The following is a 57,220-nucleotide window of genomic DNA, read 5'->3' as shown; positions in this document are numbered from 1 at the left end:
GTTGATTATTATAACAATATCCGAATTCAATTGAAATTAAACAGCCAGTCACCAAAAGAGTTTCGGCAACTGGCTGTTTTATAAAGGTGTTTTGATCCCTGTCTCAAAAACGGGGGTCAGTCCCATCGCACCTGTGCTTTTCCTTCGATTAAAAATCAAAGTTATCTGGATCTGGACCTGTGCGCTCATCTTCATTGAGCTGATCAATGACACCCATCTCACGTGCGGACAGCTCGAAATCGAAGACTTGTGTGTTTTCGATGATTCGGCTCTTCGTCACAGATTTTGGAATGGTGATAATGCCATGCTGTAAGTCCCAGCGAAGGATCACTTGCGCTACTGATTTATCATGTTTTTTCGCGATATCCTGGAGAACAGGATGGTTCAGAAGCTTTCCGCTGCCTAATGGCGACCACGCCTCTACATGAATTCCTTTCGATTTGCAGTAGTCTCGTAAAGGCTCCTGCGTCAGCTTCGGATGAAGCTCGATTTGATTCACCATTGGCACAACTTCTGCCTCTTCCAATAAATCCTCTAAATGATGCTGATGGAAATTACACACTCCGATCGCTCGAACGCGTCCATCCTGATATAGTTTTTCTAACGCTTTCCATGTTTCTTTATATTTGCCTTCAACTGGCCAATGAATCAAATAAAGGTCTAATACATCTAGTCCCAGCTTGTTCATACTTGTTTCAAAGGCTTCGAGTGTTGATTCATAGCCTTGATCATTATTCCAGACCTTTGTCGTAATGAATAGATCATCGCGCGAGATGCCTGATTGCTGAATGGCTTTGCCTACCCCTTCTTCATTTTGATAGGCTGCTGCTGTATCAATGCTGCGGTAGCCCGCTTCAAGAGCGTCTTTGACTGCATTTACAGCCTCATCCCCATCTTTTACCTGCCATACACCAAAGCCGAGCTTCGGCATTTTTACTCCGTTTGCTAATGTGACTGTATCTGTTAATCCACTCATCAAACAAACCTCCGCTTCCTTTTTACTTACCAAGCACTATACCCGAATTTTCAATTGATCATGCATGACATTCTGACTGAGTTATTTGATATATTTTCCCATATCAACTTGATTGGCGTCAACGATTTGATATTCGCTTGTTTGATCTTTTGTTTTAGAAAAATCATATGTCGTTAAAAATGCCTGATCATAGAAAGTCAGACCGTATGTTTCCTTCTTATTCTCATACACCCTGATCCAATAAGACTCTTTTGAAGTTTTTTTAGTTTCATTCGTTTTCTTTAATTTCATACCTGAAAATTCCTTCAGCAGCTTTTGAATATCCGCTTTCTTTTCCACTTTAACACGCTCATTATCATGCTCAATTTGAATCGAAGTCACCTTGTTTTGATCAATCGAGACCACATCATCAAAAGAGTATGTTTTTGCATTGATTAGAAAATAAATACCAATTCCTAATAAAATAATGACGACTAAACCAATCATCCACTTTTTCAACCTAACTCCTCCTTCTATTCACACCACACCTATAAAAACAGTGAAGTCCAATCATCCTCCTCAGAAAATACCTGAATCCCATGCTGTTTTAGCAAGGCGGATGTCACTCCATCCCCAGCTTTTGTCCCCCCGTTAAACTCTCCGCGGTAAATCATCCGGCTGCCGCAGGAGGGGCTGTACTCTTTTAACACAACCGCTGTTGCTTTCAGAGACTGAACCTGTTCCAGCGCGGCTTTCGCACCTTTTACATACATCTCAGTGACGTCAGTTCCATGAACATCGACAACAGCAGCCTGCCCCCGTAAAACATCATATCCATCTCCACCAATGATTTCTGCCGGAGGTCTAGGCGTAGAGAAGCCGCCAAGCAGTTCAGGACAAACTGTCACAGCCTTTTCTTCCTGAACAAGCTCCTCAATTCGCTGATCTAATCGATGGCTGCCATTATACCGAACCTTCAACCCAGCAAGACAAGCACTGACGACAATCATGTATGTTCCTCACTTTTTTTGCTGACTTTAAAATAAATACATAAAGGCAAGAAACATATCGTATTCACCAAAAAGGGCAGAGCACAATACAAAGCAGCACCCCAAATTGGTTCTCCAGGTCCTGCAATACCAAAAAAATAAACAAATAATAGCACGCTGACAAACAATCCCACGAATGGCATGATGAATACGTATTTTTTATAATTTTCTATCATTTCTTTCTCCAATGAGCTCCCTCCCTTTCTTCATGGCCTCGAATAACATCAATATATGTTAATTTTACCATAAAAAACCGAAATCATCTCCTCTTTACGATGGTTTCGGTTTTTTATCTATATCTTTTCTTTCCAAGCCTTTAAGAAACGCTCAATCACTTGTAATTCATCTTCATGAAACTGCTGTAGAAATTCTAAATAGGACGTGACTGCATTTTCATGTAGTTCATCATGAAGCGCTGCCAATTGCTTTCCTTCCTCTGTCAAAGAATAATAGACAGATTTCTTATCACCCTGCCGGTGGCAATAGTCCACCATGCCTTTTTCAATTAGTTTTTTCACAGCCTTTGTAATAGCTGGCTTTGATAGTTTTAGTTGTTGAGATAGAAATGTATTGTTTGATTCGTTTGGATTGGCTTGAATCATCGATAAAATGTGAAGCTGTGTGAGTGTCCATTCTTGTTTGAGTGTATCAGTCGTGGTAATCAGTGGATCTGTTGGATCATTCCGTCTCTTTTCCCTATGCATAATCAGATCTTGAATCGCTTTTAATACAATCTGCTCTTTTGTTTCCATCTGAACCTCCACTCTTAACTGGTTAATAAAATGGTACTAATAATGAAGAAAGGAGTCAAAAGAAATGTCGATGTGAGTAAAATAATAGGACATCGGACCTGAAAATTGCATATGTACTTTTATACTAGATTCCCCTCAACCAGTCACATGCTATAATCATGGGGATGTCATCCAATTTATCAAAATGAAAAGGTGAGCTAAATGAAACCTGAACAACAAATGGCCATTCGCCAGTTAGAAGAAAAGATACACCTGTTTTCCTCTGCTGTAAACGGAACCTTCCTTGCATCGGACGATTTCGTTCTATCAAATACTCATATATCGACTGACACGTTCAATTTGCTCTTACCGACATCAGCTCAAATCCAAGATCCAAAAAAAGTGAAAGCAGCCATTGAACACATGCGGTCACAGAAACTCATCTTCAGCACATGGGTTGATCACCGTTTACTCCATCCTGATTGGGCTGATTTATTAAAGGAATATCAGCTTCAAGAGGTCGAACGCAATACCATCATGATGCTAGAGCATACAGGTGACATTGATCCAGTCACATCCCCAGCACTTACAATCAAGGAAGTTCTTGATGAGCAGACACTCTTTGATTACAAACATATCTTTATTGAACTATTCAAAGGGTCGAAAGAGGCCGCCGCCTTAGAAGACTATTTCCAGCGTTTTTCGATTGAAGCATTACACTCAAAAGCTCGCATGTTCGTGGGGTATGAACACCAAAAGCCGGTCACAACAGGCTTATTATTCGAGGCAAACGACAGCTACGGTATTTATGATGTCATGACAAGGGCCGAACACCGCGGAAAAGGACTTGGCAGTGACATGTTTCATTACCTTCTAACCCAGACAGAGAATAAACAAAAATGTGTCATCTTACAAGCATCAGCAGACGGCAAAAATATTTACCAGCGTGCCGGCTTCCAACCAATCGGCGAAATGGCCGTCTTTGAATAGAAAGGTACTTTCCCTTTGAAATGAACATAAAAAAGCTGCCTATCTTTAGGCAGCTATTCAGCATGATGCTGACGATCCATATAAAGCGGCGGTCTCTTCAGCGAAATCACCGCACAGCTAAAGGCAATCAGTACAAACACAGCACCGAATTTAGCCAGATCAACAGATGAACCGGTCATCGTAAACATGACTCCGCCAACCGCAGATCCAATCGAAATGCCGATTTGCAAAGCCGATGTATTTAAGCTCTGCTGAATATCAGACGTCACAGGATCTGTTTGAATCAAATAACTCTGCAAAGCAGGCGTCAGTGCCCAGCTGAGCGCACCCCAAAGGACAACCATCACCATAAAGAGCGCGAACACACCCGCTGTATACGGAATGGTAAACATGACAACCGCAAACGCGATTGTCACAAGCAAAATCGCTTTTCCTGAACCCAGTTTGTCACTCAGCCAGCCGCCAAATCCATTCCCGCCTATAGACGCAAGCCCGAAGATCAAATAACAAATACTAATCCAAAACGGGGTCATATGCAGAACTTCCATCAGAAATGGAGTGAAATAAGAATAAAGCATATAATGGCCTGCAAGCATAAACAAACTGATCAAGTGTGCACTAAAAATCTTCGGATGCCCTAAAGAACGAATCTGCTCTCTAAGAGGCGTCACTTTTTCAACAGGCATTTTTTCCAATAGAAAATAGATCAGCACCATCGATATGGCAGAAAGAATACTGATTCCTAAAAACATCACTCTCCAGCCAAAGCTCTCTGTAATAAAAATACCGATCGGTACACCGAGAACAAGTGAGGAGCTAATACCAATAAAAATCAGCCCTAATGCCTTCGCACGATGCGCTGGTTCCACCAATTTAGCAGTGATCGTCAGTGACAACACCACCACTAGCGCTGTGCTCATCGCGATCAACACCCTTGATATCATGACAAGGGCAAAGGTCGAACTAAAATAAGTGAACACATTCCCTAATGTAAACACCAATAACGCGATTAAATAAAGGCGCTTTCGTTCGATTTTGGCTGTAGCGGTCAGCAGCACGGGTGCTGAAATGGCATACACAATTGCAAATACCGTAATAAGCTGTCCGGCTGTTGCAAGAGACACATTCAAATCCTCTGCAAGACTTGGCAGAATGCCTCCGACCACAAGCTCAACTAATCCAACCGCAAAAGTAGAAACGGCTAATAAATATACTCTCCAGTTCATGTCTAACATCCCTTCTGTATATCATCGCTTTCACTTTTGATACAGGGTGCAGACAAACAAAAAAACCCTGATTACAAAAAAGGAAAGCGCGCTTTTGTAATCAGGATTTATCGGATCCTGGTAGAAACCCTCAAACCATATTATTGAGGTTATACAAGTCTATTTTTTTCTTCACATATATTAGCATAGCCTTACATAACTCGCAAGCTGTAAAAATAGAAAAATACTACCATTCCGTTACCTAAACAAAAGGCGCTGTAAAAGGAATCAGAACAACTTGCTTTCTCCCCCATTTACAGGTAAACTGATGAAAAATCAACGAACAAGGATCAACGTAGATCTGGAATAGTAACTTGAATCGATCTTTAACAGAGAGGGAACGGTGCTGAGAAGTTCCTACTGACATCTTCAAGTGAACCTGCCGATTTAGTTCTGTTTCATACAGCGGTTCATACCGTTATCATGATTGAGTGTAAAGCTGTGCTTTAAATTAGGGTGGTACCACCAGGAATGGTCCCTAACTTAAAGTACAGCTTTTTTGTTTTTAAAAAGGAGGAACCTGCAATGTCAAAAAAACAATTTGTTGAGAAAATTACAAGCATGGAAGACGACTTTGCCCAGTGGTATACAGATGTTGTCACAAAGGCGCGGCTCGTCGATTATTCAAGCGTGAGAGGCAGTATGATCATTCAGCCGTACGGCTTTAAAATCTGGGAGAATATTCGCGACGAACTTGACCGCCAGATTAAAGAAACGGGTCATGAGAATGTCTATATGCCGCTCTTTATCCCAGAGAGCCTGCTTCAGCAGGAAAAAGATCATATCGAAGGCTTTGCTCCTGAAGTGGCATGGGTCACACATGGCGGTGAATCCGAATTACAAGAAAGGCTCTGCGTCAGACCAACCTCTGAAGTGCTGTTCGCTGAGCATTACAAAAACATTATTCATTCCTACCGTGATTTACCGAAGCTATATAACCAATGGGCCAATGTCGTCCGCTGGGAAAAGACAACACGTCCCTTCCTCAGAACCCTTGAATTCCTATGGCAGGAAGGGCACACGTGCCATGAGACTGAGCAAGAAGCGATTGAAGAAACAGAAAGAATGCTTCACACTTACGCTTCTCTTTGCGAAGATCTCCTTGCCATTCCTGTCATTAAAGGGAGAAAAACAGAGAAGGAAAAATTCGCCGGCGCTCGCTTCACCTATACGGTTGAAAGCCTGATGCATGATGGAAAAGCGCTTCAAACTGCCACTTCTCATTTCTTCGGGAACGGATTTGCCAAAGCATTTGGCATCGAATTCTTAAACCGTGAAGGAAAACTAGAGCATGTCCAGCAAACCTCTTGGGGTTTCACAACAAGAATTATCGGCGCTATGATCATGGTGCATGGCGATGACAGAGGGCTCGTCCTCCCGCCAAATATTGCGCCAACCCAAGTGCGTATCGTGCCAATCGCTTCTCATAAAGAAGGGGTACTGGATCATGCCTACGAATTGAAGAATCGCCTTGCCCGCATCGCACGTGCTGACATCGACGCAAGCGATAAACAGCCAGGCTGGAAATTCAACGAGTGTGAAATGCAAGGTATTCCGCTACGTGTAGAAGTAGGACCAAAGGACATCGAAAAAGGGCAGGTGATGCTTGCAAGACGAGACACTGGTGAAAAGCAAGCTGTCACGTTAGAAGCACTTGAACAAACCATCACAGCAACACTTGAAGACATCCAGCGAACGATGTACGAAAAAGCGAAAGAACGATTACACGAAAAGACATCACACGCCCATACAATCGAAGACATCGAGCAAATTCTTGCGGAAGAAAACCGATTGATTAAAGCCATGTGGTGCGGTGACGAAGCCTGTGAAAACGACATTAAAGAAAGAACAGGCGCGACCTCACGCTGTATCCCATTCGAACAGGAAACCATTTCTAACACATGTGTCTGCTGCGGAAAGCCTGCATCTGATATGGTATTCTGGGCGAAAGCCTATTAAGAATATGAACGATAAAGAAGCATTCTCATGATGCTTCTTTTTTTGTTAAAAAGACCCAAACACCCATTGACCTCACCTGCATGATCCCCTATAATTCATATTAATATAATCGGTTTTTAAGACATTAACTGGAGTGGTGATACATGAAACGCTGGCCCTCATTCTTTGCCGAACGCTGTCCTAAATGTAAATCCGCATTAGAAGTCTCAAAGTCCAATGCCCTGCAAGGCAAAGTCGTGAAAACATGTCCCAACCTTCATTATCAAAAAGAGTACCACCCCGCACTAGAAACGTATATCGAGCACGATGACGTCCAATAAAAAGGACCAACATGTTTGCTTTGTTGGTCTTTTCTTTATAAAATATCCAGCCAAATTTTGACCGCTGTCGCCGTAATCATCACAGCAAGTGCCCATTGCAAGTAGACGGCGTTGATTTTCTGACCGACCTTCGCACCAATCGGAGCTGCCATCAAACTTGCCGCCATCAGCACAATCGCAGGAAGAAGCATGACCTGACCCGTCAATACCTTTCCAGTCGATGCGCCTATCGCAGAAAGAAACGTAATTGCAAGTGACGATGCAATCGTCATCCGTACAGGTATTTTTAAAATAGACAGCATTACAGGCACTAAAATAAATGCGCCGCCTGCACCTAATACCCCGGAAACACTGCCAATCACAAAGGCAATAGCTGATGCCAGCCCTTTATGAAAAGTGACTTCTCCCTCTGCGTCTGCACGCTGTCCTTTTTTCGGAATCAGCATGAGAATTACCGCCACAATGGCGAGTAATCCATAGACGAGGTTCATCCCTTTCTCCGGCATAAAATGTGATACATAACTGCCTAATAAGCTGCCCGCTAATATACTGCTTCCCATATATAAAATCACCGAGCGATGTAAAAATCCGCTTTTCCGATAAGCAAGTACACCACCCAGTGTCGAAAAAAGCACTTGAATGGCGCCAATCCCTGATACCTCGTGTGCTGATAGTGCCATCATACCGAAAAGAGGCGGGATATAAAGCAGCATGGGATAGTTGATCACAGATCCGCCGATCCCCACCATTCCTGATAAGAAGGAACCAAGACATCCGATGATAAAAAGTGTAATCAAAAATGCAAAATCCACGATGGTCTCCTCCTTTGCAAAAGGAAAAGGGGATCTTCAGCAGATACCCCTACATCCTTTAGGACCCTTTTCTCATCCAGAACTTCAGCACGTGACCTTCTTCTGTCTGCGTGATCAATTCATGTCCGCTTGACTTCGCCCATGCGGCCAAGTCAGCTTTAGCCCCTTTATCTGTTGCATGTATTTCTAAAACTTGACCTTCCGCCAAGTCGTTCATTTTTTTCTTCGTTCGAATAATTGGCATTGGGCATGCGAGCCCTGTTACGTCTAAAATTTGATCTGATGTCATTTGATTGTTCCTCTTCTCTTATTTTATTGGACATTACCGAATCGCACAACGGTTTGGACCCATTTCCATTTCCCGCTGCTCTTCCACATCTGGGTTCAGCTTCCCCATATTGGCTTGACGAATCTCTTGAAAGGCATGCGGCTGTGCAGGCAGACCTTCCGTCACCATCTTTCTAAACACATGTTGATCTTCAATATGAAGCCCATGATTTTCTTTTAAAAGTGAGCCGAGCTCCTTCCAAACACTGCCGTCTTCATTCATTTCTTCTATGGTCATGAAGTGCGCAGGCAGAACGATGTATTCCTTTGAGAGCGCCATATACCGTTCATAAAGCGTCTCTCTCAAATCATCTACCCAGTCCTCCGCCATTCCAGCAAGATCAGGTCTTCCAATTGAATCAATAAACAAAATATCACCTGAAAGAAGATATTGATTGTCTACGATAAAAGATGTTGAGCCGATCGTATGTCCCGGGGAATAAATGGGTTGAATATCAATAGAAGCTGTTCCAATCGTTATCCGCTGTCCTTCTTCAAGACGTTCATATTCAAAGGTTACCTCTTCTGCATCTTTTGGCGGCAGCCAGTAGGTGGCACCCGTTTGTTCAGCCAGCTTTTTCCCACCAGAAATATGATCTGCATGAAGGTGAGTATCCATCACATGCGTCACAGAGACCTCATGCTTTTTCGCAAAATCCATATAGACCTCCGTCATTCGAGCTGCATCCACAACCGCAGCTTCTCCATTGGACATGATCATATAGGACAGACACCCTTTGCCTATCCGTACAAATTGATACAGCTCTCCGCCGCCGCTTAAATTACCTATTTTCACTGGCTCTAGATGCTCACTCCATGCCTTCATGCCGCCCTGCAAATAATGAACAGGCACGCCAGCCTCTGACAGCATCTCCGCCACAAGAATAGAGGAACCTTCCTTGGCACAAACCACCAACACTTCACGGTCACTAGGAATGTGCTGTAAAACGCCCTCCACTCCGTCAAGCAGATCAAAATAAGGCACATTCATATCAACGATTGCTTCCCCTTCAATCTTCCAGTCCTGTACATCTGCTTGATTTCGCACATCTAGCAAAAAGAGCGGCTCTTTGCCCACGATCTTTTTTGTTAACTGCTCTGCAGTCATGGCTTTTACCGTCATGCTTTATTCAGCTCCTATTTTTCAATGGCTCCTGTCCAGCTATTCATGCCTGGCACCACATTGATTAATTGTTGAAATCCTTTCTCTTTTAGCTTTTGCGCAGCTAATTCACTTCTTCTGCCTGAATGACAGATGAGATAAATGTCCGATTCTCTTGTTAACTCCTCTGCACGATCTTCCACCTCACCAAGTGGGATATGAACAGCTCCTGGGATATGCCCCGCTTCGTATTCATCCAGCTCTCGTACATCCAAAATAAACAGAGATTGATCTTCTTTTACCTTCTGTTGAAAGGCATGCAAAGATATTTCTGAAATCATGGGCTCCCCTTCTTCCTCTTGCGCTCCGCCCTTACGAATCAAATGATGGAGCACCTGTCCTTCTACTCTTGTTCCTAAAAACTCATGGCCGGCACTTTTTGACCAAGCCGCTAAATCCGCTGCTGATCCTTTATCGGTAGCTTGCACTTCAAGTACATCTCCTGGCAAAAGCTCATTCATTTGTTTTTTTGTTTTCACAATCGGCATCGGGCATGCCAATCCTTTTGCATCTAAAATGACTGTTGGTTGCTGCATGTGATGTCCTCCTTTATATAGGGGTGGGGGTATATTTTTATGCGTGCTTAATGCCAAGCATTCATACCACCCTTGATGTTAGTAATATGAGTAAATCCTTGCTTCTTCAATATTTTCGCTGCCTGCATACTTCTCATTCCGCTTTGGCATATCACGTAGATCTCTTCATTTTTCTCAAGCTGAGAAGTTCGTTCTTTTAACTGAGGTAAAGGAATGTTTCGAAACCCTTTAATATGGTTTGTTTGAAATTCTACTGGAGATCGTACGTCAATGAGCTGTTGACCTTGGTTTTTCAGTTTTTTCTTCATATCAGCTGCATCCATTTGGTTTACACCTCGAACCGGCAGGAAGCGGCTCACGAGTAAGCCAATCACCAGGATGAACAAAAACGTTTGAATCATTTCATCACCTCACTAAATAAATAAATTCACATTCCCAATTTCAGCCTCTGCTAAATAAGCGGCGACACCAGCATATTGAATATCATCTAATAATTCTTTCTCCTGCAGCCCTAAAAGGTCCATCGTCATTGTACATGCTACGAGATTAATCTCCTGTTCCTTCGCCATATCAATGAGCTGCGGCAAGGTCATGGCATTGTGCTTTTTGATGACGTGCTTAATCATCTTTGGGCCCATTCCAGCAAAATTCATCTTTGAAATGCCCATTCGATCAGCCCCGCGCGGCATCATCTTGCCAAACATTTTTTCTAAAAAACCCTTTTTCATTGGCACCATCTCATTCTTGCGCAAGGCATTCAGCCCCCAAAAGGTATGAAAAATCGTCACTTCATGATCATAGGCTGCTGCACCATTTGCAATAATGTAAGCCGCCATTGCTTTATCATAATCTCCACTAAATAGCACAATCGTCGTGCGTTTTTTCTGTTCTTCCATTCTGCTCCTCCTTCATCATTACCCATGGGGGTATATAAAAAACAAAAAATATATACACATACCAGTAAGGGTATATTATAACAAGTAAAAAAATCCGTCAACCTTCAAAGGCTGAAGAATTTCTTACCGGCTTTTTACCAATAGCTCAACCGCTTCTTTGACAAGACCCTCCGTATCCTTGCCTTGTTCAAGGCTTTCACGGACACATTGTTCAAGATTTGTACTCACAATCACACCCATTGCACGATCAATGGCATTGCGTGATGCAGACAGCTGCGTCACCACCTCGCGACAATCCTTTCCCTGCTCCATCATCGCAAGAACCCCTTTAATCTGCCCCTCAATCCGGCGAAGACGGTTCTTCATCTGTTGATTATATTCCATTCACAAGCACCCCTTTCTATTCTTTCTATGAACAGATAGTATACCCTAAGAGGTATTTAGTCAAACGACTTGCCCTTCTCTTTTGTAGAGAACGTATGTGAAAATAATTGCACATTCCACCATTTATTGATAAAAAGAAAATAATCAACGAACGAGAAATCATTGAAGAAAAGAGGACAGCCCATGACTTTACATCATTATATTGGATCAAACAAAGAACTGCCGCTTGGTACCATTGGTCAAAATCCTACCTATAAACCATTCTCTGAACTCAATATCAACATGTTTGATAAAAAACAAAAAAAGCCAAAAACCTATCAAAAAGAAGAACTTTTGATAGAAGTATTTGAAACAGAAGAGGATTTCGAAGGCATTCACATTGATTATCTAGATCCCGTCTATGAAGCGGTAAGAAACAAATTCACACATCCTTTTGTTTATGAATTAGACATCATTCATTCTCTTCGTGCTCTTTTTAAATTCATTGAAAAAGAGCTGTCAAAAGGAGAAACTATCGAAATCTATTCTTGTGTAGATGGATTCGAAACGAAAGAAAAGGATAATCAATTGGACGTAGAAATTGACCTAAGCAAAAAACGATTTGGAAAACATATCGATTTTAAAGGGATCGATGAACTGATTGATATGTTTGAATTAGAAAACTTACAATATGTGTTGGTGAAGAAATAGAGAAGAATTGACATGGAACATCAAAATGCTGTGTTATTAGAGATTGTAGAAGCGTAACCTTGGTTAAACAAAGATCAATTGAAGTTATTAATAGAAAAGCGCATATAAATGTAACACGGAGGTAGTTGAAAAAACAAAAATCCCATCAATTACCTCTTTGCAGATCATCGTAAACTTTTTCAAAAATTTCTATTGGTATTGAATACTTCGTTGTCTTATCATTACGGTAATTAACCACTATATCGATATGATGTTGCCTTTTTTCAAATTCAATAATTGAATTCTCCCATCTATCTCTAACGGATATAACACAATTACCATTTTTCTTTTCCTTTTTTTGATAAACATAATCCATTTTATCTCTCCATTGTCGTAAGTAATTTTAAAAACGTATAAAAGTAGTTTCTACCATAAATACTTAATATGATTTCAATTGGACCTAATGGATGATTCAATAACCGTTTACATATCTAAATATCAAATTAGGGCTCCAAAGAGTAGAATACCTATGATAAAACATAGTAGTGATAACTATCTCAATGAAACATCCTATATTTTAACAAAATGATACACTCAAATAATGACTTCGTCTCTATTTCTTAAGAAATTTAAGATGAAATCAAACTAATGATGAAAAAGAAGGTGACCCATGCCATGCCAAACAACCAAACACCCAACCCACTCATTTATGAAAAATCACCCTACCTCCTTCAGCACGCCCACAACCCAGTTCACTGGTACCCGTGGGGGCAAGAAGCATTCGATAAAGCCAAACGTGAAAATAAACCAGTGCTTATCAGTATTGGTTACGCCACATGTCACTGGTGCCACGTCATGGCACACGAAAGCTTCGAAGATCAACAAGTCGCTGACATCTTAAATGAGCATTTCATTTCAATCAAAGTCGATCGTGAGGAGCGTCCAGATATCGACTCGATGTATATGTCTGTTTGTCAGATGATGACGGGGCAAGGCGGCTGGCCGTTGAACGTGTTTGTCACGCCGGATCAAAAGCCTTTTTATGCTGGAACATATTTTCCAAAAAGAAGTGCATACGGGCGTCCTGGCTTCATCGAAGCACTGATACAATTGCTGGATGCGTACCATAATGACCGAGATCATATTGAATCATTGGCAGAGAAGGCGACAAATAACCTGCGGATCAAAGCAGCAGGGCAGACAGAAAACACGCTGTCACAAGAGGCAATTCACAAAGCCTATTACCAGCTCATGAGCAGCTTTGATACACTGTATGGCGGATTCGGCTCCGCACCGAAATTTCCTGCACCTCATATGCTCTCATTTCTGATGCGCTATTACGAATGGACAGGACAGGAGAATGCGCTGTATGCAGTCACGAAAACGTTAGATGGGATGGCAAATGGCGGTATATATGACCATATTGGTTCCGGTTTTTCTCGTTATTCGACGGATGAAAAATGGCTTGTGCCGCATTTTGAAAAAATGCTGTATGATAATGCCTTGCTGATGGAAGCTTACACAGAAGCGTATCAGCTCACCTCAAAACCTGAGTATGAAAAACTTGTCCAACGCCTGATTCAATTTATTAAACAAGATATGATGAATCTAGGCGGCTCCTTTTATTCAGCGATAGATGCAGATTCTGAAGGGAAAGAAGGACAATATTACGTTTGGGCAAAAGATGAGATCATCACCCATTTAGGCGAGGACCTCGGCGCATTATTCTGCGCTGTCTACCACATCACAGAAGAGGGGAACTTTGAAGGGGAAAACATCCCTCATACCATTTCCACCTCTTTTGAGGACATCAAGGCCTCTTTTTCGATCGACAATAAAACCCTTCAGTCTAAGCTGCAAGAAGCCCGTCACATTTTACAATCAGTCAGACAGCAGCGACCCGCACCGCTTGTCGATGACAAGGTGCTCACATCATGGAATGCGCTGATGATCGCAGCTCTCGCCAAAGCAGGAAGGGTCTTTGATGCAGATGAAGCGATCCGTATGGCGAAGCAGGCGATGTCTTTTCTAGAAACACATCTTGTTCAACATGATCGTCTCATGGTCCGATATAGAGAAGGTGACGTGAAGCATCTCGGCTTTATCGAGGATTATGCGCATATGCTAAAAGCCTATATGTCTTTATACGAAGCGACCTTTGAATTAGATTGGCTGGAAAAAGCCACAGCCATTGCGGAGAACATGTTTGAGCTGTTTTGGGACAAGGAAAAAGGGGGCTTTTTCTTCTCGGGATCAGATGCGGAAGCGCTCCTCGTTCGAGAAAAAGAAGTGTACGACGGCGCCATGCCTTCTGGTAACAGCACCGCACTCAAGCACCTTCTCATGCTAAGCAGACTGACCGGACGTCAGGATTGGCTAGACACATTACAGCAGATGTTCCAAGCCTTTTATGTCGATGTCTCTTCCTACCCAAGCGGACACACAGCGTTTCTGCAAGGGCTCCTAAGTCAATATGCAACCAAAAGAGAAATCATCATTCTCGGAAAAAACGGCGACCCTCAAAAAGAACAGCTTTTACAGGCGCTTCAAAAACGCTTCGTTCCATTTGATATCATATTGACTGCCGAAACAGGGAAAGAATTAGCGAAGCTCGCGCCCTTTACAAAAGATTACAAAACAATCGATGGCAAAACCACCGTGTATATTTGTGAAAATTACAGCTGCCGCCAGCCAATCACCGATATCGACGAAGTGATGGAACAATTATTCCACAATTGAGTTTGTCATGAGATGACTATGAGAAGACAAAATGAGGACAAACAGATAAAAAACATGTCAATCCGCTAACAAATTGTCTGTACGGTTTTATTTTTCCTAAAAAACGGTTAGAATGCGCACTAGACGTTCTCATACCGAAGGGAGAGAAAATGATGAAAAAGGTATCATACACACTCATCGCTTGTTTGTTATCTGTTGGACTTGCAGCCTGCTCGTCAAACGATGCCAAACAAGATAAGCAAAACGACGCAGCCAAAAACAAGGAAACAACACAGGCTGATCAAAAAGAGCAGCAAAAGCAAATGGAAGAAATGCAAAAGAAATTAGACGCACAAAAAATCGATGACCAAAAGGTCGTTGCGACCGTCAACAAAGACAAAATCACAGGCAGTGAATACAATAGCGCCTTATCTACCATTCAAGGCCAGCTTCAGCAATCCGGGCAAGACCCAACTTCTAAAGAAGGCGAGAAAGCAGTCAAGAAACAAACCATTGATGCGCTCGTAGGACAAGAGCTCATCCTGCAAGATGCTGAGAAGAAGGGCTTCAAAGCCTCTGACAAAGAGGTAGATAAGCAGCTAAAGGAAGAAAAGAAACAGTTCAAAGACAACGCTCAATTCGAAGAAGCACTTAAAAAGAGCGGACTCACATTGGATCAGCTGAAGAGTGACATTGCCGACAGCATCAAATACAGCCAATATGTCGATAAAGAAATCAAATCAGCCTCCGTCTCTGAGAAAGACGTCAAAGCGTACTATGATCAATACGCAGACCAAATGAAAAAACAAAAGCAAAAAGCACCAGAATACAAAGAGGTTAAATCACAAATTAAAAAACAGCTAGAATCTCAAGAAAAGCAAAAAGAAGTCCAAAAAGAAATTGAAAAACTAAAGAAATCTGCGAAAATTAATGTGTCTCTATAACCGCTAAGAAAAAATCCGCCATTGTGCGGATTTTTTTGTTACTTCATGAACTATTTTTCCAAATTTATGACAAAAGCCTCATCATAAACGTCTCTTCCATCCGATATGATGGGAGTACAAAAGAAAGCGCTAACAATTCTTTTGTCTCTGAAAAGGTACAGGATCAAAAGCAATTCTCGTACTTTTGCTTCAGTCAATCGGACATCTACAAAAGGAGGATCATTATGTTCAAATGGTTTAAACCTGCTCCGCATATCGACAGGCTTGATGATGCCAAAACAGACGAGACGTATAAGCGGCTGCGGCTGCAAGTCTTTCTAGGCATCTTTATCGGGTATGCGGGCTACTATTTGCTGCGCAAAAATTTCGCTTTTGCTATTCCATATCTACAGGAAGAGGGGTTCACAAAAAGTGAATTAGGCTTTGTACTCGCAGCCGTATCTATCGCTTATGGCTTTAGTAAATTCATCATGGGGATGATCTCAGATCGCTGTAACCCCAGATACTTTTTAGCTGCCGGACTCTTTTTATCCGCTCTTATCAATATCCTATTTGTCTCATTTCCATGGGTTACATCCAGTGTATGGATCATGTTTTTATTCATGTTCTTAAACGGCTGGTTTCAAGGCATGGGGTGGCCGCCATGCGGACGTACGATGGCGCACTGGTTTTCGGTTAGTGAACGTGGTACGAAAATGTCCATTTGGAACGTCGCTCACAATATCGGCGGGGGGATTCTTGCACCGCTTATCACATTAGGGATTGTACTGTTTGCGACGTGGAAAAGTATCTTTTTCTTCCCTGCCATCATTGCCATTATCGTCTCCTTCGTGATCATACTTCTCGTACGGGATACCCCGCAATCCACTGGTCTTCCGCCAATTGAGGAATATCGAAATGACTATCCGGCACAAAAGTATGAGGATCAAGAAAAAGAATTAACAGTGAAAGAGATTTTATTTAAATATGTACTCAACAATAAATTCCTATGGTATATCGCAATCGCCAACGTGTTTGTATACTTCGTCCGTTACGGTGTCGTTGACTGGGCGCCGACCTACTTAACAGAAGCAAAGGGCTTTTCACCAGAGCATTCACGCTGGTCTTATTTTCTTTATGAATATGCAGGCATTCCCGGTACATTATTGTGCGGCTGGATCAGTGACCGCTTCTTTAGAAGCCGCCGCGCACCAGCAGGCGTCCTCTTTATGGCCGGGGTGTTAATTGCCGTTCTTGTTTACTGGCTAAACCCTGCAGGCAATCCAATGGTCGATAACATTGCCCTCATCAGCATCGGCTTTTTGATTTACGGACCGGTCATGCTCATTGGACTTCAAGCCATTGATCTCGCTCCGAAAAAAGCAGCTGGCACTGCTGCCGGACTGACAGGCTTCTTCGGCTACATTGGCGGCTCTGCCTTTGCCAATGCCATGATGGGCGTCGTCGTCGATCACTATGACTGGACAGGAGGCTTCATTTTACTGGTTGGTTCTTGTGTGCTTGCGATTGTTTTCCTCGCTATGACATGGAATACAGGAAAACGCGTAGAGCAAGCTTAATGAAAATCACATAAAAGATTCATATCCGCCCAACATGCTCTTTACATCTATTTCTTATGATGGAGGCAGTTACCGTAAAAGGAGGTTAAAATATGAAGAAAAGTAGATTACTTGCTTTCGTGTTGCTCTCTTTTGCTTTACTGTCTTTTGCGTGGGTGCCGGCCACCGTATCGGCACATGAAAACCTTTTATCTCCAGATCGCATCTTAACCGTTGCACACCGCGGAGCATCAGGGTATGCACCAGAGCATACCCTGGCTTCCTACAAGCTCGCCACAAAGATGAATGCAGATTACCTCGAACTCGACCTTCAAATGACAAAGGATGGACATCTCATCGTGATGCATGATGAAACCGTTGACCGAACCACAAACGGAACAGGCTGGGTCAAAGACCTCACACTTGCCGAAATCAAACAGCTTGATGCTGGTACATGGTTTAACGAAGCCAATCCCGACAGACAAAATGCCAACTATATCGGACAGAGAGTCCTGACATTAGATGAGGTGCTGCGCTATTTCGGCAAACGAGAGAATTATTATATTGAAACAAAAAAACCAGACCTTTATCCGCAAATGGAAGAAAAACTATTGACCGCCTTAAAGAAACATCACCTTCTTGGGAAACACACAAGAAAAGGGCAGGTCATCATTCAATCCTTTAGTGAAGACAGCCTGCTAAAGCTGCAGAAATTAGCTCCACGCCTGCCAAAAGTACAGCTATTAGACAGAAACCAAATGACATCCATCACAGACGATCAGCTCGACTTTATCAAAACGTACGCCGTGGGTGTTGGACCGAATTTCAGAGCATTAACACCTGAAAACGTCCAGCAGGTCAGAAGCCACGGACTCCTCCTTCATCCATATACGGTAAACAGCGAAGCAGACATGACCCGTCTACTGCAATACGGCGTCACCGGCCTTTTCACCAACTATCCAGATGTCTTTAACCGTGTCAAAGCCTCGTTGTAACAACAAAAGCCTTGCGGTCCGCTCCGCAAGGCTTTTGATTATTTCACCGTTTGATTAGATGAAGCTGTTTCAATCGGCTTTCGTTTTCCAATTCCAAATACAAAAAAGCTAAGTGCAACTAAAATCAAGAACCCAATTGCTACAATAAGAGAAATACGCGTATCCTGATTAATGAGCATAAACACAAGAACCATCAATAAAAATCCGATTGTAAGATAGTTAGAAAACGGCGCCAGCGGCATCTTGAACGGGTGCTGATCAAGTGCTGCCCCCTTTGCCTTTCTGAAGCCGATATGACTAATCAAAATGACAAACCAAGGCACCATCCCAGGAAGGACACTCGCACTATACACATAGACAAAAATATTTGGCGGAGAAACATAATTCAGGACCACTCCTATCGCTAAACCAATCAGCACAGCGAATGTCCCAAAATACGGTACACCGTTCTTCGAAATTTTCGTAAAGAAAGCAGGCGCCTGACCATTCACACCTAATGTATAAAGCATACGGCCCGCACTGAAAATACCACTATTACAGCCGGACATCGCTGCTGTAATGACAACAAAGTTAATAATACCAGCTGCTGCTGTAATCCCGATCTTCGCAAACGTCGCTACAAATGGACTGCCAAGGGTATTCAGCTGATCCCAAGGATACACAGTCACAATGACAAAGATCGCACCGATATAGAAAATCAAAATACGCCAGATGATACTTTTGATGGCGTTTGTCAGCGTCTTTTGCGGATTTTGCGCCTCACCCGCTGTAATCCCAATGAGCTCGACACCTTGATAAGCAGCAATAACTAGAGACAATGCAAACAGGAATCCGCTAAACCCACCTGTAAAGAATCCGCCATGCGCCCAAAGGTTAGACAGCCCAATAGGAGTCCCGCCATTTCCAAAACCGAAGAAAATAATGCCTAGACCTGCAACAATCATCAAGATAATCGTCACAATTTTGATCATCGCAAACCAAAATTCAAACTCACCGAACGACTTAACCGAAATCAAATTGGCCGCTCCTAAAATGATCATCGCAATTAACCCTGGAATCCACGCAGGCAGCTCTGGGAACCAATATTTCATATAAGCCCCAACCGCAATAATTTCCGACATTCCGACAATGACCCACTGGAACCAGTTACTCCAAGCCGTCATATACCCTGCAAGCGGATGAATATATTGATGCCCGAATGTAGCAAACGACCCTGTACTCGGCTCAAGATATAACATTTCTCCCATCGCACGCATAATAAAAAAGATAAAAATACCACACACTGCGTACGCTAGAAGAACCGATGGACCTGTCCACTGAATGGCCTTCGCTGACCCCATAAATAAGCCAACACCGATTGTGCCGCCAAGAGCGATCATTTGAATATGGCGGGCACTTAACCCTCTCTTTAATTCCTTTTGAGCCACTTTTCTTCCCCCTCATCAACAAACAACATAAAAAATAAAAATCAGAATTTTCATTCTGATTGAGAAACATCAATCTTTCGATGTATATTATCATAATAAATCTACCCTTAAAAAACAATTGTTTTTTTGAGGAAAACACTATTAACAAAATATTCTGACATAAAAGTAAGTTCAAATTATTTTATATTGATATAATCAATAACCAGAAAAATCTTCAAAAAAAGACCGCTCACACGGTCTTCTAAGCTCAAACTGTAGATTTATAGAAACATCGGCAATTACTTTCCTAAAACACTTTCCTCTGGTAAATCACAGTAGAAAGTCCCCAAGACAGCAAGTAGAAGAGCATAATCAGCACAGCTGACCCCGTATATAAAACAGGGATCGATAAATTCATGATAAAATCAGTGAGCCCACTAAATTGCTCTGCTAAATAGAGAACAACAGGCGGTCCCATAGCAGATAATACGATAAAGCCAATGATCACTGCCGTTGTGATATAACCAGGCTTTAAGATATAAAACAATGGAAACGTACACGCCGCGAACAATAAAAACAACCCGCTGCCAATCGCAATATCTGACAGCGAAAACAGCTTCCCAAACACAAATAATGCAGCACTTGTCAGCACGATCGCAATACTCATATAGAAAATGGCGCCAAGATAACGTGATGCGATAATTTCTTTACGTGTATAGGGCAAGGAGTTTAATAGAATATTCGTTTCTGCCTTTTCATCATACGCATATGTGTTAAATGGAATGAAGACACTAGCGACTATAAACGTCAATACTGGATGGACATCCATGAAAATAAAAAATAAGATAAACGGAATAAAAATAAGTAACTGCTTCTTTTGCAAAATCACATCACGCTTAATTAAATGAAACATGCGCAACCCCGCCTTTCAAATAAAACATGATATCCTCAAGCGACGCCGGTTCAATCACAACAGCATCCCCAAAAATAAGTTTCACCTCATCAACCCGATCGGTTAATGCTTCAAATCCGGCTGCTGTACGCTGGATATGGACAAAGGCCTTTTCTGTATCTCGATCCAATAACTCCAGGCTTCCTTTCACAAGCGCATAACTCTCTGCCACTTCATGAATCGACTGTTGAAACACCAACCTTCCATTTTGTATAAACGCAATATAATCCGCAATCCGGTCTAAATCAGTCGTCACATGCGTCGAGAAAAAGATCGTCTTATTTCCATCAATCATCAATTCTTGTAACGTGCTGAGCAGCTCTCTTCTAAAAACCGGATCTAAACCAGCAGTTGGTTCATCCATGATAATCAGCTCTGCATGATGTGACAGCGCAATCGCTAGTGAAGCCTTCATCTGCATGCCTTTTGAAAATGTTTTGATCGCTTTATTCAGCGGCAGACCAAACTGTTCAATATATTGATCAAAAAGCTGGTCATCCCAGCGTTTATAGGCAGGAGCCACAATCCGTTTGATGTCCTTTAAATTCAACCCTGGAAAAAAAACATTGGCATCGTAAACAAATCCGATTCGTTCCTTAATCTCTTTTTCATGAGTATGATAATCCAATCCAAAAACTTTTATGTCACCTGAATCGGGTTTTAACAAATTCATGATCATTTTAATGGTGGTCGACTTACCCGCTCCATTCTCTCCAATAAACCCTGTAACAAAGCCTTTCTTAACCTGTAAATCAAGATCCTGAACGGAAAAGTCCTTGAATCGTTTCGATACTCCTTTGAATTCAATCACATGCTCCACTCATCTCACTCCTCATATAAGAACTTTAATAACTGCTGCAATTCATCGAAAGATAAGCCTAATTCTTTGCCGTTTGTGACAACCGCTCCAAGCTGTTCCTCGATCACCTTCAACTTCTTCTCTCTCATCACTTCTAGGTTTTGTTCCGCAACAAATGATCCCTTGCCTACAATCGAATAAATAAATCCCGCCTTCTCTAACTCTTCATACGCTCGCTTTGTTGTAATCACGCTAATTTGTAGATCCTTCGCCAGCTTTCGAATAGACGGCAGTGCTGCACCTTCTTCAAGCTCACCTGTTAAAATCATCGATTTGATTTGATTCGTAATTTGCTCATAGATAGGCTCCTTAGAATGGTTTGAAATCGTAATTTGCATATAAAAACCTCTTTTTTCAGAAAAATATTGTATATACACTACATATACATTATATACACACTAAAAGAATATTCAACCATTTTAAAAACATTCTCCTCATTTTTTTAAAATAAAAAACCGCACAGCCCTTAAGCCATGCGGTTCTTTAACAAAATGCTTTATTTCCAATATACCCATTTTCCCATAAGCCACTCCACTGGACCTCTTCTCCATTTTTTCAAATAGAGATAGCTGATGAACAGCTGTGCTGTGTACAGTCCGACAGCAAGCAGCAGCCCAAATATTGATCCCAATTGTCCAAATAGACCAAGTCCATAAGAATAGAAAATCGTTGTACAAATAATCGACTGCGCCAAATAGTTTGAGAGAGACAAACGGCCAAGTCCTGCAAGCAGGCGTTTGAAACCTTGGGCTGCCTTCGAATAGTAGAAAACAATAAAGGCTTGAATATACCCAATCGTCAGCACATAGGCACCCAGCGTAATCACCAATTCACTCCAAGGAGCATCAATGAACGTCGCACATTTTAAAACGAGCCCGATGATAATCATCCATACCCAGCCTTTACGATAAGCCATGCCTCGATCTTCTTCTGTCAAATGACCCTTTTTCCCGATCGCCATGCCAAGCAGTGCAAATGGACCAACCATGATCGTACCAAAAAGAAAACCTAATATCGGCATAAGCGAAATGGTCACGATCGCCAGAATCATGGTCACAATCATCATATCGTCTTCAACCGTAATCCGGCTGAGCAAAATATCCCCATAATCACCTTTCGCATACACATCGGTTAATAAATCATCAGTCCCATAAACAAATTTCATCATGTATGGCAAAACGACTAATGACAACGCACCTAACACACCCGACCAAATAAGCATTGTTTTAATCCGGCTGCTCAAAAACATCATCAAGAAAAACGTACAAGCTCCATAATAAAGAAGAATGTCACCGTTCCAAATAAAGATGTAATGAAGCATCCCAAGCACAATCAGACCAAAGCCCCGGCGAACAACAATGGCATTCGTATTTAATCCCTTGGCCTTCGTCGATTCAATCAGCTTGATAAAAGAATACCCAAATAAAAAGGAAAAGATCGGATAAAAAGACCCTTGGAACAAAATTTCCGTCACATATACACCGAATTCCTGTCCCCAAAAACTCGAATCAAACATTTTCTCAAAATCATAATCATATTGGAAATTAAGCATATTCACAATCAAAATACCTAATAAACTAAAACCACGTAAACTATCAATCAACTCAACCCTAGATCCCTTCAACACGACAGCTCCTTCGGACAATATAAAGATAAAGCATATTTATCATACCTTATTTTTAAAATTAAGGATATATCATCCTATAAAGTTGCTATTTTACTGAAGATATTTTGAACAGGTGCTTCATCATCTTCTATTAATATGTAATATGCTATCTCCATATAAAATGACTTGAAAATTTATAATACAATATCCTGTGACTTCATTTTTTCAATTTCTTTTTTCTTCTTTTGATGAAGCATTCTCCGGCCGCGATTCCATTCTTCGATCAAAAGAGCTAATCCCACCAACAGCAATATGATAAAACCAATATGATGATTTACCTGATACGTGAAATATAACCAACCCATTACTACTAAAAAGACAATAGGAATGCACGCTCCCCACATCAAATGATTTCGTGTTGATAAGAAATACTGCAAAGCAAAAATGCTAACGATTATAAGAAAGTACAAGATTTCATTCATCATCTTTACCCCTTTCTGCTATATATTTTTCAATTATACCTTTGGCCACTTCTAAACTGATTTTCTCTTCAATTGCAAGTTTTTTTACATATTTAATCAATGTTTCTTGTTCTAATGTGTCATTTAAACGAATTAATTCAATAATTCTGTCTAGACGAGTCCTGACCGTAGGATAGGACACATCATAATCTTTTGCCATTTGTTTTAAAGAGCCTGAACTGAGAATGAATTTTCTGATAAATTCTCTATCTTCAGCATCTACAGCTAGAATCCACGTAGGAATATCTTTTTCCATGTATCCACAACCTCTCTTTGCTAATAGCATAACATATATTAAATAAAAATGATCATAATTTCAATAATTTTTTTAACAATATTAAGTTATTTTAAACTTTATTAAAAAATATATGGATAAATGGACTAGATCCATGATATTGTCTTTTTAAGATAACCAAACAATAAATTGGTATTTATGGAGGCTATTATGAATCAAACTTTAGAAAAATCACTTATTTTTCTAGGAATTTCATTATTTATTTTATTATCGATTGGAAGTTTTATATTGCATGAAGGTACAAGAAATAGTGAGGATACAAACAATTTAATTCAAAGCTTCTTACAAGATGAAAACATCACAGGTATCACACCAGAACAAATAATTGTAATTCTTTCGAACGGAACTATATATATGATCATTTTATCTATGCTAAGCAGCTTAGTTGGGGCAATTTCTTTACAAGTCATGAAAAGAAATGTGCGGGCTGCAGGTATTATGTTAATCACAACAGGTATTTCAAGTAGCTTATTAACTGTTTTCTCTGGCTTAATTGGCAGTGCTGCATATTTAATAGCTGGAATGATTGTAATTTCTAAAAATCATTCAGCCACAAAAAATAAAATCCATCTTTAGAGGAGGAGATGTCATGTTTGCAATAGGATTGAAAGAGTTTAAAGTACTGTTTAAAAGTATACGATCCATCCTAATTGTTTTTATCATCATTGGAATTTCAACAGGTACTGCAAAAATCCTTAGTCAATTTAGTAATCAATTCGATTCTCTAGGTCTAAATGAAAATGCATATGTAGGTGGATTAATGGTTTTACTTTTTATTGCCGCTCCACTTTTTATCACAAGTCTCGCTCATAACGCTGTGAATAAAGAGGTTTATTCTCGTACAGTTCGTTTCTTAGTCACTAAGACGTCCAGTAGTAGTATCTTACTTGGAAAATTTCTCGGGAATTTTCTGTTTTGGGTTGTATGTTTAACAATTTCTTTCATTCTAATAATGCCTTTCTCAAACGCATTTTATTTTTTAGAATTGATTCAGTCCATCATCTTTATCTCGTACTTTTTAGGGTTCAGCTTGCTGCTATCTACTATTATTTCAAGCCCTTCAATTACGATGTTTTTAGGCATAACAATATCCATTATTTTGCCGATCATTGGTATGATCAGCATCGGAACTACAAATGTTTTCATTCAAATCGTAAGTTACATCACACCATATTATTATTTCACAAACGATCAGACTGACTTCACTTATATTGTGGTCATATTCCCTGTCATATTTTTACTCATAAGTATCATCACTTTAAGAAAGAGGGATTTATAGTGTATGCACTTAAAACAAAAAAACTAACAAAAAAGTATGGAAATAAGATCGTGGTTAATGAAATAGATTTGACCATTGAAAAGGGAAAAATATTTGGGTTTTTAGGGAAAAATGGTGCTGGAAAGTCAACATTTATTAATATGATAACAGGCATCATTCAACCAACCGGAGGATACTACGAATTATTAGGTTACAAAAAAGCGCAACAAAAAGAATGTTGGAGGAGAATAGGAGTTCTTCCTGATTACTCATCACTTTATGAAAATATGACAGCCATTGAACATATGGAGTATTTCAGCAAAATATTGAAGTTATATTTGAAGAAAGAGGATTTATTAGAACTCCTTGATAAAGTTGAGTTAAAAGATGCTGCAAAATTAAAAACTAAACACTTTTCTTTCGGAATGAAAAAGAAACTGGGAATTGCACAAGCACTGATCAATAATCCAGAACTCATTTTCTTAGATGAACCTACTTCTGGGGTCGATGCGAACTCAGCATTGACAATCCATTCCATGTTGAAAGAAATCGCTGCAAATGGGACAACTATATTTTTAACATCACATAACTTAAATGAGGTAGAAAAATTATGTGACGAGGTGGCCATCATGAACAAGGGTGTTCTTCAAGCGAAAGGTAGTATCGAGGATTTAAGAAAAACCTATAAAAAGAATTTGACTGTTTATATTAAACACAGTGCCATTTGTAAGAACCAGCAGGAATCTTTATTAAGAGACTTGAAGGAAAACGTGGAAAAATGCAAAATTAACGAATTAAATTCCCATCTAGTGATTGAGGACGAAGCAAGAATCCCAACCATCAACAAACTATTCTTATCAAAAGATATTGATATTTTTAGATTAGAAGTCGATGAGCCCTCTTTAGAAGAAATATTTATGAACATTGACAATCCCATTTAAACAATCCATCAACTGTAGATTTTTAAACGACATTTTATTAAATCTACAGTTGATAAGAATACTCTTTATAATGATGTCTGTTCTTCTTCTATGCGCATGACAAATTTAAGATAAAACAAGATGGCCAATCCTAAAAAAATAAAGGAAAATTCCCATTCAGAACTAATTGGCACCACTTCAAGAATGAAAATAATCACTAGAACGATACCAACTCCTGCATAGAAAAATGCATTTCTTTTTAACTCTTTATTTGATCGAAACATAACGATACCCTTCTCTTATTTATTCCAAGTTTATGTGGCGTAATTTTTATAACATATACACATTTAATATTACTCATCCCCTTTTTCCTTTAGCTGAAAAGCGATAATTTTCCCTAAAGCTTCCTCTGCAGCAAAAGGAGTGACGCTGCCTGTTGGATTTTCTTGTTCTTGTTTTAAGCACTCGTACATGTTTTTTTCAATTTTTGATGGATCAATCCAAGAGATACACCATGATGCCCAGAAACAAGTAGGTCCCTCATAACGTTTAGCCAGTGCCAGAAGGAATGGCAAGCTAGGCTGCCCAATCCTCATGAGTGACATGGCAGCGGCCATTCTTGTATCTTCTTCGTCACTTTCTAATAGCCGAGCTAGCGGTTCTGCTGCGTCCCCCGCATCTGCTCCAAATTCACCAAGTACAGCTGCTGCAATGTTCCGAAGAGAACCTTTTTCTTTTAAAGCTTCAACAAGGACGGGCACTGCATCTGATCCATATTTTCTTAAATCTCCTATTGCTTGAACGATCGTTACTTCATTTGTATTGGCCAATTGTTGAACGGATTGAGACAGCTTATTTTCTGGTTTCATTTACAATCAACTCCTCTTTTTAATGAACCGCACGGTATCGATAACAAAGCACATAAAATCCAGCCCCAGCCGCTAGGGATACAATTGTAGTCAACAAGCCATCAGTGATGAGATGAATGCTAATCATGACCATCGCACTGATCACAGACGCACATAGCAATGATCGATAATAGGCGGCCAAAGCAAAACTCCTTTCTCGTCTCAGAGGCTGCATAAAGGCAAAGAGCCGTATGGCCAAAAACCATATATAAACTCCTCCACCAAATAAGGTCCAATACAAAACATCCTGAATCTCAACCAAATAAAGAGAAATCAAGTAGAACGCATACAGCCAAAAAGTTTGAAACACTTCTAACAGAATGATTTTTTGATATAAAGCACCTGGAAAAAGGTAGAGCACTCCTGTTTGTGCGTGTCTTACAATCCCTGCATAATATGAACTAAAAAGAACGGATGCCGCGATGACGATCAAGAATAGATTCAGCCAATCTGAAAAATAAGTAAAGACGACATAGTAAGTACCAATTAACAGCATGGTAAATAGCACATGGAAGGTGATATATTTTTTTATCAGCAATAATTCAATCCAAAGAAAAGCCCAAATGCCCGTTAATGCCGGAAGTCCCCACCATGTCCTGCTCTTTTTTTGAACGATTGGACTTGATTGAATATGTTTCCCCTCAAATTCCTCCCAAAATACTGCTTCCTTGACTAAAGACTCCTTCATCTCTAAACGATGACTAGCCCTGTACATCATCATGAAAGATAGAAACATCACTCCAATAAAAATGAAGACAGAAAGAATGGAGAATTCTTCGATCATACGCCCAGCTTGAAACATCAAAAAATCAGCAATGTTCATTAATGAAGGCTGTTTCATCATCAACTGATTCAAAGCGAGCACTGCAAAGCAGCAAAACATCAATAAAAAGCTGATTAAGAGCAAACGCTTGTATACTCGAATGGTTCTAGCACAAGACACCGCAATCATCCAAGTTTCGACCAAACATAACAGCCCTGTCAGGATGAGTGATTTGCCAAGCAGAAACGGGTACTGCTGCGTCATAAAAAACAGAAGAAGGTCCGCAGCCAAAGCAGAGATAATGATAAGAGCCCCTCGCCAGAAAATGTGATATATCCACACACTGATAACAACCGTCCATAAAGAAGCGCCATTTCCATATAACCAAATGATATCGTTCATTTGACTAGGCAGCCGATTTGTAAACAAGCCAAACCCCGTATAGAGAACAAACAAACAGACAATGATCCACCCAGCTGCAACCGCATTCCAATCACCCATACTTGAAACTGCGCTTAGCTGAAAACCAATTGCCGCAATGAAAAGAAGTAAGATCAGAAAAGGCATTTTCTTTTCTTGATTTTTACTGATCAAGCGCCTTTGAGATTTCATCCATAGTAGGAAGAGTGTATTATTCACTTGACCACTCCCCCAGAAGTTGAATGACTTCTGCCCTCCACTCACTCTGTTCTTCCTTTAATTGAGGGACATCCATGTTCTTCATGATGGCACCGTCTCGAATCAATACCACCCTGCTGGCCGTATCGAGAACGAACTCCAGACTATGAGTCGACACAAAGACCGACCCACCTTGACTGCTTTTTTGTCTCAGCCAATCCGACAGCCACTGTTTTGACGGTATATCTAACCCAACAGTCGGTTCATCTAATATAAAAAGGGAGGCATTTTGAACAATGGCTCCTGCTAAGACGACACGCTGCTTTTGGCCTCTTGAAAGCCTTCCACACAGTTCATTCATCTTCTTTTCCATATGTACTTCTTTCAACGCTTCATATACCTTTTCCTTGATCTGTTTTAAGCCTTTATGATATCCACGTGCACGGAATTGAACATGTTCAGCAACCGTTAGGTCTGGATACAAATAGGGGTGATCAGGAATAAGCGCGACTTGTTTTTGAACATGGGAATGACCAGGTGGGAAACCCTCTATGAGAATTTCCCCTCCATCTGGTTTAAATAGACCCGTTAAACACCGAATCGTTGTCGTCTTCCCGGCACCATTAGGCCCAAGCAGCGCCACAACCTCTCCTGCTTCGATGGAAAATGACAGACCTTCTATCCCATCACCATTGCTATATCGTTTGCTTACATTCTGAACCTCCATGAATGGCATCAAATCTCTCCTTTTGATTAGAGTGATGTATGCTTATCTATGGTGTGTTATAAAATCAAAAAACGAATGTCAATAGACCCACTAATCTCTTAACCTAATATTACCATATAGAGAATAACAAGGTAATAGGAATGAGATAATCTATTCTATATACAACTGAAAAAGAAAATAGATTATGTACAAAATAAAAAAAGATTGGGTTGCAGTATCCCAATCTTTTATCTATTAAACCACCATTCCATTAAACTGCCCCATCACCCAAAACGATGTCCTGACACGCCCAAGCATCCACCTCTACCTTTAAAGCAGGAGAAGCCAATGCCACCACATAAATCATCGTCATACAAGGAAGATGATCGCCTAAAAACTGCCCCATGATTTGTTTCCTGCTCTCAGCATCGAACTCTCCCACGAGATAAAATACTAGTTTCGTTATATCTTTCACAGCCATATCTGCCGCTTCTACATTTCGTTTCACATTCTCTAACGCTAATTCGAGCTGCTCCAACGGACTTTCGGGGATTGTCCCATCCGCTTCCATTCCCACCTGACCTGATAGAGTTAACCACCGCTGTGGTCCAGTTGTTTCTATTTGATGGGTATATGGGGCAACTGGCGGGTGAATGGTCTGAGGATTACGTGATGTTCTCATTGATAAAAACCCCTTTTCTGAAAATACAGTCAATTTTTCTCATCATATCAAATTTTCAACCGTATTCAGATTTTTATGCTTAAAGTAAACCTGAAGAAACAATCGCAACAGCCTGCTATAACTCTTGTTTTCTAAAAAGAAAACATCCGATGAGAAAAAAGAAAACAATCAATACCGATACACCTAGAAAACTTGTAAGTGCCTGATCCGAATAAGTCCCCTTATGAATCATCTCTTCGGCTGCACTTGTCACGCCTTTAGGCGCAAACTTCCCTAATGTCTCTTCATAAAATGAAGGTACGGTAAACAGAATAAGGTTGATCAAAAGCGACACACCGCCAGCTGTGACAGAACGTTGAAAGAACGCCGAAGCACAAATGGTCGATACCACAATCAGCAATAAATTTGGATAATAAAGAAGTGTTCCTTTTAACACATTGACCCAATCCACATGCCCAAATTGAATGTCCACATAATAAACAGAGGCAAGCACCGCCACCACCAAACTAAACAAAGTCAAACAGGCATAGGCGCATATTTTTGAAACATAATAACTCGTTCGACTGATCGGTTTCACCATAATCATCGCAGTTACTCCAGAGGCACGCTCTCCAGCGATCGTCCCCATCACGATCATAATCAGGATAAACACACCTAGCGAATCAAATTTACTCAATGCACTCGCCAAAGCCTCTCCTGCACTTGGCTCTGGTATATAAAATGTAGACCCTTCAGGTAAATTAGCTGATTTCGATAGAAGATCCGGCAGCATTTTGAGTGTAATAGGCTGTGTGATCATTAAAATCGTAAAAATAATCGGCACAAATAAAATTTTATAACTAGTGAATAACTCCCTAAATTCTTTTTTCAACATCATCATGCAGTCACAACCTTCATGAAAATATCTTCAAGCGTCAGCTTAGATAGTCGATAATGGAGGAGAACACCGCCAGATTCAGTGATCAGACGAGGCAGCTCCTTCAATGCCGTTTGTTGATCGTTCACTCGCACCTGATAAGCATCTCCTGTCTCCAAGCATTCCTCCACCCAATCCCGCTCTTTTAACAAAGCCAATAATTTCGTATCCTGTTGTTCTAATTGAAATTCAATCACTGGCTGGATATAGTCTTCTTTGATCTGTTTCATGGAAGAGGACACCTCAATTTTGCCGCTGTTGATCATGATAATATGATCTGCCACACGTTCAATGTCATCTAAAATATGGGTAGACATAAAGATCAACATTTCTTGTTTCAGACGCTCAATCAATGTCAGAACGTCTTTTCTCCCCATGGGATCAAGTGCAGACACAGGTTCATCCAAGATGAGAACCTTCGGGCTGTTGATAAGCGCCTGCGCAATGGCAAGCCTCTGCTTCATGCCTCCGCTATAGCTGCCAATGGCACGATCCTTCGCCTCATACACCCGGCAAAGCTTCAACAGCTCCTCTGTTTTGGAGCGAATGATGTTTTTCTCTAAGTGAAATAACCCGCCAACCCAATGCATCCACTCCTGCCCCGTCATATCCTGATAAAATGCAGGATGCTGCGGACAATACCCAATCACATGACTGATTTGGTCCATCTCCTTTGCGACATCCAAACCAGCCACCTTCACGACCCCAGAAGTAGGACGAGCAAGCCCCGTCAAAATCCGGATCGTCGTTGTCTTCCCCGCTCCATTGGCTCCTAAAAAGCCAACACATCCAACCTCCCCAACAGAAAACGAAACATCTTTTAACACTTCATTCGGGCCATACGATTTCGTCAGCCCATAACACTCCAACATATTCAAGCAAATCCCCCCCTTTTAAGATGATTTACGACCAAAAATCAAATACACAATAGGACCGACACTCGCCACAAACACAATCACCAAAGCCCAAACCCACTTCACTTCTCCTCTGATCCTCGATGGATCTCTTTTCAGCAAATCAAACAAACCAATCACCATCAAAATCGCTTGCAGCAAAATAAGAGGTAATATCATCTTCATATCCATCCACGCCACTCCCTTTTCAAACGCCAATTCGTTTTGGTATTACTTCTTTTGACGACATGAAGAGTGAATTCGTTCAAATGAATTTTATTTTTATTGGTCGAATGATCTATAAGATATAAAAAAGCCCAGTGAAGGTTAGTTCACTGGGCTTGCTTGTGATGTTAATGTTTGATTAAACAAATGAGCATCGATTTTCAATTTCTTCTAAACTGAATTCAAACTCTACGAGATCAAACTCTCAACACCTTCTCTTCTAGGCAATAATGACCCCTAATTTTTGAATGGCTATAATTATATCTAATAATTCTTGGCTTGTATTATTGATTGTGAAGTGTATCATGAAATTTAATGTCACACTCTTTTCACTAATTCTCTGTTGTTCATCTTTATCAATAATTATAACTTATATCCTTAAAAACACTACTCACCTTGACATTACTGCTCCAACTGTTCCAATTAATTAAGGATTGTTATAAAGTTGTTTTTTAAGTTTTGCGTAACTATGTGTTTTTCCAAAATTTTTATTTCTGCAATTCCTTCTATAAGCTTATCTATAAAAGTAATGTTATAGTTGGTATTTAAATTCTTTGAAAATGGACCATCACTCTCAATTAATATCCTCTCTAAAGGAATGTTGTAAATTACGTCCCTTCCCTTATTTGTTTTTAACATTTCAGGATTTATAGAAAAGTAATATCCATTATCAATCGCTATTTTAAAATCTGTTTTATTACCAGTAAACCAGTGCAAAATAACCTTGCCACTAAAATTAGTGCCTATAATATCTATCACTTCTTTTGCTGCTTTCCTCGAATGAACACTTAATATTTTCCCACCTAAAATATCACATTCTTTTATGCATTTTCTAAAAAACTCTACCTGTAAATCTTTATAAGGCAGATATTCTTTACTAAAATCTAGACCTATTTCTCCAATATATCTAGCTTCTTTAACTTTCTCAAAAAACAGCTCCATTTGTTCGGGAAATTTATGAATTAACTCTGGGTGTAAACCTAAAGCAATTCGAATGTATTTAGTTTTAGGTGTATTTTCAAGAGCTTTCTCATAAAGAGTTGGTAAGTTCGTAACAGCTATCGTATAGGACTTATATTTATTAATTTGTTTTATAATAGCATCAAAATCTTTATATAAATCTAAATGGACATGTGTATCAAAATAAAACTTCTTCATTGACACTCTCCAATAAATATTTTAATTCTTCCATTCCTTGATCGTAGACCCTTACGAATTCAGAGATATCCTTTGAAATTGTTCCTGAATTTTGAATACTAATAAAAGAAAATTTTTTATTATATTTTTGTAAACCTAAATTATAGGACATTAAATTCACTCTTGCAGTTAGTCCACTTTCAAAGTTTGGATCTCTATAGATACTAGTATCTTTTATATTTGCTTTTTTAATTGATGCTCTTCTGATTACACATGGCAAACAAGTTCCGCAATGCGATGTCTCAGATTCTCTTTGCATTCGGCCTAAATCAGGATGAGAACAAGACATAGTATTTTCTAAATTATTTTGTAAAAAATCTATATTTTTACATTCTTCTATCATTTCACCTTTAGTTTTAAATTGATAAGGGTTTTCTAAAATGATATCTAAATTTAAATTAACTAGTAACCTTTGTAATAACTCCATATAATATGGATGTGTAGTTCTTGTACTACTACTCCCTAACCTTGAATTAGTTAAAGGAATATTTAAAGATATCAATCCGTTTTCAGGAATAAATAATTTCATTCTTTTTTTCATGGTTGTTCCTAGAACAATTGCATGTGAAAAAAACATTAATGATCTTGTTCTTGTAGTATCTTCCTTTCCGTTCTTTGTACTGGCATAAAAATTAAAAAAATGACTCCCATCTAAATTATAAGTATTATGAAGTGCTTGTACTAATGCATCTTGATACTCTTTTACTCCCTTTCCCCCACCGTAGTGACTAACAAATAAAAACTTATCAATTGGAGTATCTTCAATTGCATCTATAGCACCTATAAATGAATCTAATCCACCTGAAAACATACAAATTTTATCATACTCAAATTTGTCTTCCGTTTGTTCAATTTTATTCTTAACTCTTTGTTCTAACATATTAAGTTCTCTTTTCCTAAATGATAATTCCCATTTATCACCACTGAGAAAATTTAAAATAGATTCCATTAACTCCTTATTAGATTGCCATTTTTCAATTGATAGGACAGGTAAGTAAAGCTTTATATTTCTTTTCCAAGCATTCTCTCCATGGTCTCTAAGTAAAATTCTATCTGCACCAAACACTGCCAATGATATATAAAATAAATCTAGACCCTCTTCACTAAAAAAATGCGGCAAGTTTTTCAATTCCTTTTTATCCCAAAAAGTGTATGTGAAAATAGAATTATTATCTAAGTTAAAATCTATAGGTTTACCTTCAATTTTATATTTATCATTATTATCTATTCTAACTATTATTTCATTTGTAATCACACATACCCCTCCAATACCTCATAGCATTCTTTATATATATTCTGTATTACATTCTCAATACTAACTTGTCTATAATTAAAACCCTTAAAGTTAACTTCCCTTAATCGAACCTCTGTGTTTTGGTGTACATATTCTTTTACCTCTAGCTCCTTACTAATAGCCAGTTCAACATTGGATGCATATATTTCAAATCTACTCTCTAAATCATTTAGTAGTCGCTCAAATATAAAACTTGAGATAAAGGTAGACATTACTTTATTAAAAAGAGATTCATCTAAAGAATCTAAAATTTTTATATCCATATCATGTTGTACTACAAATTCGTAAAGTTGAGAAAGTGCTTCGACTGATGCTTTTCTCGCAATAATATCTTCTTTAGTATTCGATTCGGGAACTAAAACATTTACTAACGTTGAAAATAACTCTTCAACACCCTTTCCTCTAAAATCTATACTTAACCTTTGAAATGTGGTTTCAAAACCTTCTGATGATATTGTCGAAAGTAATCTTCCTAAATTAACAGCGGATTTTATACCACTTCTTGCTGTACTAGCCGCATTTTTTGAACCTCCTAGCGCTCTAGTATAACTTCTAAAAACCCTTCCCCTATTACTATGACTCTCTTTAATATATTGTGACATAGCGGTTTTAGCTGCTTTCCAAGGAGCTATAATTTCAATATCTTCTTGAGTTTTTTCTTCTTCCTTATCATATTCTTCTTCAAAACCTTCTGGAAGAAGTGGATCACGATCTTTAGGTCCTTTATATATACTGGAAGTCCCCATTTTATCTGTCACCTCTATCTATACTTTTATTAATAGCCTGTACAATTGCTGAGTTTCCTTCATTCCACTTATCTTTTATTTCTATAAATAATGATAGTTGATTTGTTTGTTTTACAAATTCAATTATTAAAGGTACCATAGGTAATGTTATTTTCTCTCCTGGCAGTGAACCTATATCATTTAATACATTAGAATATAGTTCTTCTTTTACTTTTCCCCATTCTAAATATGACTTTAATAGAAACATATCTATTGAAGATTTACTCAATATTTTTTCGAATAAACTTCGAGCGATTTCAATTGCTTCAAAGTCATTTATTTCTACAGAATCTTTAATTGCTTGTTTTCTTGCAGTCTCACTACCTCTAGTAAGTTGCTCTAAAATTTTATTAGCTTGAGTGCTTAATTTGTTAGACGTTCCAAAAGCTTTATTATTTAATATATCTCTAGAAAAATAAAAATATGGGATTAGATCTACCTCAGCAATAGGTGGGTCAATCTCACACCAATTCCTAACCCACCTGTCGTCTCCCCATATTTTTAAAGAATTATCTTCATTTAATTCATTTTTTTCTAATTGACTAAGTTGAATATTCATATCATTCCCTTGATATTCTGCTAATTGTTTAAATAACGACGGTTTGAAGTATTCTAACATCATCAGTTTAGCTAAAACTTTTCTATCCAGTTGAATGTTTTTGAATGAAGACATCTTTTCCCTCATGACTAATGAATTTAAAAACCTTTTACAATGTCTTGGATTTCCATTTAAGCCTTGAGCTAAGACGTCTGAGATTTGCTCAGCTATGAGTATACTTTCCTTGACTTTATTTGCACTTTCAGGATAATTTTCATTTATAAGATCGAAGGAGATAGAAAAATTGAAAAAATCTTTGTTCTTTTCTTCCGCAAATAAATCTAATATAGTGTTAAATTCTTCACTTTCTAATTCCTTTTCAAAAAGCAAGCAGGTTATATAAAATTTCATTTCTTGTGAACTCATTCTAGGAATTCTTATTGGATATTGAATGATTTTCTCTAAATATTCTTTTCCTATATTAATATGTTGACCTTCAATTTCGTCGAACTTACGTTTTACCGCATAAGAAATATGTCTTTCATCTGCTCCAACAATAAATATAGAGTTTCCAGTAAACAGAAACAACCTGATGGCTTCTAGCGTCTCTAGAATCGTATCTGGACTACAGCGATCTAGTTCATCAATAAACACTAATAGTCTACTAATATTACATTCTTCTAAAAGTTCTGCAAATTTATTCTGAAACTCTTTTATATCTTCACGTAATTCTTTGTAGGTCAATTCATCTTTAATAGCGTCTAAAATTCGAGCTTCTTCCTCATCTGATAAATTATCCTTAGAAATGGTATCTTTAACTTTATCAATTAATCCTTTTGTAGACATTTCTAAAATAGAGCCCACGCCCCCCGTTAAAGCCATATCTAAACCTATTCGCAATCCTTTTTTAGCTAGTTTAAATTTATCCACGCTTTTATATAAAATTGCTAAGCTTTTCTCTGCCTTATCAGTTAAAGTCTGATTATCTTGAATAGTATCCAATATACTTCCCATTAATGCTGTTTTTGCATCTTCATATCCTTCAAATAGCCATCCATTGAAAATTAAGCATGCAGTACCTTTACGTTGCTCAGCCCTTTTCATACTCATCCTAATCAAACTGGACTTTCCACTGCCCCAATCTCCATATACTCCAATACTTGAGGGAAGTAATGATTCATCTTTAATCAACTCGTCAAGTATTCCTATTAAATAATCAAAATCTAAAAAATCTAGGTCTGTTTCACTATCTTTCCACATTTTCCAAACCCTCTTTATAATTAGTATTTTTCCAATTCTATTCCTATTATTTAATCCTTTAAATAAAAAATCCGTTAGCTTATTTTAATTATAAGCTAACGGATTTTAAACATCCATATTTAAACAGATTTATTATTCGATTACAGTATAAAAAATTTTAATTTAAACCTACTCCACCGTCACACTCTTCGCAAGGTTACGTGGTTTATCCACATCACACCCGCGGTGAAGGGCTGCGTAGTAAGCGATCAGCTGTAATGGGACAACAGATGCAAGTGGTGCAAGTGCTGGGTGTACAGCTGGAAGGACGAAACGGTCGCCTTCGTCTTCTAGGCCTTTTAGTGAGATGACACATGGGTTTGCTCCGCGTGCAACGACTTCTTTGACGTTACCGCGAATGCTGAGGTTCACGTGCTCTTGTGTTGCAAGGGCAATGACCGGCGTACCTTCTTCAATTAAAGCAATTGTGCCGTGTTTGAGTTCTCCGCCAGCAAAGCCTTCTGCTTGGATGTAAGAGATCTCTTTTAGCTTCAGTGAACCTTCAAGGCACACATAGTAGTCAAGTCCTCTTCCGATAAAGAATGCGTTACGTGTCACTGTGAAGAAGTCACGAGCGATTTGTTCCATTTCATCCTTTTGATCGACAAGGGCTTCCATTGCGTTTGCTACAATCCCAAGCTCTTTCACAAGATCAAAGTCAAGAGATTGACCATTTAATTCAGCTGCAACGGATGCAAGGATTGCAAGGACAGCGATTTGAGCTGTGTAAGCTTTTGTTGAAGCCACTGCGATTTCTGGTCCTGCATGAAGAAGCAATGTGAAGTCCGCTTCACGAGAAAGCGTAGATCCTGGTACGTTTGTGATCGTTAATGCTTTATGACCAAGTTCTTTGACTTGAACAAGTACAGCACGGCTGTCCGCAGTCTCCCCAGATTGAGAAAGGAAGATGAACAGAGGCTTTTTCGATAGAAGCGGCATGTTGTAAGAGAATTCACTTGCTACATGGACTTCTACAGGTACTTTCGCCCAGTCTTCAATGTATTGTTTACCGACAAGTCCAGCATGGTAGCTCGTTCCGCAAGCCACAATGTAAATGCGGTCTGCTTCTGCTACTGCGCTTGCGATATCGCCAGCGACTGACAGCTTGCCGTTTTCATCTTGATATTCTTGGATGATTTTGCGCATAACAAGCGGCTGTTCATCCGTTTCTTTTAACATGTAGTGAGGATATGTGCCTTTCTCAATGTCGCTTGCATCAAGCTCAGCGATATAAGAAGGACGTGTCATGATATCACCGTCAAGGTTTTTGATGATGACCTCGTCTTTTGTGACAATGACCATTTCTTTATCCATTAATTCCGCATATTCGTTTGTTACTTGAAGCATCGCCATTGCGTCAGAAGCCACAACGTTGAATCCTTCGCCGAAACCAACCAATAATGGGCTTTTGTTTTTCGCCACATAGATTGTTTCTTTGTTTTCGTTATCGAAAAGGGCAATTGCGTAAGAGCCTTTTAGTTGAAGAAGCGTTTGACGGAAAGCTTCTTCTGTATCAAGACCTCTGCTGACAAATTGTTCGATGACTTGAACAACAACCTCTGTATCTGTGTCGCTTTTTAGTGTGACGTCTTGTAAATATTCGCGTGTCAATTGTACATAGTTCTCGATGACACCGTTATGAACAAGCGTAAAACGGCCAGAAGCACTTTGATGCGGATGCGCATTTAGATGGCTTGGTACACCGTGAGTTGCCCAGCGCGTATGTCCGATTCCTGCTGAAGATGCTACGTTTGCATCAACGACTTCACGAAGCTCAGCGATACGTCCTTTTTCTTTGAACACATGCACGCCATCTTCGTTTGCCACAGCGATACCTGCTGAGTCATACCCGCGGTACTCAAGCTTCTCTAAACCTTTTAGTAAGATTTCCTTCGCATCATTCTGACCAATATAACCTACGATTCCACACATAAATATTCTTCCTCCCGATCATGTGAAAGGGACAAAGAAAGCCTACTAAAATAGAAGGGACATTTCTTCGTCCCTCTCTACATGTTTAATTTGGGAGATCATGTGTATTCCCTTTGTACAAAGAGTCACCTCTTTGCTTTAAAGAAACACTTACGGCTGTGATCTCTTTTTTTGATCAGCCGGGAGGCATCCGCCGAAAATTCGATAACCTCCATCCTCGTCAACTAAGCATCTTTCGTCCGATCACTTAGTTCGGGCGCTATAATTATAAGAGAGTTCCTGAACATCTACCCTGCCTTTCCTGATAGAATAAAAATCCAGTAACACAAGGATGATTGTACTATAAGGTCTGACCTCCGTCAATCACAATTTAGCGGGTGATCCCCTTCATTTGAGAAAGTGAGACCTCCATACACTATATGCGATGAGGCTTGTCACGTTCTACCTTTGATGTGCTCTCCTATGTATGAAGGCAGCTTCAAGTTGCCCTCGCTTATATCATTCGTATAGATCCATCCAATTATGTCGTTTATTCGAAAAAAAGCAAACCGCTGCCAGCGGTTTGCCTTCACCTATTACTCAATACCCATTTCTTCTTTCACAACAGCTGTAATTCGAGCCACATATTCATTACACAGCTCTTTTGTTTTCGCCTCTGCCATGACACGTACAAGCGGCTCTGTCCCCGATGGACGAACTAGGATACGGCCGTCACCATTCATCTCTTTTTCGACCTCTTGGATCACCGCTTTTACTTTTTCATTTTCTTCTACTTTATATTTATCAGACACTTTCACATTCACTAAAAGCTGCGGGAACTTTTCCATTTCCGCTGCAAGCTCTGATAATGTTTTCCCTGTCGCTTTGAGCGTATTCACAAGCATGATCGCAGAAAGCATGCCATCACCTGTCGTATTATAATCAAGGAAAATCAAATGACCTGACTGCTCGCCGCCGACATTATAGCCGTCTTTTTTCATCGCTTCGACCACATAGCGGTCACCAACAGCTGTTTGAATGCTCTTAATGCCTTGCTTCTCAAGCGCTTTATAGAAACCAAGGTTACTCATAACCGTTGACACGACGGTGTCATCCTTCAATCGGCCTTCATCCTTCAAATAACGTGCACATATGTACATAATTTGATCGCCGTCTACGATATCACCTTTTTCATCGACTGCAATTAAACGGTCACCGTCACCATCAAACGCAAGACCAATATCTGCACCCTTCTCCTTCACAAAAGCAGAAAGTGCCTCTGGATGAGTGGAGCCTACACCATCATTGATATTCAATCCGTTTGGAGATGTTCCCATTGTGGACACATCAGCATCTAAATCTGCAAATAAATGTGTCGCTAGAGAAGAGGTTGCACCGTGTGCACAGTCAAGCGCCACGTGAATACCTGTGAAATCCTCGTCCGCTGTCTGCTTTAAGAATTGCAAGTATTTCTGACCGCCTTCAAAGTAGTCGTTCACCGTTCCAAGATCGGCTCCAACTGGGCGTGGTAATTGATCGACTGGCTGATCCATCAGCTGCTCAATTTCGTTTTCCTGTTCATCTGACAGCTTAAAGCCGTCACCGCCGAAGAATTTAATGCCGTTGTCTTGAACTGGATTGTGTGAAGCAGAAATCATGACACCCGCTTCAGCATCCATTGCCTTCGTTAAATAAGACACACCAGGTGTTGAGATCACACCTAGACGCATTACTTCAGCTCCAATTGAAAGTAAGCCTGCAACAAGCGCTCCTTCTAACATATGACCAGATACACGTGTGTCTCGACCAACGAGTACCTTTGGACGTTCTTTATCCTTCGTGAGCACATAGCCGCCAAATCTCCCAACTTTAAATGCGAGCTCTGGCGTTAATTCGCTATTCGCTACACCCCTTACACCATCAGTTCCAAAGTACTTGCCCATGTTTCAATCGCTCCTTTTTTACCATTCAAGAGGACGCTTCGTCCTCTTTTTTATCTTCTTTGACCCGCTGTCTTTGACTCGATTCTTTCTTTGCTTTATCTTGCGTGGATTCTTCTTTACTCTTCTCACCCTGACCATCGTCATCAGTTGATGGATCTTGTTGATCTTTTTGATCCTTCCGATCATTCGTCGAAGCCGGCTGATCCTCTGTATCAGTAGAAGTGAGTTTCACTTTGACCTTTGATCTCGATAATGTCCAAGTCACATTTTGAGGACCGTTCACTTGAACTTTGACCTCATGGGTTCCTTCGTTCAAGTCCCCTGCATTGATATAGGCTTCAACATCTGAAGCCTTTAGTTTATCAATCGCACTCTTTGATCCCTTTGCTGTTAACGTGAGCCGTCCAGAAGAGGGGCTCACAAAATCAGAAGTGAGATCCTTGCTCAAACCCACGACAGAAATCGGTACATTATCGATCTTTTTTTCTTCAGCTGTTGCAACCTTCACTTTAATCTTAACGGTTTCGGGTGATACCTTTTTCACACCATCTGGCAGGGGAATATCGGCATCAATCTCCGTATCATCTTTGATCTTGCTTAGGTCCAGCTTGACGCCATCAATAAAATCAAGGGCATCCAGCACCTTTTGAGAGCCGTACACTGTGACCTCACTCGGGCTTGTCTCAATGCTTGAGATGCTGATCCCTTCTGGCAAGCTGCCCGTCCGCTCAATTTTAAAAGGGACCTTTTTACTTGGACTAGAGATTGGGACCGTAATATCCACCACGGACGGACTTACTTCAACTGGCAGCTCATTCCCGCTGCTATCATACACAGTGAGCTTCGCTTCTTTTTCAATTTGCTGATCGACATCTTCTAAGTTCACAAAAGCTTTAATGACAGAAATTTTGTCGATGACGTCCTTTGATCCAGTAACTGTGACCTTTTTCGGGTTCACAATGGGCTGTTCAGGTGAATAGCCGTCTTTGATTTTATTTTGATTATAAAACTCGGTTTCAACAGGAAATTCAGCTGTCGTTTTTTCTTGTATCGTCACAGTCGTCACAGATGGATTAATCGATAGTGTGAGTCCCTTCGATACATCTCTTGCCTTCAGCTCCACTTTATGTGTACCTGTCGATAAGTTCTGCATGTCTGCATAAATTTCAAAATTCTTTGTTTGCCTTGCTGTTTTCACAGCACTAGTTGATCCTTTAATCGTGACATTGACTGTCTGCGGCACACCAGTGACGACGTACTTCTCGTCATCATAATACGCTTTAACAGGAATGTCGGTTAAAGTTGCTTCATCTGTCGTCGATGTTGGGAAAAAGGATTCACCGATTTTTTTCGGCGTGGGCGCTTGCGCTGAATTGACTGCACCATACAGCAATAAAGCGAAGACCAATGCAAGAAGCTTAACGGCCCAGCGATTATTCAAAATCTTATCCATTTTTCTTGCCCCTCCAATACCATTTGGTCGAGGAAGCATCTTTGCTGTTCTTACTAAATTCAGCAATCAGCATTTCTTCAAGCGCTTCTTCTGTCAATTCTCGGTGAAGATCACCATTCCTTGCGACAGAAATGCCGCCAGTTTCCTCAGAAACGATGACAGTTAAGCTGTCTGTCACTTCACTAATTCCGACTGCAGCCCTATGACGCGTCCCCAGCTCCTTAGAGATAAAAGGGCTTTCTGACAGTGGTAAATAGCAAGCTGCAGCTGCAATCTCATCCCGCTTCATAATGACAGCACCGTCATGAAGCGGTGTATTCGGAATGAAAATATTAATGAGCAGCTCTGAACTCACCTTTGCATTCAAAGGAATTCCTGTCTCTATGTAATCATTCATTCCGGTATCGCGCTCAATTGTCAGCAGCGCGCCGATTCTGCGTTTCGCCATATAGTTAATTGCTTTTGTAATTGCCTCGATCGTTTTCTGCTGCTGTTCCTCTACAGGTGTCCCGCTTCTTGAGAAGAAACGGCCGCGCCCAAGCTGCTCAAGCGCTCTCCTTAGCTCTGGCTGAAAAATAATAATGATCGCAAGGAATCCCCACGTAATCGCTTGATCCATCAGCCATTGAAGTGTGTTAAGACCGAGATACGCACTTCCCATCCTGACGAGAACAATGACCACAATTCCCTTTAAAAGCTGAACCGCTTTTGTTCCGCGGATGACCATCATTAATTTATATATCACATACCAAACAACGAGAATATCAACAGCATTACCGAGGTACTGCAAAAAAGGAATATCCCCTAAAGCCATTTCCTCGTCCTCCAGAATTTTCAGTTATTCTTCGTTTGATGCATTTTTTAATATAAAAAGAGCCTATGTATCAATACATAGCGTGGCTATTATACCACATTTTGTTTCAGCAAGGAAAATAGTTGCCATATCTGGCTAAGTTGCTAATATGCGTGAATCCCACCAATGTATAGAAAAAGAGCAGCCCCCTTAGAGACTGCTCTTTTAAGCCGATTGAGTTACTTTTGCTCCTCTGGCCCAATGACCCGCATTACGTTTTGTGCTGTTGATTTCATTTTGTACCAAATCCAATCAAACACTTCATTAATTTCATTAATTTGACCAGTGACTTGTCCGGCAGAAGCAGTCAACTGTTCCCCATTGACGACGGTGACATTTCCATCAACCTTGCCTTCTACAATCAGCTTGCCATTTTTGACAGTGACATCACCCTTTACGGTTTCCCCTTTAGGTACGGTCACTGTATCATTTTCAACGACGAGATTCGGCTGCTTTGACACACTGAAATTATGATCGGTATTCCAGCTCGTAAACAGACTGCCTCCCATTAAAATGAGAAAGAGGGCAGCGGCTACCATCAGCGGGTGAGCTTTGATCCATCTTTGAACCGACACACGCTTTTTCTCCTTTGGAAGACCTGCCATCACCTTTGCAGTGAAATCAGATGGTGCTTCTATATGAGATGTACTCTGCACTAGCGCGATGGATTTCTCAATTTGTTGAAAATGAGTACGGCACTCCTCACACGATTGCAGATGGCTTTTTAATTCTTTTTCGTCTTGGGACTCAATGTCCCCGTCTAAATACTGATGCATAAGCTGGACGATTCTATCCTGACAGCTCATCAAAATCACCTCACTCAAAGGTCTCTCAACTGTTTCCGGAGAGCCTCTCTACCCCTGTGTATTCTCGTTTTCACCGTACCAACTGGTATATTCAGAATCTCACTAATTTCTTTTAACGAGAGTTCATCAATATACTTTAATACGATGACCGAACGATATTTATCGGGTAATCTTAGAATTTTTTGCTGAATGGTACTCGATAATTCAAGAGACACCACCTCATCCTCTGGCAAAATGCCATCAGCAGCAATTTGAGAATACATATTTAACCCTTCTGTTCCTGCCACCTCTGCATCTAAATAATAATCCGGCTTTTTTTTGCGAATACGGTCGATGGTCAGGTTGGTTGCAATGCGGTACAGCCACGTGGAAAACTTGCGATTCACATCAAAGCTTTCGATATTCACATAAGCACGAATAAACGCCTCCTGCGCAATATCCTCCGCTTCGTGTGCATTCCCAAGCATACGGTAGCACAGCTGATAAATTTTGTCTTTATACAGGTCTACGATGTCTGCAAATGCGTTCTGGTCGCCTTTTTTCACTTGCTTAATTCTCTTTTTAATCATTGTGTCCATAGTATATTCAACCTCTGCCTTCACCGGTCTTTATGTATACGAACCTCTTTCCAAAAGGTTTCATTCTCCTCTAAAAAATAGTGTAACAAATTTTTGACAGTGTGTTACGCTTCTCAACCGGTAAAAACCTTAACATATCCTTAAATTTTCCCAAAACAAAAAAGAACAGGAACAAGTCCCGCTCTACAATAGCTTTTCACCCATTAATGAACCAATTAACGCAACTGCCGCTTCTGCGGTTTTGTTTTTCTCATCTAATACCGGATTTACTTCAACAAATTCAGCAGACGTTAAAATACCCGCCTCCTCTAAAAGCTCCATTGCGAGATGACTTTCCCGGTAACTAATGCCGCCTGCAACCGGAGTACCTACACCAGGGCATTCCGCTGGGTCTAGTCCGTCTAAATCAAGCGACAGATGGACACCATCTGTTCTCTCCTTTAGATACGCAATGGCTTCCTCCATCACCCTTGTCATCCCTAAACGATCAATTTCATGCATCGTATACACTTTAATGCCTTTCTCTCGAATCAATGCCCGCTCTCCTTCATCTAAAGATCGAGCACCAATTATAACGACATTTTCAGGCTTCAATTTAGGCGAATAACCGCCAATGTTCGTTAAATCTGCATGCCCAAAACCGAGACTGACAGCAAGCGGCATGCCATGAATATTTCCAGAAGGAGACGTTTCCTCCGTATTCAAATCCCCGTGTGCATCATACCAAATGACTCCTAAGTTTTCATAATGCTTGGCTACCCCAGCAAGTGTGCCAATCGCAATGCTGTGATCACCGCCTAAAATGAGCGGAAACGAACCAGATTGCACAATACTGTCAACCTTCTCAGCAAGCAGCTGATTTGCCCCAGCATTCTCCGTCAAATTTTTTAGCTTTTCACTTGTATATAAACCTTTCTCATCATCTCTTTGTTCAACTGGAATATCTCCAAGATCCTCTACATCAAATGAGAGCGTTTCCAATTTTTCTTTTACGCCTGCACAACGAATCGCACTCGGCCCCATATCGACGCCCCTTCTCGTTTGACCCAAATCCATTGGAACTCCAATAATCGTGACCTTCTTTTGCTCTCCCATATGTACATCCCCTTTCCGTTCATGCTTATATTTTACTTTCTTGATGCCTTCTGACTCAACTCAACAACATTTTGAATAGTTATACAATCCCTCTGCCAACATAAAAAAAGACACCTTTTTCAAAAAGGTGTCTTAACTGGGCTAGCTGGATTCGAACCAACGCATGACGGAGTCAAAGTCCGTTGCCTTACCGCTTGGCTATAGCCCAAAAATGGTGGAGGGGGACGGATTCGAACCGCCGAACCCGGAGGGAGCGGATTTACAGTCCGCCGCGTTTAGCCACTTCGCTACCCCTCCACATATGGAATTGATAAAGAAAAAACAGTGCCGGCAAGAGGACTTGAACCCCCAACCTACTGATTACAAGTCAGTTGCTCTACCAGTTGAGCTACACCGGCATATGGTGGAGGATGACGGGCTCGAACCGCCGACCCTCTGCTTGTAAGGCAGATGCTCTCCCAGCTGAGCTAATCCTCCACATCATGGTGACCCGTACGGGATTCGAACCCGTGTTACCGCCGTGAAAGGGCGGTGTCTTAACCGCTTGACCAACGGGCCAGTTTGTCAAGTTTGTTGTTTCCGTGAAGCTGACAAAAGTTATTATATACAGGTTGTCCCCCTTTTGTAAAGGGGATTTTTATTTTTTTTATTTTCTAACTATTTACTCCCTATTCGTTCAACATCTTCACTGAAATATAATTTCAATATTCAAATATAATATTGAAATTTCATATCATACTCAATATACTGAAAATGAAGAAATAAGGAGGTATGTCACATGCAGCCATCTCAACTGCGTTCTTTGACAACAGAATCAAGAAACCCCAACACAATGGGAATTTCACAAGCAGACCCGCTGGAAATACTCCAGATGATCAATGAAGAAGATATGAAGGTCGCTCAAGCAGTCAACATTGTACTTCCACATGTCAAAACAGCAAGTGACTTTGCTTATGAATCCATCTCAAATGGAGGCAGACTCGTTTATTTAGGCGCCGGAACAAGCGGCAGAATTGGCGTAATGGATGCTGTCGAATGTCCCCCAACCTATAGCGTCTCACCTGATATCATTGTTGGCATCATGGCAGGCGGAGACTCAGCTTTTTCTCAAGCTGCCGAAGATGTGGAAGACAGTGAAGATGCCGGCAAACAGGATTTAGTACACATTCACCTGACATCAAAAGATACAGTCGTCGGTATTGCCGCAAGCGGAAGGACACCTTATATCATCGGCGCTTTAAACTATGCAAAGTCAATTGGAGCTAAAACAGTAGCACTCAGCTGCAATGAACAAGCAGAAATTAGCGAGCTTGCAGATTGCGCCATCGAGGTCATTGTAGGACCAGAAGCCATCACTGGGTCAACAAGAATGAAAGCAGCATCCGCTCATAAAATGATTTTAAATATGCTTTCCACCTCAGTCATGATTAGACTAGGCAAAGTATATGAAAACCTGATGGTTGATGTAAAAGTCAGCAATCATAAATTAAAAGAACGCGCCATCACCATCATTCAACATGTGACAAATGCTTCCTACGAACAAGCCGTGAAGACTCTTGAAGCAGCAGACTTAGAAGTCAAAACTGCCATCGTCATGCTCCAAACAAACACAGACAAGAAAACAGCCAAAGATTTACTCAACAAAACGAATGGCCATATTGACAAAGCGATCTCACGTTATCAATCTTAAAGGAGGCAGAGCTCATGTCAGCAGGTGGACTTATCCTACTACACACAATCAAATCAAAGCTTCCCCAATCTGAAAAAATCATTGCAGACTATATCCTTGCCCATCCTGACAAAGTCATTAAAAGCACAGTACATGAAATTAGTCAGGCAGCCGGCGCAAGCAGCTCTGCAGTCATCCGCCTTTGTAAATCTCTCGGGCTGGATGGCTATCACGATTTAAAAATGCGGATCGCTGGAGATTTGATGCATGACGATAAACAAGGCTACAGAGATATCGAACAAGATGAACCGCTTCAATCCATTATTCAAAAAACAGCAGGAAACTCGATTCAATCGATCAAGGACACCGCTTCTATTTTAAATCCAGAAGCTTTAGAAAAGGCAGTTCAATTACTGCTGCATGCAAATCAAATTCATTTTATCGGAGTTGGTGCATCTGGCATCGTCGCAGCTGATGCCCAGCAGAAATTTCTCAGAATTAACTATGCAGCGACAGCCTTCACTGACATGCACATTGCATCTACGGTTATTGCAAATGCGGGAGAGAATGACATTGTGTTTGGTATCTCCTTTTCAGGAGAAACGTTAGACATCATTCAAGCCCTTCAGCTTGCAAAAGACAACCAAGTGAAAACCATTGCTTTAACACATCCAGGTCATACAAGCGTTTCTGCTTTATGTGATGTTCACCTATCGACGTCCGGTTCCAATGAAGCACCTTTTCGCAGTGCTGCCACTTCCTCTAGAATGGCACAGCTCTACTTAATTGATGTCCTGTTCCTCAGTTTAGCTTCTCGTCAATATGAAGAGACAGCCCAATATATTGACAAAACAAGGCATGCCATCCGCTCCATGAAACGAAAATCAAAGGGGGATTCAACATGAGTCATCAAAAGAAATATCAGCAGTTGGCGAAAGACATTCTTTCACTCTGTGGTGGTTCTGAAAATATCTCTTCCCATACACATTGTATGACAAGGCTCCGAATTACACCGATGAACAATGAAAAAGTTCACGTCACAGCAATCAAAGAACTCGATGGCGTTATTGGCGTCGTCGAAGCAGAAACGCTTCAAATCATTTTAGGCACTGGCGTTGTCAACCAAGTATCAAGTGCGTTTGAAGAGCTGCTAAATGCCTCTGGCTCTTATGATTTAAACAACGAAGCACAAAAAAACAAGCAAGCCATTTCACAAAAGAACCGCACACCGTTCAAGCTGTTCTTACGGCGGATTGCCAGCATTTTCATTCCAATTATTCCGGCACTAGTTGCCTCAGGTCTGATTACCGGGATAACAAAAGCAATCGTGCAAGCAGGCTGGCTTGACGAAAAATCTCAAGCTGCGATTATTTTAACGGTTATCGGTTCTGGACTTTTCGCTTATCTCGGGATATTAGTCGGAACAAATGCCGCAAAGGAATTTGGAGGCTCTCCTGCATTAGGCGCATTAGCTGGTATCCTCATTATTAACCCAGCCTCCGCAGACATTATGTTATTTGGCACAAATATTCTACCAGGCAGAGGCGGACTCATCGGTGTTCTTCTAGCCGCCATCTTTATGGCACTTGTGGAAACCCGAATTAGACGCTTCGTCCCGCAATCACTTGATATCATCGTCACACCAACCATCACACTACTCATTACAGGCATTTTCACGTACGTTGTCTTCATGCCAGTCGGCGGATTTATATCTGATGCCATCACCTCAGGACTGACTTATCTATTAAATATGGGCGGAATTTTCGCAGGATTTGTTCTTGGTGCTACCTTCCTCCCGCTTGTTGTAACAGGACTTCACCAAGGGCTGACACCGATTCATATGGAACTCATCAATTCAATTGGAGATGACCCGCTTCTGCCAATTCTCGCTATGGGCGGTGCAGGACAGGTAGGCGCTGCATTCGCCATTTATATGAAAACAAAAAAGAAAAAACTCAAAAGAGCCATTGCTGGTGGACTTCCTTCAGGGATGCTGGGCATTGGCGAACCACTCATTTTTGGTGTCACACTCCCGCTGGGACGACCATTTCTCACCGCTTGTCTTGGTGCAGGAATCGGCGGCGCATTTCAAGCCTACTTCCAAATTGCGACGAAAGCCATCGGGGTATCCGGTCTTCCATTAACCTTTATTGTTCACACACATCAAATGCTTCTTTACTTAATTGGACTATTTATCGCATATGTTGCTGGATTTTTCTTCACATACTTATTTGGGTTTCATGATGATATGGCTGTTGAGTTCGAGGATCACAATCAATAAGGAGGTCTAGACCTTGAAGAAATGTTTTCTTTTGATCACATGTCTGCTCATGCTCCTTGGGTTACCAGTACAAACATTTGCAACTAGCTCCCATCCTGTATCGTCTTTGTCTAAAACAGCTCCTGAAGAATATCCCGTCTTAAAAAAAGCAAAACGACCGGAACAAGTAGGTGTTTCTTCCAGGCAGCTGAGGAAGGTTGATCAAATGATTCAAAATGACATCAAAGCAGGATTTCCAGGAGCCGCTCTCATCATTATCAAGGACGGAAAGATCGTTCATCAAAAAGCCTATGGCTACCGGCAAAAATATGATGGCACAACAGAACTCAAATCGTATAAAAAAATGAAAAAAGATACACTATTCGATTTGGCATCCAATACAAAAATGTATGCGACCAACTATGCCCTGCAAAAGCTTGTCTACGAGAAAAAACTTGATGTCAACGAAAAAATACAGACCATCCTTCCAGATTTTCAGGATGAACCTGATGCAAAGGTAACCGGTAAAGACCAGCTTCGGGTAAAAGATCTTCTCACCCATTCTGCGGGTCTCCCTTCCAGTGTCTTATTTTATAGCAAAGAATCAGCTGGCTCTTTTTATTCTCAAGACAGAAAAACAACGATGAAATGGCTGCCAAAGGTACCGCTGCAATACAAGCCAGGTACCCAGCACATTTATAGTGACATTGATTACATGCTGCTAGGCATGATCATCGAGAAGAAAACAGGCATGCCTCTTGATCAATATGTCGAGTCAACGATTTATCGGCCGCTAGGTCTCAAACATACAATGTTCAATCCACTGCAAAAAGGGTTCAAGCCGAAGCATTTTGCAGCAACTGAACGTTTAGGCAATTCACGAGACGGTATAATCGATTTTGAAAACATCCGACGGTACACCCTGCTAGGTGAAGTACACGACGAGAAAGCATATTACTCAATGGCAGGTATCTCCGGCCACGCTGGACTTTTCTCGAACACCTCAGATACGGCCGTGCTGCTTCAGCTGATGCTTAATAAAGGAGGCTATGGAAAAACAACCATTTTTGATCAGGCTTCTATCGATCTCTTTACAGCCTCATCTGATACGAACCCAACTTACGGGCTAGGCTGGCGAAAAAACGGTCATACTGACATGGAATGGATGTTTGGAAAATATGCAAGTAACGAAGCCTATGGGCATACTGGCTGGACCGGCACAATGACGTTGATTGATCCTAAACACAATTTAGGTGTCGTCTTGCTGACGAATAAGAAACATTCACCCGTTGTTTCACCAGAAACAAATCCTAATCAATTTGAAGGCGACCTGTTCCCAACTGGTACTTATGGAAGCATCATGACCGCAATCTACGAATCTTTTCAGTAAAAGGAGGAATTCGATGTTGAAAGCTCTCTTCCCCGCTGCACTGGTTTTAGCCCTGCTAACCTCTTCCATTCCAACGGAAAAGGTTAGCTCTGCCTCTCTGCCAACCGCTAAACAAATGGTTCAAGACATGTCACTGGATGAAAAGATAGGTCAAATGCTCATGCCGGACTTTCGCAATTGGCAAACAAAAGATGAATCCGCACCTACAGGCTTCACAAAGATGAATAACGAAGTATCTCATCTTGTAGAAAAATATCATCTAGGCGGTGTCATCTTATTTGCCGAGAATGTCGTTGATACAAAACAAACCGTGAAACTCACCCATAAATTTCAAAAAGCATCACCAAACATTCCTTTACTCATTTCCATTGATCAAGAAGGCGGAATCGTCACAAGGTTACAAAAGGGAACACATTTCCCAGGAAATATGTCGATTGGTGCCTCTAGAAGCAAAAAAAATGCATATGACACAGGAAAAATCATCGGAAAAGAATTAAACGCCTTAGGCATCAATACAAACTTCTCTCCTGTGCTTGATGTGAATAATAACCCAAACAACCCCGTCATTGGTGTCCGTTCCTTTAGCTCTGATCCTGCTCTTGTCTCTAGACTTGGCCTTCAAACCATGAAAGGACTTCAAAAGGAAAAGACCATTTCCACACTAAAACATTTCCCGGGACATGGTGATACAGCCGTCGATAGTCACTACGGCTTGCCGCTCGTAGAGCATGACCTAGATCGTTTAAAAAAGGTTGAGCTGTATCCATTCCAACAAGCGATCAATGCTGGTGCAGATATGGTCATGACCGCCCATGTTCAATTTCCTGCCATTGATGACACAACGTATCGAAGCAAAAAAGATGGCGAGGACATCATGGTTCCAGCAACCTTATCAAAAAAAGTCATCACACACTTATTAAAAGAAGAGATGGGCTTTCACGGCGTTGTTGTGACAGACGCTCTAAATATGAAAGCGATTGCAGATAATTTCGGACAGGAAGAAGCCGTCGTGATGGCCATTAAAGCAGGTGTCGATATCGCTCTCATGCCAGCACCAGTCACCTCATTAAAAACAGAGAAAAACCTAAAGAATGTATTCAATGCTGTCAAACAAGCGATTTTAAAGAAAGAGATTCCGATGTCGCAGATCAACGAATCTGTCGAAAAAATTCTTCAATTGAAAATCAAACGCGGCATTATTTCCTCCAAAAAACCAATCAGTCTTGAGAAAAAAATCAAAAAAGCCACTCAAGTCGTCGGGAAAAAGTCGCACCTTAAAGCAGAACAAAAAATGGCACGTGAAGGAATCACCCTGCTTAAAAACAACAAAAAGACCTTACCTTTCAAGCCTAAAAAGAATGACAAAATCGTGGTCATGGCACCTTACGAAGATCAGACAAAAGCAATGTCTGTCACAGTCGAATCTCTCATGAAACAAAAAAAGATCAAGCCTGTACGCATCCAGTCATATGCTTTTGCGGATAAAACGTTCACCAAAGACTCGGCCAAACTAATACAAGAAGCTGACTATGTCATCACTGGCTCTTACGTTGTCCAAAATGACCCAGCTGTGAATGATGGTGTAATTGATGACAATGTCCAGGACCCGAAAAAATGGGCAACCGCCTTCCCTCGTGCTGTCATGAAAGAAGCAGCAGCACAAAACAAAAAAATGGTCATCATGAGTCTTAGAAACCCTTATGATGCGGCAAATTTTGAAGAAGCCGATGCCTTACTAGCTGTGTACGGTTTTAAAGGCTACTCAAACGGACAATTCAATCAGCCAAATATTCCTGCTGGACTAGAAGTGATATTTGGAGCTGCATCACCTAAAGGGAAACTGCCAGTTGATATCCCATCTGTCACTCATCCAAATCAAACCCTTTACCCATTCGGCTATGGCCTCAACTTGAAAGGGAAACAGATCAAATAGGAGGGATTCTCTTGAAGAAAACAGTCAGTTTCATACTCGCAAGCTTTCTCATGATGAGCACATTGACCGCCGCCTCTCCCGCAGAAGAACGAACAGATACAAAAGGAAAAAAAACAGCAGTCAAAACAGGGATCGAAACACTTCTCTCAAGCAACCTTTCATGGCTAAAAGGGAAAAGAGTTGGCCTCATTACCAACCCGACTGGCATTGATGCAAATATGAAAAGCAGTGTCGATCTCCTATTTGAACATCCAAATATCAAGCTCACTGCTTTATATGGACCTGAACACGGCGTGCGCGGAGATGCACAAGCAGGAGAAGGCGTCGAATCCTATACCGATGAAAAAACAGGTCTTCCTGTTTACTCTCTTTATGGAAAAACAAGAAAACCAACTCCTGAAATGCTGAAAAATGTAGATGTCCTGCTGTTTGATATTCAAGACGTTGGTACTCGTTATTACACCTATATTTACACGATGGCCTATGCGATGGAAGCCGCTAAAGAAAACAACATTCCCTTTGTTGTCCTAGACCGCCCAAATCCCATTGGCGGACTAAAAGTAGAAGGACCAGTTTTAGAGCCTGAACACGCCTCATTTGTAGGGCTCTATCCAATCCCATTAAGACATGGAATGACCACTGGTGAGCTTGCAAAACTGTTTAACAAAGAGTTTCATATCAATGCTGATGTAACAGTCATCAAAATGAAAAATTGGAAGCGGTCCATGACATTCGATGATACAAAGCTGCCGTTCGTCCTTCCTTCTCCTAACATGCCAACAGTGGATAGTACCTTTGTATATCCTGCCACAGGATTAATTGAAGGCACAAATGTCTCTGAAGGCAGAGGAACGACAAAACCATTCGAGCTCATTGGTGCACCATATATCAATAGCAGCGAGCTGGCAGATCATTTAAATCAGCTAAAACTAAAAGGCGTTCAATTTAGACCTGTGTCATTCACCCCCACATTTTCTAAACATGCCGGTACACTATCTCATGGTGTGCAGTTATACGTCACAGACCGCTCATCCTTCGAAGCAGTGAAAACGGGGTTATCCATTATCAAAGCAATACATGATTTATACCCTAATGACTTTCAGTTCCTTCAAACAGGCAGCTTTGACAAACTCATCGGGAATGGCTGGATGAAAGAAGAGATCAATAAAGGAACTTCCGTCAAACACATTATGAAACGCTATCATCACGACCTTAAAACATTCGAAAAGAAGCGAAAAAAATATCTCATCTATTAAATCACAGAAAAAACCTCCATCTATCAAAGGATGGAGGTTTTTTTCATGAGAAAGATTTGGTCACAGCAGGTGCTTTCAGCTCAAAACGATTGAGTAAGAAACCAAACAAGGCAGCAAGCACTTGCTGAAACAGCATGCCAATCACCACAGGAACAGCGACAGCAGGCGGGAAAAAGCTAATGGCAAGCACAGCCCCCGCACTAATGTTTCTCATACCGCCCGTATACACAATGGCCACAATCTCTCCTTGAGTACATTTCATCGTCTTTCCAATCAACCATGCAAACGCATATCCGCTCATCGCAATGAGAAACACAGTCGCTGCCTTGCTAAAAAATGCGGCATCCAGTTCACGCAAGTATGGCGCAACAACAGAACTGTTAATCGACACCACTACAAACAAGCCTATTTTTGAAAAAGGTGACAATGTCTGACTGATCATTTTCGTCACAGCAGGCTTTGCATAGTGACGAACGAGCATCCCTAAAATAGATGGAAGCACCACCATCCCAAACAGCCCTTTCATGATCGCGACCATGTCCATATGAACCTGTGTACCGGCTAAAAGTGACAAACTGGCTGGCACAATCAATGGCGAAAGCAATGTATCAATTAAAATAATGGATAACGTTAACCCAACATTCCCCTTATACATTGCCGCCCATATTAAACTAGAAACTCCTGTGGGAATCACCATTGCAAGTGTCAAACCGGTGATCGTCATGGCATCACCCGCAAATATGAGATGTCCCGCTGACCAAGCATAAAGAGGCATCAATACGTGTAAAATCATAAACGATAAAATCAAAGGCAATGGGTGCATCACCGTATGCTTTAAAGCCGAAAAAGTAGAAGACAAACTCCCTGCAAAGGTCATCACAGCAAATACCCATGGCACCAAAAACGTAAAATCCTTTAAATAGGCCGCCAACAAAACACCGAGTAACACACTAAAAGGTGTAATGAGCGGCATCATCCGGCCGAGCACTTGATTCAAACGCACAAGCATGCCGGCCACCTCCATCCCTTCACTTTCTTACCTTTTCTATTGTAACAGACAGAAAGGCCTTTTTAAGAACCATTCACTTGTTTCACAAGCTTTTGACTTGATGTATCCATTCCAACTACGTCCACCTGGACGCCATTTGCTTGATACCTTTCCTTTATACGTTCTATCGCTGCTACGCCTGATTCATCCCATATACGTGCTTCAGACAAATCAATCACAACAGATTGGAGTTCTTTCCCCTGATGGAAAGCTTGGATCAAATCAGTGACAGAAGCAAAGAAAATTTGTCCTTTAACTCGATATTCCCAAGTACCTGCCTGGCTTTCTTTAGACGTAATATGAAGTTTCGATATCTTTGCGACAAAGAATACCGCACTAAGCAGTACACCTGCAAAAACGCCTTTTGATAAATCATGAGTCAACACCACCGTCACGACCGTGACAACCATCACAATAGAATCTGTTTTCGGATTCTTTTTTAGCTGCTGAAAGGAACTCCAATCAAATGTGCCAATGGAAACCATGAACATCACAGCCACTAGAGCAGCCATCGGAATTTGAACCACGACATCACCTAGTACAAAAATCAGCACCATTAAAAAAGCACCCGCTACAAAGGTAGAAAGCCGGCCTCGTCCTCCTGCCTTCGTATTAATCACAGATTGGCCAATCATCGCACAGCCAGCCATACCACCAAAGAATCCCGCAAACACATTGGCAATCCCTTGACCTCTCGCTTCCTTGTTCTTATTACTAGACGTCTCTGTCATATCATCGACAATCTGTGCGGTTAAAAGAGACTCAAGTAAACCAACCATCGCAAGTGCTAAAGAATAAGGAAAAATGATAGCAAGTGTTTCCCAGTTAAACGGAACTTGAGGTATCAGAAAAACAGGCAAAGAACTAGGAAGCTCTCCCATATCTCCAACTGTTCTAACATCAATATGTCCAAATACGGCCAATATCGTCATTACAATAATGGCAATGAGTGGAGAAGGTATCACCTTTATCACCATAGGCAATAAATAAATGATCAGCAAGGCGCCCCCTGTCATCATATACATAGCCATTGATTCCCCAACGAAATGTGGAAGCTGAGCCATGAAGATCATAATAGCCAACGCATTGACAAAGCCAACCATGACGGACCTCGGAATAAATTTCATCAAACGAGACACTCGGCACAATCCAAACACAATTTGAATCAAACCCGTCAAAATCGTAGCTGCAAACAAATATTGCAACCCATAATCAGCGACCAAGTTAACCATGACAAGAGCCATAGCCCCTGTTGCAGCCGAAATCATGCCTGGGCGTCCACCAACAAACGAAATCACAATCGCGATACAAAACGATGCATACAAGCCGACCTTCGGATCAACGCCCGCAATAATCGAAAACGCAATGGCCTCAGGAATTAAAGCCAGTGCGACTAATATACCCGCAAGCACGTCCTGACGTACATGTCCAAACCATTCTTGCTTTACAAATAAATCTTTCAAATCATCTACTCCTTTTTATATACATACCGTACATGGAAAAAGAAGAGCAACTATACCTGGAGATAAAGAAAGGGAAAACAAACGATACTTCACTTTCGGGGGAAAAGAGGAACGTACAGAGTCTTTTGATATAGAGGATATCACTTTAGTAAGAATAAAAGAAAGAGAATGAAGAATCAAGAACAAAAAGAAGGAGATAAGTAAAAAATCGATGCAACACTTCTGTGCAAGCCGTTTTATTCTCTTTCCTAATGTCATCAGTCTACTGATCATCGAGCAGTTCAATATATATGTAAACAAACAAAAAAAGCCTTCTCATCATCGAGAAACCTTGTCATATTAACATATAGAGGAAAGCTTCCAAGCGGGCTCGAACCGCTGACCTCTTCCTTACCATGGAAGTGCTCTACCTACTGAGCTATGGAAGCATGGCTCCGCAGGTAGGACTCGAACCTACGACCGATCGGTTAACAGCCGATAGCTCTACCACTGAGCTACTGCGGAATGATAAAGTAACTTCTTCCATTGGAAGGATATAAACAAAAAGCTTGGCGGCGTCCTACTCTCACAGGGGGAAACCCCCAACTACCATCGGCGCTGAAGAGCTTAACTTCCGTGTTCGGTATGGGAACGGGTGTGACCTCTTCGCTATCGCCACCAAACCTGATGGA

The 57,220-nt window shown here is 40.8% G+C and carries 59 protein-coding genes, 7 tRNA genes, 1 rRNA gene, 1 pseudogene, 1 riboswitch and 1 other annotated feature; of the genes and pseudogenes, 18 read left to right on the top strand and 50 right to left on the bottom strand.

What is annotated here, in order from left to right; genetic code table 11:
- Positions 1-148: 148 nt before the first annotated feature.
- From BAE31_RS02790 to BAE31_RS02770, 5 genes are all read right to left on the bottom strand, one after another.
- Positions 149-976 (bottom strand): aldo/keto reductase, encoded by an 828-nt coding sequence (locus tag BAE31_RS02790; RefSeq protein WP_041106158.1) that lies wholly within the window; start codon positions 974-976, stop codon positions 149-151.
- Positions 977-1,057: 81 nt separating this feature from the next.
- Entirely contained in the window at positions 1,058-1,474 is a 417-nt protein-coding gene (locus BAE31_RS02785; protein ID WP_041106156.1) for a DUF5301 domain-containing protein, read from the bottom strand.
- A gap of 29 nt (positions 1,475-1,503) precedes the next feature.
- A complete protein-coding gene (locus tag BAE31_RS02780; RefSeq protein WP_041106154.1) occupies positions 1,504-1,965 on the bottom strand; it encodes a 2-thiouracil desulfurase family protein in 462 nt (153 codons plus the stop codon).
- Entirely contained in the window at positions 1,962-2,192 is a 231-nt protein-coding gene (locus BAE31_RS02775) for a hypothetical protein (RefSeq protein ID WP_056768461.1), read from the bottom strand. The genes BAE31_RS02780 and BAE31_RS02775 overlap by 4 nt, the downstream gene beginning before the upstream one ends.
- Positions 2,193-2,297: 105 nt before the next feature.
- Complete coding sequence (locus BAE31_RS02770; protein ID WP_041106150.1) at positions 2,298-2,756, bottom strand: MarR family transcriptional regulator; 459 nt, start codon at positions 2,754-2,756, stop codon at positions 2,298-2,300.
- Positions 2,757-2,957: 201 nt separating this feature from the next.
- On the opposite strand from BAE31_RS02770, the gene BAE31_RS02765 reads away from it, so the two are divergent.
- Entirely contained in the window at positions 2,958-3,725 is a 768-nt protein-coding gene (locus tag BAE31_RS02765) for a GNAT family N-acetyltransferase (protein ID WP_056768464.1), read from the top strand.
- 53 nt (positions 3,726-3,778) lie between these two features.
- On the opposite strand, the gene BAE31_RS02760 is transcribed toward BAE31_RS02765, so the two are convergent.
- Positions 3,779-4,951: an MFS transporter gene (locus BAE31_RS02760; protein ID WP_025092506.1), complete on the bottom strand. Its 1,173-nt coding sequence runs from the start codon at positions 4,949-4,951 to the stop codon at positions 3,779-3,781.
- Positions 4,952-5,028: 77 nt separating this feature from the next.
- Positions 5,029-5,128, bottom strand: a riboswitch (purine riboswitch).
- 149 nt (positions 5,129-5,277) lie between these two features.
- Positions 5,278-5,473 (top strand) — a binding site (T-box leader).
- A 42-nt stretch (positions 5,474-5,515) separates the two neighbouring features.
- Here BAE31_RS02760 and proS point away from each other — a divergent pair.
- Entirely contained in the window at positions 5,516-6,949 is a 1,434-nt protein-coding gene (gene proS, locus BAE31_RS02755) for a proline--tRNA ligase (protein ID WP_076839421.1), read from the top strand.
- 143 nt (positions 6,950-7,092) lie between these two features.
- Positions 7,093-7,269, top strand: a complete 177-nt coding sequence (locus BAE31_RS19565) for a hypothetical protein (RefSeq protein WP_162860209.1) — start codon at positions 7,093-7,095, stop codon at positions 7,267-7,269.
- Between the two features lie 35 nt (positions 7,270-7,304).
- On the opposite strand, the gene BAE31_RS02750 is transcribed toward BAE31_RS19565, so the two are convergent.
- The 7 genes from BAE31_RS02750 to BAE31_RS02720 all read right to left on the bottom strand — a co-directional run bounded on the left by BAE31_RS02750 (position 7,305) and on the right by BAE31_RS02720 (position 11,386).
- Entirely contained in the window at positions 7,305-8,081 is a 777-nt protein-coding gene (locus tag BAE31_RS02750; protein ID WP_076839419.1) for a sulfite exporter TauE/SafE family protein, read from the bottom strand.
- Positions 8,082-8,139: 58 nt separating this feature from the next.
- On the bottom strand, positions 8,140-8,370 hold the full coding sequence (locus BAE31_RS02745; protein ID WP_041106141.1) for a sulfurtransferase TusA family protein: 231 nt from the start codon (positions 8,368-8,370) through the stop codon (positions 8,140-8,142).
- 33 nt (positions 8,371-8,403) lie between these two features.
- A complete protein-coding gene (locus tag BAE31_RS02740; RefSeq protein ID WP_076839417.1) occupies positions 8,404-9,531 on the bottom strand; it encodes an MBL fold metallo-hydrolase in 1,128 nt (375 codons plus the stop codon).
- A gap of 14 nt (positions 9,532-9,545) precedes the next feature.
- Positions 9,546-10,106 carry a sulfurtransferase TusA family protein gene (locus tag BAE31_RS02735; RefSeq protein ID WP_041106137.1) on the bottom strand — a complete coding sequence of 187 codons (561 nt, stop codon included), beginning with the start codon at positions 10,104-10,106 and terminating at the stop codon, positions 9,546-9,548.
- A 47-nt stretch (positions 10,107-10,153) separates the two neighbouring features.
- On the bottom strand, positions 10,154-10,507 hold the full coding sequence (locus BAE31_RS02730) for a rhodanese-like domain-containing protein (protein ID WP_076839415.1): 354 nt from the start codon (positions 10,505-10,507) through the stop codon (positions 10,154-10,156).
- A 12-nt stretch (positions 10,508-10,519) separates the two neighbouring features.
- The gene (locus BAE31_RS02725; protein WP_076839413.1) at positions 10,520-11,002 is read right to left on the bottom strand and encodes a DsrE/DsrF/DrsH-like family protein; all 483 of its coding nucleotides are present in this window, start codon (positions 11,000-11,002) and stop codon (positions 10,520-10,522) included.
- Between the two features lie 123 nt (positions 11,003-11,125).
- Entirely contained in the window at positions 11,126-11,386 is a 261-nt protein-coding gene (locus BAE31_RS02720; RefSeq protein ID WP_003217059.1) for a metal-sensitive transcriptional regulator, read from the bottom strand.
- A 183-nt stretch (positions 11,387-11,569) separates the two neighbouring features.
- On the opposite strand from BAE31_RS02720, the gene BAE31_RS02715 reads away from it, so the two are divergent.
- Positions 11,570-12,076 (top strand): hypothetical protein, encoded by a 507-nt coding sequence (locus tag BAE31_RS02715; RefSeq protein WP_076839411.1) that lies wholly within the window; start codon positions 11,570-11,572, stop codon positions 12,074-12,076.
- 145 nt (positions 12,077-12,221) lie between these two features.
- Here BAE31_RS02715 and BAE31_RS02710 read toward each other — a convergent pair whose 3' ends face one another.
- Positions 12,222-12,431 carry a hypothetical protein gene (locus tag BAE31_RS02710; protein ID WP_041106129.1) on the bottom strand — a complete coding sequence of 70 codons (210 nt, stop codon included), beginning with the start codon at positions 12,429-12,431 and terminating at the stop codon, positions 12,222-12,224.
- Between the two features lie 299 nt (positions 12,432-12,730).
- Between BAE31_RS02710 and BAE31_RS19880 the strand changes: the two are divergent.
- The 5 genes and pseudogenes from BAE31_RS19880 to BAE31_RS02690 form a co-directional block, all read left to right on the top strand.
- Positions 12,731-13,222, top strand: a pseudogene (locus tag BAE31_RS19880) (thioredoxin domain-containing protein); the annotation flags it as partial.
- A gap of 84 nt (positions 13,223-13,306) precedes the next feature.
- Entirely contained in the window at positions 13,307-14,794 is a 1,488-nt protein-coding gene (locus BAE31_RS20075; RefSeq protein ID WP_349642597.1) for a thioredoxin domain-containing protein, read from the top strand.
- Between the two features lie 152 nt (positions 14,795-14,946).
- Entirely contained in the window at positions 14,947-15,717 is a 771-nt protein-coding gene (locus tag BAE31_RS02700) for a SurA N-terminal domain-containing protein (protein ID WP_039176104.1), read from the top strand.
- A 224-nt stretch (positions 15,718-15,941) separates the two neighbouring features.
- Positions 15,942-17,276, top strand: coding sequence for a glycerol-3-phosphate transporter (gene glpT / locus BAE31_RS02695; RefSeq protein WP_041106127.1), 1,335 nt, complete (start codon positions 15,942-15,944; stop codon positions 17,274-17,276).
- Positions 17,277-17,368: 92 nt separating this feature from the next.
- A complete protein-coding gene (locus BAE31_RS02690; RefSeq protein ID WP_041106125.1) occupies positions 17,369-18,250 on the top strand; it encodes a glycerophosphodiester phosphodiesterase in 882 nt (293 codons plus the stop codon).
- Between the two features lie 38 nt (positions 18,251-18,288).
- On the opposite strand, the gene BAE31_RS02685 is transcribed toward BAE31_RS02690, so the two are convergent.
- From BAE31_RS02685 to BAE31_RS02655, 7 genes are all read right to left on the bottom strand, one after another.
- Entirely contained in the window at positions 18,289-19,677 is a 1,389-nt protein-coding gene (locus BAE31_RS02685; RefSeq protein WP_041106123.1) for an amino acid permease, read from the bottom strand.
- Between the two features lie 286 nt (positions 19,678-19,963).
- Positions 19,964-20,569 (bottom strand): ABC-2 transporter permease, encoded by a 606-nt coding sequence (locus tag BAE31_RS02680; protein ID WP_076839409.1) that lies wholly within the window; start codon positions 20,567-20,569, stop codon positions 19,964-19,966.
- Positions 20,553-21,428 (bottom strand): ABC transporter ATP-binding protein, encoded by an 876-nt coding sequence (locus tag BAE31_RS02675; RefSeq protein WP_076839407.1) that lies wholly within the window; start codon positions 21,426-21,428, stop codon positions 20,553-20,555. The genes BAE31_RS02680 and BAE31_RS02675 overlap by 17 nt, the downstream gene beginning before the upstream one ends.
- A 5-nt stretch (positions 21,429-21,433) precedes the next feature.
- Positions 21,434-21,805 carry a GntR family transcriptional regulator gene (locus tag BAE31_RS02670; protein ID WP_056768488.1) on the bottom strand — a complete coding sequence of 124 codons (372 nt, stop codon included), beginning with the start codon at positions 21,803-21,805 and terminating at the stop codon, positions 21,434-21,436.
- Between the two features lie 158 nt (positions 21,806-21,963).
- On the bottom strand, positions 21,964-23,091 hold the full coding sequence (locus BAE31_RS02665) for a DUF418 domain-containing protein (RefSeq protein ID WP_076839406.1): 1,128 nt from the start codon (positions 23,089-23,091) through the stop codon (positions 21,964-21,966).
- Positions 23,092-23,267: 176 nt separating this feature from the next.
- Positions 23,268-23,555, bottom strand: a complete 288-nt coding sequence (locus tag BAE31_RS02660; RefSeq protein WP_076839404.1) for a hypothetical protein — start codon at positions 23,553-23,555, stop codon at positions 23,268-23,270.
- Positions 23,548-23,850, bottom strand: a complete 303-nt coding sequence (locus BAE31_RS02655; RefSeq protein WP_076839402.1) for a DUF2089 family protein — start codon at positions 23,848-23,850, stop codon at positions 23,548-23,550. Before BAE31_RS02655 ends, BAE31_RS02660 begins: the two co-directional genes overlap by 8 nt.
- A 189-nt stretch (positions 23,851-24,039) precedes the next feature.
- Between BAE31_RS02655 and BAE31_RS02650 the strand changes: the two genes are divergently transcribed.
- The 3 genes from BAE31_RS02650 to BAE31_RS02640 are packed head-to-tail and all read left to right on the top strand — an operon-like array spanning position 24,040 to position 26,088.
- On the top strand, positions 24,040-24,465 hold the full coding sequence (locus BAE31_RS02650) for a DUF4064 domain-containing protein (RefSeq protein ID WP_046313615.1): 426 nt from the start codon (positions 24,040-24,042) through the stop codon (positions 24,463-24,465).
- A gap of 13 nt (positions 24,466-24,478) precedes the next feature.
- Entirely contained in the window at positions 24,479-25,168 is a 690-nt protein-coding gene (locus BAE31_RS02645) for an ABC transporter permease subunit (protein ID WP_076839400.1), read from the top strand.
- Positions 25,168-26,088: an ABC transporter ATP-binding protein gene (locus BAE31_RS02640; RefSeq protein ID WP_076839398.1), complete on the top strand. Its 921-nt coding sequence runs from the start codon at positions 25,168-25,170 to the stop codon at positions 26,086-26,088. Before BAE31_RS02645 ends, BAE31_RS02640 begins: the two co-directional genes overlap by 1 nt.
- A 65-nt stretch (positions 26,089-26,153) precedes the next feature.
- On the opposite strand, the gene BAE31_RS02635 is transcribed toward BAE31_RS02640, so the two are convergent.
- The 24 genes from BAE31_RS02635 to BAE31_RS02520 form a co-directional block, all read right to left on the bottom strand.
- On the bottom strand, positions 26,154-26,351 hold the full coding sequence (locus BAE31_RS02635) for a hypothetical protein (RefSeq protein WP_076839397.1): 198 nt from the start codon (positions 26,349-26,351) through the stop codon (positions 26,154-26,156).
- Between the two features lie 69 nt (positions 26,352-26,420).
- Entirely contained in the window at positions 26,421-26,936 is a 516-nt protein-coding gene (locus BAE31_RS02630; protein WP_076839395.1) for a HEAT repeat domain-containing protein, read from the bottom strand.
- Positions 26,937-26,955: 19 nt separating this feature from the next.
- Positions 26,956-28,377: a sporulation killing factor system integral membrane protein gene (skfF, locus tag BAE31_RS02625; protein WP_076839394.1), complete on the bottom strand. Its 1,422-nt coding sequence runs from the start codon at positions 28,375-28,377 to the stop codon at positions 26,956-26,958.
- Positions 28,370-29,092, bottom strand: a complete 723-nt coding sequence (locus tag BAE31_RS02620) for an ABC transporter ATP-binding protein (protein WP_076839392.1) — start codon at positions 29,090-29,092, stop codon at positions 28,370-28,372. Before BAE31_RS02620 ends, skfF begins: the two co-directional genes overlap by 8 nt.
- 241 nt (positions 29,093-29,333) lie before the next feature.
- Positions 29,334-29,744, bottom strand: a complete 411-nt coding sequence (locus tag BAE31_RS02615; RefSeq protein ID WP_076839390.1) for a RidA family protein — start codon at positions 29,742-29,744, stop codon at positions 29,334-29,336.
- Between the two features lie 115 nt (positions 29,745-29,859).
- Positions 29,860-30,624 (bottom strand): ABC transporter permease, encoded by a 765-nt coding sequence (locus BAE31_RS02610; RefSeq protein WP_076839389.1) that lies wholly within the window; start codon positions 30,622-30,624, stop codon positions 29,860-29,862.
- On the bottom strand, positions 30,621-31,538 hold the full coding sequence (locus BAE31_RS02605) for an ABC transporter ATP-binding protein (RefSeq protein ID WP_076839387.1): 918 nt from the start codon (positions 31,536-31,538) through the stop codon (positions 30,621-30,623). Before BAE31_RS02605 ends, BAE31_RS02610 begins: the two co-directional genes overlap by 4 nt.
- Positions 31,539-31,553: 15 nt before the next feature.
- Positions 31,554-31,745 carry a PLD nuclease N-terminal domain-containing protein gene (locus BAE31_RS02600; RefSeq protein ID WP_048238247.1) on the bottom strand — a complete coding sequence of 64 codons (192 nt, stop codon included), beginning with the start codon at positions 31,743-31,745 and terminating at the stop codon, positions 31,554-31,556.
- Between the two features lie 456 nt (positions 31,746-32,201).
- Entirely contained in the window at positions 32,202-32,936 is a 735-nt protein-coding gene (qatD, locus tag BAE31_RS02595; RefSeq protein WP_076839386.1) for a Qat anti-phage system TatD family nuclease QatD, read from the bottom strand.
- Positions 32,917-34,230 (bottom strand): Qat anti-phage system QueC-like protein QatC, encoded by a 1,314-nt coding sequence (qatC, locus tag BAE31_RS02590; RefSeq protein WP_083703963.1) that lies wholly within the window; start codon positions 34,228-34,230, stop codon positions 32,917-32,919. The genes qatD and qatC overlap by 20 nt, the downstream gene beginning before the upstream one ends.
- On the bottom strand, positions 34,227-35,015 hold the full coding sequence (qatB, locus tag BAE31_RS02585; RefSeq protein WP_076839384.1) for a Qat anti-phage system associated protein QatB: 789 nt from the start codon (positions 35,013-35,015) through the stop codon (positions 34,227-34,229). Before qatB ends, qatC begins: the two co-directional genes overlap by 4 nt.
- Position 35,016: 1 nt before the next feature.
- Positions 35,017-36,852, bottom strand: a complete 1,836-nt coding sequence (locus BAE31_RS02580) for a KAP family P-loop NTPase fold protein (protein ID WP_076839382.1) — start codon at positions 36,850-36,852, stop codon at positions 35,017-35,019.
- A 168-nt stretch (positions 36,853-37,020) separates the two neighbouring features.
- Positions 37,021-38,823: a glutamine--fructose-6-phosphate transaminase (isomerizing) gene (gene glmS, locus BAE31_RS02575; protein WP_034621707.1), complete on the bottom strand. Its 1,803-nt coding sequence runs from the start codon at positions 38,821-38,823 to the stop codon at positions 37,021-37,023.
- Between the two features lie 575 nt (positions 38,824-39,398).
- Positions 39,399-40,745, bottom strand: a complete 1,347-nt coding sequence (gene glmM, locus BAE31_RS02570) for a phosphoglucosamine mutase (protein WP_034284242.1) — start codon at positions 40,743-40,745, stop codon at positions 39,399-39,401.
- Between the two features lie 25 nt (positions 40,746-40,770).
- On the bottom strand, positions 40,771-42,198 hold the full coding sequence (locus BAE31_RS02565; RefSeq protein ID WP_076839381.1) for a CdaR family protein: 1,428 nt from the start codon (positions 42,196-42,198) through the stop codon (positions 40,771-40,773).
- Positions 42,191-43,012 carry a diadenylate cyclase CdaA gene (gene cdaA / locus BAE31_RS02560; protein ID WP_008344027.1) on the bottom strand — a complete coding sequence of 274 codons (822 nt, stop codon included), beginning with the start codon at positions 43,010-43,012 and terminating at the stop codon, positions 42,191-42,193. Before cdaA ends, BAE31_RS02565 begins: the two co-directional genes overlap by 8 nt.
- Before the next feature lie 218 nt (positions 43,013-43,230).
- Positions 43,231-43,857, bottom strand: coding sequence for an anti-sigma-W factor RsiW (rsiW, locus tag BAE31_RS02555; RefSeq protein ID WP_041089295.1), 627 nt, complete (start codon positions 43,855-43,857; stop codon positions 43,231-43,233).
- Between the two features lie 14 nt (positions 43,858-43,871).
- Positions 43,872-44,435 carry an RNA polymerase sigma factor SigW gene (gene sigW / locus BAE31_RS02550; protein ID WP_024424449.1) on the bottom strand — a complete coding sequence of 188 codons (564 nt, stop codon included), beginning with the start codon at positions 44,433-44,435 and terminating at the stop codon, positions 43,872-43,874.
- A 183-nt stretch (positions 44,436-44,618) separates the two neighbouring features.
- Positions 44,619-45,530, bottom strand: a complete 912-nt coding sequence (rocF, locus tag BAE31_RS02545; RefSeq protein ID WP_024424450.1) for an arginase — start codon at positions 45,528-45,530, stop codon at positions 44,619-44,621.
- A gap of 136 nt (positions 45,531-45,666) precedes the next feature.
- Positions 45,667-45,738 (bottom strand) — tRNA-Gln (locus BAE31_RS02540).
- Between the two features lie 4 nt (positions 45,739-45,742).
- Positions 45,743-45,827, bottom strand: a tRNA-Tyr gene (locus tag BAE31_RS02535).
- Positions 45,828-45,855: 28 nt separating this feature from the next.
- Positions 45,856-45,928 (bottom strand) — tRNA-Thr (locus BAE31_RS02530).
- 3 nt (positions 45,929-45,931) lie between these two features.
- Positions 45,932-46,007: transfer RNA gene (locus BAE31_RS02525), tRNA-Val, on the bottom strand.
- Positions 46,008-46,013: 6 nt separating this feature from the next.
- A tRNA-Glu gene (locus tag BAE31_RS02520) sits at positions 46,014-46,088 on the bottom strand.
- 220 nt (positions 46,089-46,308) lie between these two features.
- On the opposite strand from BAE31_RS02520, the gene murQ reads away from it, so the two are divergent.
- The 6 genes from murQ to BAE31_RS02490 are packed head-to-tail and all read left to right on the top strand — an operon-like array spanning position 46,309 to position 54,038.
- The gene (gene murQ, locus BAE31_RS02515; RefSeq protein ID WP_076839379.1) at positions 46,309-47,220 is read left to right on the top strand and encodes an N-acetylmuramic acid 6-phosphate etherase; all 912 of its coding nucleotides are present in this window, start codon (positions 46,309-46,311) and stop codon (positions 47,218-47,220) included.
- Positions 47,221-47,234: 14 nt separating this feature from the next.
- Positions 47,235-48,104: a MurR/RpiR family transcriptional regulator gene (locus tag BAE31_RS02510; RefSeq protein ID WP_076839378.1), complete on the top strand. Its 870-nt coding sequence runs from the start codon at positions 47,235-47,237 to the stop codon at positions 48,102-48,104.
- The gene (locus BAE31_RS02505) at positions 48,101-49,480 is read left to right on the top strand and encodes a PTS transporter subunit EIIC (RefSeq protein WP_076839376.1); all 1,380 of its coding nucleotides are present in this window, start codon (positions 48,101-48,103) and stop codon (positions 49,478-49,480) included. Before BAE31_RS02510 ends, BAE31_RS02505 begins: the two co-directional genes overlap by 4 nt.
- Before the next feature lie 13 nt (positions 49,481-49,493).
- Positions 49,494-50,849 carry a penicillin binding protein PBP4B gene (pbp4b, locus tag BAE31_RS02500; RefSeq protein ID WP_076839375.1) on the top strand — a complete coding sequence of 452 codons (1,356 nt, stop codon included), beginning with the start codon at positions 49,494-49,496 and terminating at the stop codon, positions 50,847-50,849.
- A gap of 13 nt (positions 50,850-50,862) precedes the next feature.
- Complete coding sequence (locus BAE31_RS02495) at positions 50,863-52,782, top strand: glycoside hydrolase family 3 protein (protein WP_076839373.1); 1,920 nt, start codon at positions 50,863-50,865, stop codon at positions 52,780-52,782.
- Between the two features lie 50 nt (positions 52,783-52,832).
- Positions 52,833-54,038 (top strand): exo-beta-N-acetylmuramidase NamZ family protein, encoded by a 1,206-nt coding sequence (locus tag BAE31_RS02490; RefSeq protein WP_481747478.1) that lies wholly within the window; start codon positions 52,833-52,835, stop codon positions 54,036-54,038.
- 43 nt (positions 54,039-54,081) lie between these two features.
- On the opposite strand, the gene BAE31_RS02485 is transcribed toward BAE31_RS02490, so the two are convergent.
- From BAE31_RS02485 to rrf, 5 genes are all read right to left on the bottom strand, one after another.
- Positions 54,082-55,047: a bile acid:sodium symporter family protein gene (locus BAE31_RS02485; protein ID WP_024424456.1), complete on the bottom strand. Its 966-nt coding sequence runs from the start codon at positions 55,045-55,047 to the stop codon at positions 54,082-54,084.
- A gap of 62 nt (positions 55,048-55,109) precedes the next feature.
- Positions 55,110-56,549, bottom strand: a complete 1,440-nt coding sequence (locus tag BAE31_RS02480) for a SulP family inorganic anion transporter (protein WP_076839370.1) — start codon at positions 56,547-56,549, stop codon at positions 55,110-55,112.
- A gap of 355 nt (positions 56,550-56,904) precedes the next feature.
- Positions 56,905-56,977 (bottom strand) — tRNA-Thr (locus BAE31_RS02475).
- Position 56,978: 1 nt separating this feature from the next.
- Positions 56,979-57,053, bottom strand: a tRNA-Asn gene (locus BAE31_RS02470).
- 42 nt (positions 57,054-57,095) lie between these two features.
- Positions 57,096-57,211 (bottom strand): 5S ribosomal RNA (gene rrf / locus BAE31_RS02465).
- Positions 57,212-57,220 lie beyond the last annotated feature (9 nt).

This window comes from Bacillus sp. I-2, from assembly GCF_001974945.1.
GTDB lineage: Bacteria > Bacillota > Bacilli > Bacillales > Bacillaceae > Bacillus > Bacillus safensis.
This window is presented reverse-complemented; position numbering and strand designations above follow the sequence as displayed.

What these genes read in the sequence shown, in the direction of transcription:
- BAE31_RS02620 (WP_076839392.1), bottom strand. Translation starts at nt 29,092, where the DNA reads ATGCCATTCATGGAGGTTCAGAATGTAAGCAAACGATATAGCAATGGT.
- BAE31_RS02615 (WP_076839390.1), bottom strand. Translation starts at nt 29,744, where the DNA reads ATGAGAACATCACGTAATCCTCAGACCATTCACCCGCCAGTTGCCCCA.
- qatD (WP_076839386.1), bottom strand. Translation starts at nt 32,936, where the DNA reads ATGAAGAAGTTTTATTTTGATACACATGTCCATTTAGATTTATATAAA.
- murQ (WP_076839379.1), top strand. Translation starts at nt 46,309, where the DNA reads ATGCAGCCATCTCAACTGCGTTCTTTGACAACAGAATCAAGAAACCCC.
- BAE31_RS02680 (WP_076839409.1), bottom strand. Translation starts at nt 20,569, where the DNA reads ATGTTTCATTTAATTAAGCGTGATGTGATTTTGCAAAAGAAGCAGTTA.
- BAE31_RS02485 (WP_024424456.1), bottom strand. Translation starts at nt 55,047, where the DNA reads ATGCTTGTGCGTTTGAATCAAGTGCTCGGCCGGATGATGCCGCTCATT.
- BAE31_RS20075 (WP_349642597.1), top strand. Translation starts at nt 13,307, where the DNA reads ATGAGCAGCTTTGATACACTGTATGGCGGATTCGGCTCCGCACCGAAA.
- qatB (WP_076839384.1), bottom strand. Translation starts at nt 35,015, where the DNA reads ATGGGGACTTCCAGTATATATAAAGGACCTAAAGATCGTGATCCACTT.
- BAE31_RS02690 (WP_041106125.1), top strand. Translation starts at nt 17,369, where the DNA reads ATGAAGAAAAGTAGATTACTTGCTTTCGTGTTGCTCTCTTTTGCTTTA.
- BAE31_RS02735 (WP_041106137.1), bottom strand. Translation starts at nt 10,106, where the DNA reads ATGCAGCAACCAACAGTCATTTTAGATGCAAAAGGATTGGCATGCCCG.
- cdaA (WP_008344027.1), bottom strand. Translation starts at nt 43,012, where the DNA reads ATGGCTTTAGGGGATATTCCTTTTTTGCAGTACCTCGGTAATGCTGTT.
- BAE31_RS02720 (WP_003217059.1), bottom strand. Translation starts at nt 11,386, where the DNA reads ATGGAATATAATCAACAGATGAAGAACCGTCTTCGCCGGATTGAGGGG.
- BAE31_RS02635 (WP_076839397.1), bottom strand. Translation starts at nt 26,351, where the DNA reads ATGTTTCGATCAAATAAAGAGTTAAAAAGAAATGCATTTTTCTATGCA.
- BAE31_RS02660 (WP_076839404.1), bottom strand. Translation starts at nt 23,555, where the DNA reads ATGAATGAAATCTTGTACTTTCTTATAATCGTTAGCATTTTTGCTTTG.
- glmS (WP_034621707.1), bottom strand. Translation starts at nt 38,823, where the DNA reads ATGTGTGGAATCGTAGGTTATATTGGTCAGAATGATGCGAAGGAAATC.
- BAE31_RS02600 (WP_048238247.1), bottom strand. Translation starts at nt 31,745, where the DNA reads ATGGATATGAAGATGATATTACCTCTTATTTTGCTGCAAGCGATTTTG.
- BAE31_RS02700 (WP_039176104.1), top strand. Translation starts at nt 14,947, where the DNA reads ATGAAAAAGGTATCATACACACTCATCGCTTGTTTGTTATCTGTTGGA.
- BAE31_RS02725 (WP_076839413.1), bottom strand. Translation starts at nt 11,002, where the DNA reads ATGGAAGAACAGAAAAAACGCACGACGATTGTGCTATTTAGTGGAGAT.
- proS (WP_076839421.1), top strand. Translation starts at nt 5,516, where the DNA reads ATGTCAAAAAAACAATTTGTTGAGAAAATTACAAGCATGGAAGACGAC.
- BAE31_RS02655 (WP_076839402.1), bottom strand. Translation starts at nt 23,850, where the DNA reads ATGGAAAAAGATATTCCTACGTGGATTCTAGCTGTAGATGCTGAAGAT.
- BAE31_RS02565 (WP_076839381.1), bottom strand. Translation starts at nt 42,198, where the DNA reads ATGGATAAGATTTTGAATAATCGCTGGGCCGTTAAGCTTCTTGCATTG.
- BAE31_RS02495 (WP_076839373.1), top strand. Translation starts at nt 50,863, where the DNA reads ATGTTGAAAGCTCTCTTCCCCGCTGCACTGGTTTTAGCCCTGCTAACC.
- BAE31_RS02670 (WP_056768488.1), bottom strand. Translation starts at nt 21,805, where the DNA reads ATGCAAATTACGATTTCAAACCATTCTAAGGAGCCTATCTATGAGCAA.
- BAE31_RS02630 (WP_076839395.1), bottom strand. Translation starts at nt 26,936, where the DNA reads ATGAAACCAGAAAATAAGCTGTCTCAATCCGTTCAACAATTGGCCAAT.
- BAE31_RS02760 (WP_025092506.1), bottom strand. Translation starts at nt 4,951, where the DNA reads ATGAACTGGAGAGTATATTTATTAGCCGTTTCTACTTTTGCGGTTGGA.
- BAE31_RS02490 (WP_481747478.1), top strand. Translation starts at nt 52,833, where the DNA reads ATGATGAGCACATTGACCGCCGCCTCTCCCGCAGAAGAACGAACAGAT.
- BAE31_RS02765 (WP_056768464.1), top strand. Translation starts at nt 2,958, where the DNA reads ATGAAACCTGAACAACAAATGGCCATTCGCCAGTTAGAAGAAAAGATA.
- BAE31_RS02505 (WP_076839376.1), top strand. Translation starts at nt 48,101, where the DNA reads ATGAGTCATCAAAAGAAATATCAGCAGTTGGCGAAAGACATTCTTTCA.
- BAE31_RS02715 (WP_076839411.1), top strand. Translation starts at nt 11,570, where the DNA reads ATGACTTTACATCATTATATTGGATCAAACAAAGAACTGCCGCTTGGT.
- glmM (WP_034284242.1), bottom strand. Translation starts at nt 40,745, where the DNA reads ATGGGCAAGTACTTTGGAACTGATGGTGTAAGGGGTGTAGCGAATAGC.
- BAE31_RS02610 (WP_076839389.1), bottom strand. Translation starts at nt 30,624, where the DNA reads ATGATGATGTTGAAAAAAGAATTTAGGGAGTTATTCACTAGTTATAAA.
- sigW (WP_024424449.1), bottom strand. Translation starts at nt 44,435, where the DNA reads ATGGACACAATGATTAAAAAGAGAATTAAGCAAGTGAAAAAAGGCGAC.
- BAE31_RS02650 (WP_046313615.1), top strand. Translation starts at nt 24,040, where the DNA reads ATGAATCAAACTTTAGAAAAATCACTTATTTTTCTAGGAATTTCATTA.
- BAE31_RS02510 (WP_076839378.1), top strand. Translation starts at nt 47,235, where the DNA reads ATGTCAGCAGGTGGACTTATCCTACTACACACAATCAAATCAAAGCTT.
- BAE31_RS02745 (WP_041106141.1), bottom strand. Translation starts at nt 8,370, where the DNA reads ATGACATCAGATCAAATTTTAGACGTAACAGGGCTCGCATGCCCAATG.
- BAE31_RS02645 (WP_076839400.1), top strand. Translation starts at nt 24,479, where the DNA reads ATGTTTGCAATAGGATTGAAAGAGTTTAAAGTACTGTTTAAAAGTATA.
- BAE31_RS02770 (WP_041106150.1), bottom strand. Translation starts at nt 2,756, where the DNA reads ATGGAAACAAAAGAGCAGATTGTATTAAAAGCGATTCAAGATCTGATT.
- BAE31_RS02730 (WP_076839415.1), bottom strand. Translation starts at nt 10,507, where the DNA reads ATGATTCAAACGTTTTTGTTCATCCTGGTGATTGGCTTACTCGTGAGC.
- rsiW (WP_041089295.1), bottom strand. Translation starts at nt 43,857, where the DNA reads ATGAGCTGTCAGGATAGAATCGTCCAGCTTATGCATCAGTATTTAGAC.
- BAE31_RS02580 (WP_076839382.1), bottom strand. Translation starts at nt 36,852, where the DNA reads ATGTGGAAAGATAGTGAAACAGACCTAGATTTTTTAGATTTTGATTAT.
- rocF (WP_024424450.1), bottom strand. Translation starts at nt 45,530, where the DNA reads ATGGGAGAGCAAAAGAAGGTCACGATTATTGGAGTTCCAATGGATTTG.
- BAE31_RS02790 (WP_041106158.1), bottom strand. Translation starts at nt 976, where the DNA reads ATGAGTGGATTAACAGATACAGTCACATTAGCAAACGGAGTAAAAATG.
- BAE31_RS19565 (WP_162860209.1), top strand. Translation starts at nt 7,093, where the DNA reads ATGAAACGCTGGCCCTCATTCTTTGCCGAACGCTGTCCTAAATGTAAA.
- glpT (WP_041106127.1), top strand. Translation starts at nt 15,942, where the DNA reads ATGTTCAAATGGTTTAAACCTGCTCCGCATATCGACAGGCTTGATGAT.
- BAE31_RS02740 (WP_076839417.1), bottom strand. Translation starts at nt 9,531, where the DNA reads ATGACGGTAAAAGCCATGACTGCAGAGCAGTTAACAAAAAAGATCGTG.
- BAE31_RS02780 (WP_041106154.1), bottom strand. Translation starts at nt 1,965, where the DNA reads ATGATTGTCGTCAGTGCTTGTCTTGCTGGGTTGAAGGTTCGGTATAAT.
- BAE31_RS02710 (WP_041106129.1), bottom strand. Translation starts at nt 12,431, where the DNA reads ATGGATTATGTTTATCAAAAAAAGGAAAAGAAAAATGGTAATTGTGTT.